This is a genomic window from Polaromonas sp. Polasp52, from assembly GCF_059491565.1.
The window spans coordinates 390,549-445,427 of record NZ_CP168513.1; the positions used below are offsets into that span (position 1 = coordinate 390,549).

Here is a 54,879-nt window from a genome sequence, read left to right on the forward strand (position 1 = left end):
GTTGGCATCCACCACCACCACCACCACATTGCCGGCCTGGTGCTGGGCACGCAGCCATGGCAGGTAGCGGCCGGCATCCTCGGGCGCAAGGGCCAGAGCGCCGGTGCACACCATCTGCAGCGCGGGAACGCGATGGCATGACTGGATCAAACCGTCCGCCGTGACCGCTCGGTCCGCCACATCCTGCCGGTAAAAAGCGTAATCGGGATGACCGGTGTCATCCAGCCCCACCACGGCCAGCGAGGTGCTTTGCGCCACGGGCTGCGGACAGGCCAGCCGGACACCATCCCCGGCCAGCGTGGCGGCCAGCTGGCGGCCAAAACGATCACGTGATAAAGGATTGAGGTACAGGGTATTGACACCCTGCAGCGCCAGTGCGCGCGACAGGTTAAAAACCGCGCCGCCCGGGCAAGCGTCATAACGCCCGTCCGGTTGGGCAATCAGGTCAACCAGCGCCTCGCCGGCGGTTGCAACCTGCACGGCGGCAAGGTCCAGGGAAGTGATACTCATTGGGGTCTTCCTGCCGGCCGCAAAAGCGCTTCAGGCCCCGGCGCTACCGGCCTTGCGCCTGGATTTCCAGGCGCCAAATATGACGATCAGGCCGGGCACCAGGATCAGGGCCCAGATGATCTTGTCGAGATGGGTCTTCACAAAGGGAATGTTGCCGAAGAAATAGCCCACCGTGACGATGCCGCCCACCCACAGGGCGCCGCCCACAAGGTTGAACAGCGTGAATTTGCTGCGCGTCATCTCCGACACTCCGGCCACAAAGGGCGCGAAAGTGCGCAAAAACGGCATGAAGCGCGCGGCGATGATGGTGATGCCGCCATAGCGCTCATAAAACGCGTGGGCCTGGTCAAACGCTTTTTTGTTGAACCAGCGCGAGTTTTCCCACTGGAAGACCTTGGGCCCCAGGGCGCGGCCTATGCTGTAGTTGCACTGGTCGCCCAGCACGGCCGCCACAAACAGCAGCCCCACCGCGAGCGGAAAGCTCATCAGGCCCACGCCGCACATCGCGCCCACCACAAAAAGCAGCGAATCGCCCGGCAGGAAAGGCATGACGACCACGCCGGTTTCCACAAAAATAATGATGAACAACAGGGCGTAAACCCAGGCACCGTAGCTGGTGACGAAGGCCTCCAGGTGCTTGTCGACGTGAAGAATGAAATCGATGAGAAAGGCGGCTAGTTCCATGCCCCCGATTCTGACAGGTGCGCCAGCCCGGCTCTGGCGGCTCAGCGTCCCCCGGCGCGCGTCATCACATGCACCAGCCCCTTGCCGGGTGCGTAGATATAACCGTAGCTCAGGCCGCCGCTGGTTTTCCAGCCGTACTGCAGCGCGCCAGGGACGCCTTCATAGGTGCAGGATAGTTTTTCAATCTCCAGGATCGTGGTTTCCTGCCGCGGGCCGCGTGGCGAAAAATAAGTGGTGCTGTAGCGCCGCACCTGCCCTTGCGACCAGCTACCTACGGGAAACTTGCCTTCGTTGCTGGCATTGCCGAAGCGCTGGTCGTAGACGCGGCCTATGGCCGTGCGGTCCGGCGTCAGGGCAAATCGTTCATGGGCGCGCGGCACCTTGCGTTCGTAGATTTCATGGCCCTCCCACGAGAGAGGCCCCTTGAGCGCGGCCTCGCCTTTTCCCAGGGAACCATCCGGTAGTTCATCGACAAAGGGATAGACCCGGTCGACAGGTGCGAACACCAGTTCGCGCGCTTCGGTCATGGGATTGCCGGTCAGCAGTTCCACCGGCACAAAACGTTCCTTGACGCTTTCATCCTGCACACACACCGGGGCGCCCGTGGCTTGCGCCATGGCAACTGGGCCCGCCAGCAGCAGGGTTGCGAGGGCCGCGAAATTGAGGATTTTGAAGGGCATGGTTTTGGGCAGGGAAAAAACAGAAACAGAATATTACAAGCCGCGCGGCCCGCAGGGCTTGCGCCCGGCTTCCGGCTGAAAAATGGGTGACACCCTAAAATCCCTTGCATGAGCCTTGCCACCACCCGCCGCCCCATCCGCGAACTGCCCGATGAACTGATCAGCCAGATTGCCGCCGGCGAAGTCGTGGAGCGGCCGGCCTCGGTGGTGCGCGAACTGGTGGACAACGCGCTGGACGCGGGCGCCACCCAGGTCACGGTGCGTTTGCTGGCCGGCGGCGTGCGGCTGATCCTGGTTGAGGACGACGGCTTGGGCATTCCGCGCGAGGAACTGCCGGTGGCCCTGAGGCGCCACGCGACCAGCAAGATCGCCTCGCTGCAGGACCTCGAAGCTGTGGGCACCATGGGCTTTCGCGGCGAGGCGCTGGCCGCCATCAATTCCATCGCCGACATGAGCCTGCTGTCCCGCACAGCCGACAGCGAGCACGCCTGGCAACTGGACGGCCGCACCGGCGAACTCAAGCCCGCCGCGCGCAGCCGCGGCACCAGCGTGGAAGTGCGCGAGCTGTTTTACGCCACGCCGGCACGCCGCAAATTCCTCAAAACCGACGCCACCGAACTGGCGCACTGCATAGAAGCCGTGCGCCGCCACGCGCTGGTGCGGCCCGACGTCGGTTTTGCCATCTGGCACGAGGGCAAGCTGGTCGAACAATGGCGCGCCGCCAGCGGCGACAAGGCCCATGAGCAGCGCCTGGCCGATGTGCTGGGCAGCGAGTTCGTCGAGCAGTCGGTTACCGTGAATTACGAAAGTTCGGCCCTGCGCCATGACGGCCGGCCCGCCGTGCGTGTCTGGGGCGTGGCCGGCATTCCCGATGCCGCCCGCTCGCGCGCCGACCAGCAGTTCGCCTATGTCAACGGCCGCTATGTGCGCGACAAGGTGCTGACGCATGCGGCGCGCAGCGCCTATGAGGACGTGCTGCACGGCCACCGCCAGCCTGTCTATGCGCTGTATGTCGAGATAGACCCCAGCCGCGTGGACGTGAACGTGCACCCGACCAAGATAGAGGTGCGTTTTCGCGACAGCCGCGAGGTGCACCAGGCGGTGCGCCATGCGACCGAAAATGCGCTGGCGATTCCGCGCTCATCCGCCACCGCCGATGCGGCCCTCGGCGCAGCCGCGGCGATGCCCGCGGAAGTTTCCGCGGGGCAGCAGGCTTTTTCGCGCCAGGGATGGGCGCAGCCCAGCATGAATTTCGCCGGCAACAGCGGCCTTGGTAACCATGGCGGCAACGGCGGCAGCCGGGTTTCCGACTTTGAGGCCATGTGGCCGGTGCCGGCGCCCTCGGGTGAAGGCCGCACCGAGACAGGCGGTATTTTTCTGCCCGCGTCTTCGCATGCACCCGAACCCAGGCCCGCCCTCGCATCGCCCAGCAACAGTGCGGCCAGCCCCGACTATGCCGTGCCCCTTCCTCCCGGCGACTGGCCGCTGGGCCGGGCCATTGCCCAGCTGCAGGGCATTTATGTATTGGCCGAAAACACCCAGGGCCTGGTCATCGTGGACATGCATGCGGCCCATGAGCGCATTGTTTACGAGCGCCTGAAAACCCAGATGGACGGCGGCGAGGGCGCCAGCCTGGCCAGCCAGCCGCTCTTGATCCCCGCCACCTTTGCCGCCAGCCCTCAGGAAGTCGCCACGGCCGAGGCCTGCGCCCAGACCCTGGCAACGCTGGGCCTGGAGATCACGCCTTTTTCACCCAAGACCCTGGCGGTGCGCGCCGTGCCCACCAGCCTGGCGCAGGGCGACGCGGTGGAGCTGGCGCGCAGCGTGCTGGCCGAACTGGCGCAGCACGACGCCAGCACCGTGATCCAGCGCGCGCAGAACGAGCTGCTGTCGACCATGGCCTGCCACGGCGCGGTGCGCGCCAACCGCAAGCTCACGCTGGACGAGATGAACGCCCTGCTGCGCCAGATGGAAGCCACCGAGCGCTCCGACCAGTGCAACCACGGCCGGCCGACCTGGCGCCAGGTCAGCATCAAGGAACTGGACTCGCTCTTCATGCGCGGACGTTAGCGCCGCGAGCGTGAGGATTGCACGCGCGGGCTGTTACATCTAGGGGAAACACCAGCGTCCAGAACTTTTGGGACGCGGTGTACTCAGTCATGACCATGAAACGCTGGCACCTTTTCGCAAGTTTCGGCACGGCGCTGGCCCTGCTGGCCGGCTGCGCCACCCTCGACGAAAAGCAGCGCGCCTGGATCTTCCAGCCCAGCGACCGCACCTGGAGCGGCGGCGCCGCCGCGGCGGTGGGCATGGACGACGTCTGGATAGACTACACCGCCGCCGGCGACCACCCGGTCCGCCTGCACGGCCTCTGGCTGGCCAGCGACAGGCCCGATGCCGAAAATTCCGCGAAAGCGCCGGTGCTGCTCTACCTGCACGGCGCGCGCTACAACGTCACCGGCTCCGCGCCGCGCATGCGCCGCATGCAGGAGCTCGGCTTTTCGGTGCTGGCCATCGACTACCGCGGTTTCGGCAAGAGCACGCAGGAGCTGCCTTCCGAAAAATCCGCCTACGAAGACGCCCGCGCCGCCTGGGACTGGCTGGCGAAAAAATACCCGGACCGGCCACGCTACATCTTCGGCCATTCGCTGGGCGGGCCCATCGCCATCAACCTGGCGACCGAAGTCAACGACGAGCGCGGCACCATCGTCGAGAGCACCTTCACCTCGATTGCCGACGTGGTGAGCAGTTCCCAGTGGGGCTGGATGCCGGTGTCGCTGCTGATCACCCAGCGCTTTGAGGCCGTGCGCAAGGTGGACAAGATAGGCTCGCCGCTGCTGGTGGTGCATGGCGACGAGGACCGGTTGATACTGCCCGACCTGGGGCGCAAGCTCTATGACGCCGCTGCGCAACCCAAGCAGTTTGTGCTTGTACCGGGCGGTTCGCACCACAATGCCAACCTTGTCGGACTGCCGCAGTACCGGCAAGCGCTGACGCAGCTGTTCGACCTGAAATAAGCCCACGGGAGGAACTCGGCGGTCTGCGACACCTGGCCGCCGCCAAAATCTTGGTCAAAAAGTGGTAATGCCACTGTAGGTCAGGCAATATTTTTCAAAAAATAGGTATTTTTAACTTACACACAACATGTAGCTGCATGTAACATCCCTTTTCGAAAACTCCAAAAATCGAGAGGGATCTATGCGCCAACCCCTGGTAATCCGCAGGTTGCCTGCCTTCAACTTGCTGGCGCTTGCCCTGCCGCTATTGGCATCAGCACCGCTACACGCCCAAACAGCCGCAACCACGGCGATGCCCGCGCTTGCAAAATTTAATGGGGCGGATACGGCCTGGATGCTGATCTCCACCGTACTGGTGCTGCTGATGACCATTCCCGGCATCATGCTGTTCTACAGCGGCATGATGCGAGCCAAAAATGCCCTGTCGATCGTGGCGCATACCTTTGCGGCCACAACGGTCGTCACGCTGGTATGGGCGGGCATTGCCTACTCGTTGGCATTCACGCCCGGCAATCCCTGGATCGGGGACATGAGCCGCGCGCTCAGCGACGGGCTGCTGGGCGCCAAGGTCGGTGCGCACCTTTCGGCCCCCACCGTTCCGGAATCCGCTTTTTTCATGTTCCAGCTGGCATTCGCCATCATCACCTTCGCGCTGATCATCGGGGCCACCGTTGAGCGCATGCGCCTGAGCGCCACCATTTTCTTCGCGGCCTTCTGGACCATACTGGTCTATGCCCCGGTAGCGCACTGGATCTGGCAACCTACCGGCTGGCTCGCCGCCATGGGGCATATGGATTTTGCGGGCGGCACGGTGGTGCACATCGCCGCCGGCGCCAGTGGCCTGGTAGCCGCCAAGGTGGTGGGCCCGCGCAAGGGCTTCGGGACCGAGCCCATGGTGCCGCACAACCTGCTGGTGACCATCATCGGCGCCGGACTGTTGTGGGCCGGCTGGTTTGGCTTCAATGCGGGCTCGGCCTTTGAGGCCAGTTCGCGCGCCGTGGGCGCCTTGCTGGCCACCCAGGTGGCCGCCTGCGTCGGCGCCTTCATGTGGGGCATCTGCGAATACGTCCAGCGCGGAAAGTTCAGCGTGCTGGGCATGGCCACGGGCGCCATTGCCGGCCTGGTCGCCATCACGCCGGCATCCGGCTTTGTCGGCGTCCTAGGCGCATCGGTGCTGGGCGCGGCGGGGGGGGTCGGCTGTTTCCTCGCGGTGACCCGTTTCAAACGCGCGACAGGGATCGACGATTCGCTCGATGTATTTGCACTTCATGGCGTGGGCGGGTTCATAGGCACGGTCCTGACGCCGGTCTTTGCGCTCAAGGAAATTGCGCCCGTCACTGCGACCGTGCTGACCAATCTCATGGGAGCCTGCGCCGTTGCGGCCTACGCGGCCATCATGACCTGGCTGATCCTGCTGGTGGTCAAGCCCCTGGCCGGCCTTCGCGTGACCGCGGAAGAGGAGCAACTGGGGCTGGACCTCGCCCAGCATGGCGAAATGATTTCAGGCGCCTGAGCCCCTGGATCAACACAGTACAGCATGCAGCTCACCATGAATCCGCCGGATTCCGACCTCATGACCTACGCAGTGCGCATGGTTATTCCCATGAAGCGGGAGTTCGGACGCTCACTGAACGTCCACCAATTCCTGCACGACCTGCCCTACGCCACCGAAGTCATTCAGGAGGCACTGGAAAGCAAGGACGAGCGCCTGCGCGGCTATGCCGCTTATGCGCAGACCAAAATTTTCGGCCCTCGCGGCAGCGAACCCTTGCCGCCAAGCGCTTCCGGCGCGGCCGAAGCCTTGCCGGCAGCACCAGCGGCAAGCGAAACGGAAATCAGTGAAGACCTACGGGCCAAGGCCATCGCCCGCTACAAGTCGGGCCTGCGCTGAAACGTGGTGGCGGCTGCGCTGCCGCACCGGCGTTTGTCTGATACGCTCAGTTGAATGGATGTTTCCGTTTCGAAGACCCCGGCGCCTGCCATGCCGGCCGGCCTGGTCGTATTGATCCTCTCAATGCTGCTGGGCATACAGCCCGTCACCACCGACCTCTACCTGCCGGCCCTGCCCGCGCTCACTGAAGGCTTCGACGCGCCCATGTCGCAGGCCCAGCTCACGCTGAGCGCGCTGCTGCTGGCCTTCGGTTCCTCGCAGCTGATCTGGGGGCCGCTGTCCGACCGCTTTGGCCGCAGGCCCATCCTGCTGTGGGGCCTGTCGGCCTACACCCTGGCCTCGGTCGGCAGCACCTTCGCGCCCTCGATGCTGTTGCTGATCGTCTGGCGCGTCGTCCAGGGCGCGGCCATGGGCGCGGTGGTGATGTGCGCGCGCGCCATCGTGCGCGACCTGTACCAGCCGCTCGAAGGCGCGCGTGTCATGTCCAAAGGCCTGAGCGGCCTGGGCGTGCTGGCTTGCGTCAGCGCGCCGCTGGGCGGCCTGCTGTCCGAGCTTTATGGCTGGCGCATCGCGCTGGCGGCGCTGGCCGTGTTCGGCGCGGCCACGCTGGCCCTGGTCGGCCTGCGTTTTGAGGAATCGCTGGCGCAAAAAAATCCGCTGGCTCTGCGCCCCGGCACGCTGCTGCGCACCTGGCTCACCATCCTGCGCCATCCCACCTTCCTGGCTTTTTCGGCCCTCACCGCGGCCTCCTACGGCGGGCTGTTCACGTTCCTTGCGACCTCCTCCTTCGTTTTCATCAAGGTGCTGGGCCTGAGCAAGACGGGCTACGGCCTGGTGATGTTTTCCATGTGTTTTTGCTACCTTGCCGGCACCTTCATCTGCCGGCGCCTGCTGCCGCGCTTCGGCGTGCGCCGCTCGGTGGCGATTGCCGCCTGCCTGAGCCTGACGGGCGGCACCACCATGGGCGTGCTGGCCTGGGCCGGCGTGCAAAACGTCTGGGCCATCATGCTGCCCTATTACCTCTTCATGCTGGGCCACGGCGTGCACCAGCCCTGCGGCCAGAGCGGCGCGGTCGGCCCCTTCCCGCAGGCGGCCGGCGCGGCTTCGGCGCTCAACGGCTTTTTGATGATGCTGGTGGCCTTCGGCATGGGTGGCTGGCTGGGCACCCACATGGACGGCACGGTGCAGCCCCTGACGCACGGCGTCTGGTTCTGGAGTGTCTTGATCGCCACGGCGGCCTGGACGGTGGTGCGCAAATACGGCGAGCCTGCGCATGAGGCCGCAGCGAGAAAGACGTGAGCCTTCCCTGCATCTGCATCGCCGGCCCCACAGCGTCGGGCAAAACGGCCGCCGCGATGGCGATCGCGCAACGCCATGAGGCCGAGATCGTCAGCGTCGACTCGGCCCTGGTCTACCGCGGCATGGACATAGGCACGGCCAAACCCACGCGTGATGAACTCGCGGCCGTGCCGCACCACCTGATCGACATCCGCGACCCGCTGCAGGCCTACAGCGCCGCCGAGTTCGTCGCCGATGCCGGCCGCCTGATTACGGACATCCGGGCACGCGGCAAGCTGCCGCTGCTGGTGGGCGGCACCATGCTTTACTTCAAGGCCTTGTTCGACGGCCTGGACGACATGCCCCGGGCCGATGCCGCCGTGCGCGCCGGGCTGGCCGATGAAGCCGCCGCGCGGGGCTGGCCCGCGCTGCATGCCGAACTCGCGCGCGTGGACCCGGCCACGGCCGAACGGCTGGCGCCCAACGACTCGCAGCGCATCTCGCGCGCGCTGGAGGTGTTCCGCGTCTCGGGCCGGCCGCTGTCTTTTTTCCATGCGCAAGGCGCGGCCCGCAAATCCACCGCAGGCACCGCCCAAGCCTTCACCCTGATCTCGCTGGAGCCGCAAGACCGCGCCTGGCTGCATGAACGCATCGCGCAGCGCTTTGACGCCATGCTGGCGGCCGGTTTCATCGAGGAAGTCAAAACACTGCGCGCGCGCGGCGACCTGAACCGCGACCTGCCGTCCATGCGCTGCGTCGGCTACCGCCAGGCCTGGGAAGCGCTGGACGGCGACTACCCGATGGCGGAGCTGCGCGACAAGGGTGTTTTCGCCACACGCCAGCTGGCCAAGCGCCAGATCACCTGGCTGCGCTCCATGCCGCAGCGCCTGGTGGTGGCCTGCGACGGCGGGCAGCCGGTGGCGCAGGTGCTGCAGGCCATTGCGCACAGCCTGGATACGGCCGCCACACGCCCGGCTTGATCGCCGCATCCATAGCTGCAAGAATGGGGCGCGCCTGGCCCCCTGAGGTAACAAGCGCACCCGTCTCGCCTGCCTGAAGTGTCACAACAACAAGGAGAGCGCATCATGGAGCTGTCACCCTTTGCCAACGCCCTGCAAGCCAGCCTGGGCGCGCACATTCCCCAAATCCTGGGCGCCGTCGCCGTGCTGGCGCTGGGCTGGCTGCTGGCCGTGGCCGCGCGCGCGGCCGTGCGGCGGCTGCTGAGGCTGCTCAAGGTCAACGTCCGCATCGAGGAAAGCTCGGGCGTGCAGATGGACGCCGAGTCGCCGGTGGCGGCGGGTGTGTTCTGGCTGGTGCTGCTGGCCACCTTGATCGCGGTCCTCAACGTGCTGGACCTGTCGCTGCTGACCAACCCCTTCGCCAGCATGATGAGCGACATCATCGGCTACCTGCCCAAGCTGCTCGCCGGCGTGGTGCTGTCGCTGCTGGCCTGGCTGCTGGCCACCGTGCTGCGCGCGCTGGCCACCCGCGCGCTGGCGCTGACCACGCTGGACGAAAAGCTCTCCAGCGAAGCCGGCATGGCCCCCATGAGCCACAACGTCGGCAACGTGCTGTTCTGGCTGGTCATCCTGATGCTGCTGCCGGCCATCCTCAAGGCCTTTGAGCTCAACGCCCTGCTGGAGCCGGTGACCCTGATGCTCAACCAGGTGCTGGGCATGGTGCCCAGCGCCTTCGCGGCATTGCTGATCGCGGGGGTCGGCTATGTGGTGGGCCGGGTGCTGAGCGGCCTGGTCAGCAACCTGCTGGCCGCCGCCGGCGCCGACCGCATCAACCAGCGCATAGGCCTGGACAGCTCCATACGCCTGTCGGCGCTGGCCGGCACGCTGGTCTTCATTTTTGTCTTCGTGCCCTCGCTGATCGCGGCACTGGACGCGCTCAAGATAGAAGCCATTTCGCGGCCGGCCTCGCAGATGCTCAGCCTGATGTTCGCGGCCGTGCCGCGCATCGTGGCCGCCTCGGTGATTTTGCTGCTGACCTGGTATGTGGCGCGTTTTGCCTCGCGCCTGCTCGCCAGCCTGCTGGAAAGCGCCGGCGCCGACAACCTGCCGCAGAAAATGGGCGTGCAGCACCTGCTGTCGGGCGCGGGCCGGCCCTCGCGCCTGGCCTCCACCCTGCTGATGTTTTTTGCCATGCTGTTCGCCGCCACCGAGGCGGCCGGCCAGCTCGGCTTTGAGCAGGTGGGCGTCATGGTGGCCTCTTTCATCCGCTTCGGCGCCGACATCCTGCTGGGCGGTGCCATCCTGGCCGTGGGTTTCTGGATTTCCAACCTCGCCTTCGACGCCATCCAGAAGGCCAGCGGCAAGCACACGGCCGGGTTGGCCGGCGTGGCGCGCGTGGCCATCCTGGGGCTGGTGATCGCCATGGGCCTGCGCGCCATGGGCATCGCCAACGAAATCGTGCACCTGGCCTTCGGCCTCACGCTGGGCTCGGTGGCCGTCGCCGTAGCGCTGTCCTTCGGGCTGGGCGGGCGCGAAGCCGCCGGCAAGCTGATGTCACGGTGGCTGGAACGTTGGAATAAAGACTAGCCCCCACGGTCGCTCACTTCGTGTAGCTCCCGAGGCCTTGCAGGCCCGCGGCTCGCGAGACGCTTCGCCTCTGTCGCCCGTCCAAGCCTGAGCAGGCAGGCTTGGAGCCGCGGGCTCCAGCCCCTCCGGGGCCGCCCGCCTGCGGCCCGGCAAAGCCGGCCCCAGGCGCCGCCCCCTGAGGGGGGAACGGGCTACACGAAGTGAGCCCGGACGGGGGGTACGATAACCCCATGCTCCAAGTCCGCCACCTCGCCAAACGCTATCTGGATACCCCCGTCTTCAGCGACGTCTCGCTGGATGTCGCGCCCGGCGAGTTTGTTGCCATCGTCGGCGAATCGGGTGTGGGCAAGTCCACGCTGCTCAACTGCATGGCGGGGCTGGACAGCTGGGATGAGGGCTCGGTGCAGCTCAAGGGCCAGGACCTGGGCGTGCTTGGCGACGACGGGCGCGCGCTGCTGCGCCGCCGCCATGTGGGTTTTGTGTTCCAGGCCTTCCATGTGTTGCCGCACCTGGACGTGGCGCAAAACGTGGCGCTGCCCTTGCTGCTGCTCGATCAGCCCGACGCGGCCCGGGTGGAGGCCATGCTGGTAGCCGTAGGCCTGGCCGGCCTGGGCGGGCGCTTGCCGCAGCAGCTCAGCGGCGGCCAGCTGCAGCGCGTGGCCATTGCGCGCGCGCTGGTGCACAAGCCCAGCCTGCTGCTGGCCGATGAACCCACGGGCAACCTGGACCCGTCCACCGCGGCCCGCGTGATGGACGCGCTGATCGCCCAGACGCGCGGGCAAGGCGCCTCGCTGGTGCTGGTCACGCACTCGGAAGCCGCCGCCGCGCGCGCCGACCGCATACTGCACCTGAACGCGGGCGGCATACGGGCCGCTTGACATCGCCGCCGGCCTGGCATCATGGCCGCAAGGATTCGGCGGCAAAGGCGGCGGCAAAAAGAAGGGACTCGTGTTCCTTGCCCAGCTTGCTGTTCTGGGGCTCCGGCCATGCCTTGCGCTGGAAGGCGGCATGCACCTCGGCCAAGCCCCGGGCATGCGCTTGCAGGGCCAGCCGCCTGGCCCCTCTCTCGCCATGGGCGCCTACCCGAAAGACCTTGCTCTGGCGCTTGCCCAGCTCGTCGAGCCAGAACGCCTGCCAATAGGGAGCGGGCGGGCCGCCCGGTACTTTGGAAGGCGCCAGGTAACGCGCCACGCCTACCGTTCCCGATGAGTTGCCTCTGCTTTTTTGCGAGCGGCGCCACAGGCGGTGGTCCGCGTCAAAGGTGGCGATATGCGCTTCCAGGGCATCCCGGTAAATCTTGGCCGCGGCCAGTGACTTGCGCTTGCCGCCGTAGCCCAGGTCGGTAAACGACCTGACAATGGTTTGCCCATAGCGGCGGACGGAGACTCGCCAGCTTCGCTCGCGATCGGATTCGACGCGGGTGATGCGGCGCAAAGGATTTTGGTAGTCGGTTCTAAACATGGTCGGGTCTGCCGCGCTGGGTTCAGGCCATGGGGCCAGGTGGGAGAAGCACTTTGATGAAGCACTTTTTTAAGACCCTGAACCGTATGCGAACTCAGCAGGCAGACCCGCGGACATTGTCCTGGCGCGGCTATTGTTTGTTGGATTTTCCGTACTAAAACCGCGTTCAAGTCCGAACGCGGGCAGCCTGGCACGCGCGAGCCAGCGTCCCGGACAGCCGGCAAGCCTCAAAAAAAGCGGGCCCCAGCTGCCCAGGGCAAAGCCTCGCGCCCCTGCCCTTGCGGCGGCTCAGCGCGCGGCCAGCAACTCCGCGTAGCGCGCCAGGTCGACGTTGCCGCCGCTCACGATGATGCCTATGCGCTCGCCCTTGGCGGGCGGTTTTTCTTCCAGCGCCTTGCAGGCGCCGGCAAAAGACAGGCAGCCCGTGGGCTCGACCACCATCTTCATGCGTTCGGCGAAAAATCGCATGGCCTCCACCAGTTGCGCGTCGCTCACGGTAAGGATGTCGTCCACGTCGCGGCGGATGATGCCGAAGGTGTATTCGCCCAGGTACTGGGTCTGCGCGCCGTCGGCGATGGTCTTGGGTGTGGCGATGCGCACGATACGGCCGGCGCGCAGCGATTGCTGGCCGTCGTCGCCGGCTTCGGGCTCCACGCCGTAGACCTTGCACTTCGGTGCCAGCGCGCGCGCCGCCAGGGCCGAGCCACTGGTGAGGCCGCCGCCGCCCAGGCAGATGTAGAGACGGTCCAGCGTACCGGCCTCCTCGAACAGTTCCTTGGCGGCCGTGCCCTGGCCGGCGATCACGTCGGGGTGGTCGTAAGGCGGGATCAGCGTCATGCCGCGCTCGGCGGCCAGGCCCTGGGTGAGCGCCTCGCGGTCTTCGGTGAAACGGTCGTAGAGCACTACTTCAGCGCCGTAACCGCGCGTGGCGGCCAGCTTGGCGGCGGGCGCGTCCTGCGGCATCACGATCACCGCCGGCATACCCAGCATGCGCGCCGACAGCGCCACGGCCTGCGCGTGGTTGCCCGAGGAGAACGCGATCGCGCCGGCCTTGCGCTGCGCCGCGTCGAACTTCGACAGCGCATTGAAGGCGCCGCGAAACTTGAAGGCGCCCATGCGCTGGGAGTTCTCGCACTTGAAAAAGAATTGGGCACCCCATCGTGCCTGGGCGGTGGCCGATGTCAGCACCGGCGTGCGGTGCGCATGGCCTTCAATGCGCGCGGCGGCGGCAGTGACATCGTCGTAGGTAGGGAGTTGCATGGTGGAGCAGGCTTTCATGGGAGGACGAAAAATTCAGGGCCTAGCTTAAACGAAGGTGGTGTTTTCCCGGCAGCAACAGGCAAGCCCTTTCTGTACCGGTACAGATGCCGGCTGGCGCTGCATTTGCGGGGCTGAAGCACAATGAGCCCATGCGCGCCCTGCTCTTTAGTTTCTCCTGGCGGGAATTGAAACACCATCCCTGGCGCAACGCCGCCGCGGCGGCGGCGGTGATGCTGGGTGTGGCGCTGGCGTTTTCGGTGCAGCTGATCAATGCCTCGGCGCTCAGCGAGTTTTCCCAGGCGGTGCGCGCGGTCAACGGCCAGCCCGACCTGGAACTGCGCGCCGTGCAGGGCGGCTTTGACGAAAGCCTTTACCAGCGCGTGGCCGGCGACCCGCGGGTCGCCCTGGCCAGCCCGGTGCTGGAGATCAGCACTTATGCGGCCACACAAAGCGCTGCCGGCAAGACCGAACGCCTGCCGCTGCGCATCATGGGCGTGGACGTGCTGGCGGTCGGTGCCATGGCGCCGGCCCTGATGCCAGTGCCCGCGTCGAACGCCGACCGCTTCGCGCTGTTCGCGCCCGGCACGGCGTTTTTGAATCCGGCCGCGCGGCAGCTGTTCGGCGCCTCTTCGCTGCGCCTGCAAAGCGGCCTCGAACTGCGCGGCGTGAGTGTGGCCGGCAGCGTGGGCGCGGGCGGCGGGCCACTGGCCGTGATGGACATCGCCGCCGCGCAAGACCTGTTCGGCAAGGGCGGCCAGCTCTCTCGCATCGACGTGCGGCTCAAGCCGGGCACCGCGGCACAAGGCTTTATCGCCTCGCTGCAATTGCCGCCCGGCATCACGGCCACCGCGCCGGGCGATGCGGCCGAACGCGTGAGCAGGCTCTCGCGTGCCTACCGCGTCAACCTCACGGTGCTGGCGCTGGTGGCGCTGTTCACCGGCGCTTTTCTCGTTTTCTCGGTGCTCTCGCTCAGCGTGGCCAAGCGCGCGCAGCAGTTCGCCTTGTTAGGCGTGCTGGGACTTACCGGCCGCGAGCGCCTGCGCCTGGTGCTGGCCGAATCCGTCCTGCTGGGCCTGGCCGGCAGCGGGATGGGCATCGCGCTGGGCACGGCGCTGGCCGTGCTGGCGCTGCGGCTGCTGGGCGGTGACCTGGGCGGCGGCTTTTTTTCCGGTGTCGCGCCCAGCCTGCAGTGGAATGGGGCCGCGGCTCTCAGCTATGGCGCGCTGGGCGTGCTGGCCGCGGCCGTGGGCGGCTGGTGGCCGGCGCGGGCCGCGCAAAAGCTGCCGCCCGCGCAAACCCTCAAGGGCCTGGGTGCCAGCGGTGGCACCGGCAAGGGCCACTGGCTCAGCCTCGCCCTGGTCGCCGCCGGCGGCCTGCTGGCGCTGGTGCCGCCGCTGTTCGGTATTCCGCTGGCGGCTTATGTGTCCGTGGGCCTGCTGCTGGTGGGCGGCATCACGGCCCTGCCCTGGCTGATCGCGTTGCTGTACGACAGGCTCAGCCCCCACGTCGCCCACCACCTGTTGCCGCTGCTGGCGGTGGAGCGCGCGCGCCGCGTGCGCGAAAGCGCGGCCGTGGCCGTCAGCGGCGTGGTGGCCTCGCTGAGCCTGGCGGTGGCGCTGACGGTGATGGTAGCGAGCTTTCGCGAATCGGTCACGCGCTGGCTGGACGTGGTGCTGCCGGCCGATCTTTATGTGCGCACGGCGCTGGGCAGCTCGGCCAGCGACACCGCCTATTTTTCGCCGGAATTCGTCGAGGCGCTGGGACGCCTGCCCGGTGTGGCGCGCGTGGGCGCTGCGCGCACCGTGCAGCTGCTGCTGGACCCGGCCAGGCCGGCGGTCACCCTGATCGCGCGCCCGCTGGACGACCCGGCCAGCGCGCTGCCGCTGGTGGGCCGGCTGCTGCCGGTGCCGCCCGGGCATATCGGCATCTATGTGAGCGAGCCTATGGTCGACCTGTATGGCGCGCAGCCGGGCACCGTCTTTCGCCCGCTCTCGCAATCATTGGGCGTCACGGCCGCCGGCACACCGGCGCCGCCGTTTTATGTGGCCGGCGTCTGGCGCGACTATGCGCGCCAGTTCGGCGCCATTGCGATGGCCAGGGCCGACTTCGAAAGCCTGAGCGGCGACCGGCGCGCCAACGACCTGGCGCTGTGGCTGGACGGCAGCGCGGGCGACGCGCAGGTGCAGCAGGCAGTGCGCACGCTGGCCGAGCGCCAGTCGGGCGCTGGCGCGCTGCTGGAGCTGGCCTCGGTCAGCGAGCTGCGCGCGACCTCGCTGCGGATCTTCGACCGCAGCTTCGCGGTCACCTACTGGCTGCAGGCAGTGGCGATTGCCATAGGCCTCTTTGGCGTGGCGGCCAGCTTCAGCGCCCAGGTGCTGGCGCGCCGCAAGGAATTCGGCCTGCTGGCCCACCTGGGCCTGACACGGCGGCAGATCCTGGCCGTGGTGGCCGGAGAAGGCGCAGCCTGGACATTGATAGGCGCGCTGGCCGGCCTCACACTGGGGCTGGCGGTCTCCACCGTGCTGGTCTACGTGGTGAACCCGCAAAGCTTTCACTGGACCATGGACCTGATGGCGCCCTGGCTGCGCCTGGGCCTGCTGTGCGCGGCCGTGGTGGTGGCGGGCACATTGACCGCCTGGCTGGCCGGGCGCGCCGCTGCCGGCAAGGATGCGGTGCTCGCGGTCAAGGAAGACTGGTAGGCCGCGGCCGCGCCTGGCCGGGAGGGCGGCTGGGTGCACGCAGCCGCGCCGTCCTACAGCGCGCAAGGCCGGTTTCCCACGCCGCCCGGCCCTGCCGCGCCGCACACTGGTTCACATGCGGACCCGGCACCCGGGTCACACATTCGCCCCCTTCTGTCATTCCTTCACGCACGGGAGCACGCCATGAGCACCACCCTGAACGCCAATCCCGCCTCCCACGCCAACCCTCATACAGGCGCGGCCGGCCAGCGGCCGCCGCAGATGGCAACACGGCTCGCCCACGGCCTGCTGGCCGTGCGCAACGAGGATGGCAGCGTCACGCTGGAGATGGCGCAGCCGCTCACGCTGCAAGCCGAGGAGCTTGAAGACCTGGTGACGGACCTGGCCGGCTTGCGCGCCGAACTGGACCCGCCCTATCCGCTGGACTGCCCGCCGCTGTGCGCGCTGGAGCCCTGCTACACGCCGCGCCACTGGGTGGCCTGCGACCCGCTGACCGGCAAGATTTTGCTGTTCCTGCGGCACCACCTTTTCGGCTGGCTGGGCATCGTGCAGACACCCGAGGCCTCGCTGGAAATGCTCAAGTCGGTGGCCGTGGAGATGAAGAAACTGGAGCTGTCGGAGCGCAGCCCGGGCCAGGGCCTGCACTGAACTAAAGGATTAGCGGCGGGACTTCCCGCAATCACATCGGCTTAGTTTTTGCCAATGCAAGCGCCTTCCGGTGAAGGCGCTTTCTTTTGCTTACGCATGGTCACGTTTTTGTCCCGCAATTGTCATCACGGCGCCGCCCTGCGCTCCTACCATGGAGGCCATACCCCCCCAAACCGAAATCACTTCAAAGAGGTCTTCACCATGGCATACGTCAAAGCACCGCCACATGACTACCGCATTGAAAACGTCGACCCGGTCAAGGGCAGCCTGTTGCCGCCCAGCAGTTCCAACCATGTTTTTGCGGACTATTCCCTGGCGGTCGCCGTCGCCGTCAAAAGCGTCGCCGACCCCACCCGCCAGGAAGTGCGCGTGGTCCACATCCCCAGCGGCGAAGTCGTGTTCCGCACTTCCGGCTCTTCCGGCGCCAGCCAGTCGTTTTGATTTTGCGAACAGCTCAGGCCAGCCGCACGCTGGCCGCGAAATGGTCGTAGACCACCGCGATCCTTCGCAGGTGGCGCGACTCGGCATGCGCCAGCAGCCACAGGTCTGACTCGCAACCTTCCAGCGCGCCGCCCAGCGGCACCAGCGCCGGCTCACCGCCCAGCATGAACACCGGCACAATGCCCACCCCCAGCCCCGCCTTGATCGCATCCATCACCGCCACGATGCCGTCGGCATAGTGACGCGGTGTCACCTTGGGCAGCTGCTTGCGGCGCCACAGCACCGAGGGGTGTTCGGGCAGGGCTTCATCGGGCGCTATCCAGTCAAAGCCGGCGAGCACGTCCAGCGCTGAAGGTTTCTTCGCCGCCGACAAGGCCTTGGCCTGCGCCTTGAGGCCGCACAGCACAAAACGCACCGTGCCCAGCTTGCGCCCCACCAGGTGGTCGGGCGGCTTGCGTGTGGCGCGCAGGGCCAGGTCGGCATCGCGCCGGCTCAGGCTGGCCAGCTCGTTGCCGGTTCGCAGGTCCAGCTGCAGCAGGGGGTGCTGCGCCAGCAGCGGCTTGATGGAGGGCAGCACCAGCCCGCGCAGCACGGCGTCGGTGGTCGTGAGCCGCACCCGGCCGGCCACGCCTTCATGCGGGTGCTGGGCGCCGGCGCGCGCGGCTTCGAGTTCGGCCTCTATGCGCTCGGCATGCGGCACCAGGCCCAGCATGGGCTCGGTCGGCAGGTAACCGAGGCGGGAGCGCTCAAACAGGCGCTGGCCCAAGCTTTTCTCGATCCGCTGCACGGAGCGGAACACCGTGGAGGCGTCGGCACCCAGCCGCCGCGCGGCTTCGGCCAGCGTGGCGCCGCGCACCAGCGCCAGCAGGGTTTGCAGGTCGTAAGCCGTCAAGGCGTATTGCGTTTTTGCAATCGATGTTTTCATGATCGCTAATTTACATTGCTTTCTTGCAAACATACAGTAGCGGCTCCTTCAACTCCCGCCCCTGACCGGGCACCGCACCATGAACACCACCTCTTCTGCTGAAAACCTCGCCGCCAGCCACGGCGCCGCGCTGCTGCGCATCGCGCTGGGCACCATGTGGATCACCCACGCGCTGCTGAAAATTTTCGTCTTCACCCTGCCCGGCACGGCGCAGTTCTTTGAATCGGTGGGCCTGCCCGGTTTTATGGCCTATGCCGTGGTCGCGGCCGAGCTGGCCGGCGGTGCCGCGCTCTTGCTGGGCTTTTACGGCCGCCAGGCCTCGCTGCTGCTGGCGCCCGTGCTGGCGGTCGTGGTCTGGGTGCACTGGCCCAACGGCTGGGTGTTCACCAGCCCCAAGGGCGGCTGGGAATACCCGCTGTTCCTGCTGGTGGCCTCGCTGGCGCAATGGCTGCTCGGCGACGGCGCCTGGGCCGCGCGCCGCAGCAGCCTGCTGGCGCCCCGCTGAATGCACAAGGAGCGCGCCATGAAGCTCACCCTCATCAGCCACGCGCTGTGCCCTTACGTCCAGCGCGCGGCCATCGTGCTCGCCGAAAAAGGCGTGGCCTTTGAGCGCCACGATGTGGACCTCGCCAACAAACCCGGCTGGTTCAAGGCCGTCTCGCCCCTGGGCAAGACGCCGGTACTGCTGGTGGACGAAGACGCGGTTTTTGAATCGGCCGTGATCTGCGAATACCTGGACGACACGCTGCTGCCGCGCCTGCACCCGGGCGATGCGCTCCAGCGCGCACGGCACCGGGCGTGGATGGAGTTCGGCTCCAGTGTGCTGAACACCATCGCCGCCTTTTACAACGCACCCGATGCGGCGAGCTTCGAGTTGCAGCGTGAAACCCTGCAGCAGCGGTTTTCTCGGCTTGAGGCCGTGCTGCCGGAGCAAGGCCCCTATTTCGCTGGCGCTGCTTTCAGCTTGGTCGACGCCGTGTTCGGCCCGGTGTTTCGCTACTTCGATGTACTGGAGAGCGCTGGTGAAACGGGGTTGTTTGACGACATGCCAAAAGTTCGCGCATGGCGCACAGCACTCGCTGCACGCCCGTCAGTGAAACAGGCCGTGGGCAGCGGCTATGCCGCGGAGTTGCACCGCTTCTTCACGGCGCGTGGCTCTGAGCTCTCTCGCCGCATCACAGAGTGTGAAAGTCAAGCTAGATGCTATGAGGCGGACGGCTGCTGACAGCCAAATGCAGACATTCTCCGAGCTTAGACCCTCCCGGACTGGGGCGACCTTCGGCTGTGACTTGCTAGGAACTCGGGTCGTAGACTAAGGCATCCAAGAGTGCCGCACGCCCGTCCCACGCTTGAGCTTGCAAGCCGTCCATCGGGCGATTTGAGCTCCACCAGGGCGACATGCACATAGGCATTACGACCCTGTCCCAGTAGTACTCCCCGTCGCTGAGCCGTGAGACCGCTTCGTCTAGAAGCGTCGCCAGTTTCTTCTCGTTCTTGCTGTTGACAGGTACAAAGATGTCTGGGCGTTTGACGCACGCGAGGCGGGTGGCCGAAGCCCGGCCAATGCCTCCGCCTGCACCGGCGGCAGTCATGAGCGCGCCCCAATAAGCACCCCAGTCGTCTCTGGCGACAGGGCCATCCGCAGGAATTAGCTTCAACGCATCGGAAATGCCCTCAGGCCGCTCGAGGACGAGCTCTCCAAAAGACTTTCGATAGCGCAGCGTGTTCGACATCTCTCCAAAGTAGTTCCAGTCGACACCGTCCATCCTGATCATCTCGGCGGTGGCGAGACCAGCCACGCGTCGCCTGTCAACCTCTGGCATACCTGCAAAGCTATCGTTGCGAAGGAACACCTCTTTGATGCGGCGCAACACCTCCAGGCGCCTCTCCAGCCCGTGAAGGTCGAACTCGCGTACCCGTTGGAACCAAGTTTCCCAATCAAGGTAGATCGGCGTGTGCTTTCGAGCTTCCTCCGTGCGCGCGTCAGGCATGGCGTCGTATAGGCGGTCAACATCACTCTTCTGACGCTTCGCGAGGCGGTACAAGTCCTCGTATCGCGCGAGAAACGCATTGCTAATGATGACGCAGTGCTCACGCGACTGAACCTCGATGAAAGTGAGGAGCTCTTGCGCTGCCGGGTCGTCTTTAGCGAAATCGGTCACCGTGCTCAACTCGATATTCCTTTCGAACGCGCCACGAGTGAGATTGTGGCTGCCGACGATAGCGGTGTACCGATCCTCGTGTTCGAAGACATACAGCTTTGGATGAAACAGAGGGCCGGCATTGCCTCGAATAGCCACTGCCGAATATTTGCGCAGCTCACGCAGGCACTCGGGGGCCGTATGGAAACTGTGGGTACCAATTACTAAATGACTGAATTTGGCTATATGAGTGAGCGCAGCTTCGTAGGTTTTGCTCGGCGTTGCCCAGGCAACGGCCCAAGCGGCGCTCTTGCAGCTGTTCAACTGCTCAACCACTACAGCTGTCGCCGCAGCGCTGTTTATCAAAACCCTCACTGACATGCTTCAGTCTCCTCGCCTCTAGTTGGCAGCCAGTGTAATAAAGCTAGCAAATCTTTCGCGGCAAGTTGCGACACGCAGAACGAAAAAAGGCGACGAAGAAGCAAGTAACGACTGCAATGGGCCCATGGAGACTACGCTGCCTTATCAGCGCCTTGAGCTGAGACCACGCCCTACCTTAGGCCTGACGAAACTTCGCCAGCGTCTTGAGCAGGTTGCGCGTGGCGCCGTCCAGCGCCTCCGGCGGCCGGTGCACCATGGCCGTGTGGCGCACCAGCGCGGGCTTGAGCGGCAGCAGCTGCACGTCGTGCCGCACATGGGACTCTTGCTCCGACTCCTCCCGGGGCAGCACGGCGGCGCCGTAACCGGCAGCCACCAGGCTCTTGATGGCCTCGGAATAATTGAGCTCGATGCGCGCGCGCGGCGTGAAGCCCGCGTCGGCAAACCAGGCCATGGTCATGCGGTACATATGGGTGGGCGTCTCGTTGAAGATCAGCGGCTTGCCGGCCAGCCAGGCCGGCGTGGCGTGTTTCGGCGCCTTCCAGCGCCTGGGCACAAAAGCCATCATGGGGTCGCTGCGCCAATGGGTAATCACCATGCCGCGCTGCGCGGGCGGCGGCGTGGCGACCAGGCCCACGTCCAGCGTGCCCTGCGCCAGCCGCTCCAGGGTGTCGGCCGAACCCAGGATGCTGACCTCGACGTCGATGTCAGGATGTGCCAGCTCCATGGCCTTCAGCACCTGCGGCAAAAAGTAGACCAGTACCCCGGTGGTGCTGCCCAGGCGCACGCGGCCGGCGCGGCCTTCGACGTGGCGCTTGACCGCATCGACCGCATCATCGGCGTCGCGCAGCAGGCGGCGGGCCCGCTCCACCAGCACGGCGCCGGCCGGCGTGGGCTCCACCTTGCGGCCGCCGCGCACCACCAGCGGCGTACCCAGGCGGCTTTCGAGCTCGCTCACATGCAGGCTCACGGTGGGCTGCGCCAGGTGCAAGCCCTGGGCCGCGGCCGAAAAAGTACCCAGGTCGGTGATGGCCACCAGGGTGCGCAGCTGGTCCAGGTTCAATTCGCGCATGGAAGATGCTTCATAAGGTGTCTCATCAGGAATGCTGATAAGTTTGATCAGAAAACTCAACTTCCACAATACCAGAATAAATTGCACCATGGGCGCCTGGCTTCATCCACACCGTCACCCCCCAAGGAGCACCCCATGCCTGCCGCCACCATTCCCACCGTCTCACCGGGATTCAGCCTCACAGCGGGACTGCAGCGCTTCGCGGGCCTGGCAGCGGCGCTGTGCAGGCTTGCGAGTGCCCGGTTCGGACCATCGTGGGGCGGCGCACAGACACCCACCCGCCTGCAGCGGGACGAACTGATGGCCATGAGCAGCCATGAACTGAACGACCTGGGCATAGGCCGCAGCGAGATCCCGGCCCTGTTCGGCGAGCCCTCTTCCTGGAGGGCCAGCCGGCATTAAAAGCCGGCCACCAGGGCCTTGCTTGCTGCGAGAATCGGGGCCATGGCCGCCCCCCAAACCCCCAGCAGCTCCTGGCTCAGCGCCGCTGTCGTCCGCATTGAAGCCGACTACCAGCGCAGCGCCGACACCCACCTGATCCCCCTGCCGCTGCCGGAATTCGCCGCGCGCGGCATCGATTTCTACCTCAAGGACGAATCCACGCACCCGACCGGCAGCCTCAAGCACCGGCTGGCGCGTTCGCTGTTTTTGTACGCGCTGTGCAACGGCTTGATCCATGAAGGTTCGACCATTGTCGAAGCCTCAAGCGGCTCCACCGCGGTCAGCGAGGCCTACTTCGCGCGCCTGCTGGGCCTTTCCTTTATCGCGGTGATGCCGCGCAGCACCTCACCCGAAAAAATCGCGCAGATCGAGTTTTACGGCGGGCGCTGCCACTGGGTGGACAGCGCCGCGCAGGTGTATGACGAAGCGCGCAGGCTGGCCCGGGAAAGCGGCGGCCACTACATGGACCAGTTCACCTATGCCGAGCGCGCCACCGACTGGCGCGGCAACAACAACATCGCCGAAAGCATGTTCAGCCAGATGGCGCGCGAAAGGCATCCCGTGCCGCGCTGGATTGTGGTGGGCGCGGGCACGGGCGGCACCAGCGCCACCATAGGCCGCTATGTGCGCTACCAGCGCCACGACAGCCGGCTCTGCGTGGCCGACCCGGTGGGTTCGGTCTTTGCCGCCTATCACCGCAGCGGGGATGCGGGCCTCACCGGCGCAGGGTCGCGCATTGAGGGTATAGGCCGGCCGCGCGTGGAGGCCAGCTTTATCCGCACCGTGATAGACCGCATGGTGGAGGTCGCCAATGTGGACTCGATCGCCGCCATGCAGGCGCTTTCGCAGCTGCTGGGCCGCCGTGTCGGGCCGTCCACCGGCACCAACCTGGTCGGCATGCTGGCGCTGGCGCACGAGATGCTGGCGCGCGGCGAGCAAGGCTCCATCCTGTCGCTGCTGTGTGATTCGGGTGAGCGCTACCTGCCGACTTACTACAACGCCGAGTGGGTGGCCGGGACCATCGGCGACTGCACGGCCGCCCAGGCGCAGGTCGCCAGCTTGCTGCGGCCCGCGCCCGCCGCCTGAAGAAACTCCCATGCCCTTGCCGCCGCCCACGCGCACCTTGCCCGCCCTGCTGCCCAGGCGCGGCCTGCTGCTGGCCGGCGCCGCACTGGCCGGATGGGGAGGCACCACCAGTCCGGCCCAGGCCCTGCCCGCCAAAACCCTGGTGTTCCCGCGCGACCGCGGCGCCCATCCCGACTTTCGAACCGAGTGGTGGTACATCACGGGCCAGGCCAGTGCCGAAGCGGGCAAGCGCGTGTTCGGCTTCCAGCTCACCTTCTTCCGTTCGCGCGTGGACGCGACCCAGGGCATGGCCTCGAAATTCGCCGCTAAACAATTGCTCTTTGCCCATGCGGCCCTGACTGACCTGCAGGGCAAAAAACTCTGGCATGACCAGCGCATCGCGCGCGACGGCTTTGGCATCGCCACCGCCAGCGAACGCGACATGGACCTCAAGCTGCGCGACTGGTCGCTCAAAGCCCAAGGCGGCAAGTACATCGCAGAGTTGCCGTCCAGCGACTTCGCGCTCAAGCTGGCGTTTGAGGAGACACAGGAGGTGCTGCTGCAAGGCAAACAAGGCCTGTCGCGCAAAGGCCCCGAAGAAAAGCAGGCCAGCTACTACTACAGCCAGCCGCAGCTGGCCACACGCGGCACCGTGCAATTCAAGGGCCGGGATTTTGCCGTGAGCGGCAAGGCCTGGCTGGACCACGAGTGGAGCGAAGAAATCCTGCACCCCGACGCCGCGGGCTGGGACTGGATAGGCATGAACCTGAGCGACGGCAGCGCCCTGACCGCCTTCCGGCTGCGCGGCAAGGACGGCGGCACGCTGTGGGACGGCGGCTCCTTCCGTTCGCCCACGGGCGGCTTGTACAGCTTCAGCCGCGGCGAAGTCATCTTCAAGCCCGTGCGTTACTGGAAAAGCCCGCTGACGCAAACCAGCTACCCGGTGGAATGGATAGTCCGCACGCCGGCCGATTTTTATACCGTGCGCGCCGTCATCGACAACCAGGAGCTCGACAGCCGCCAATCCACGGGCTCCATTTATTGGGAAGGCTTGAGTGAGCTGATCGACAGCAACGGCAAGCTTGTGGGTATGGGGTATCTGGAAATGACAGGGTATGCGCAGCCGCTTCGGATGTGAATTCGCCGTCTCTCTTCAAATTTCAACAGGAGAAAATTCATGCGTTGGGTAGCCATCTTTGACGACAAGCCCGGCATGCTGGCCGTACGCCGGGAACGCGAGCCGCTGCACCTGGCTTATCTGCGCGCGCACGAGAGCGAGATCCTGGCCGCAGGCGGGTTGCGTGAAGCGCCGGGTGGCGGCTTTGTCGGTGGGCTCTGGGTTCTCGAGGTTGCGTCGAAGGAGCGCGCCGCCGAACTGGTGGAGAACGACCCCTACTTTGTGCCCGAACACCGCAGCTATCGCTTGTTGACTTGGGGCAAGGCCTTGGCTGACAAGCAGGTCGTGCTGTAAACAGCTTGCACCTTGTCCCTACGACGGCCAGGATTTCGAGCAGGGTGACTACACTGTGGAGTTGCCCCACAGGCCCCACTCCTTAAGTCCCAACAATAATGGAATTTTTCACCCTGGTGACTTGCGTCGCCATAGTCGTCTACATCCTCAAACTGTCGGAGGAACGCCGGCGCATTGCCCTGCTGGGCAGCCACCTGGGCCAGTACCAGATCGAAAAACTGATGGAGACCCTGACCGACGGTTACCTGCGGGCCCTGGGCGAGAAAGAACCGGAGCGCCGCGAACAGGTCTGGAACCAGCTCGCCGGCAGCGAACTCAAGCTGTGCGAGCAGTTCACCCTTTTTGCCGCGGGCTTTTCCAAGGTCGATGAAGTGCAGGCGCGCACCAGCAAGCTGCCGATCACGTTTCCCTTCGCGACCAAGCTGCTGCCGGGCCTGAGCTTCGACATGCGGAAAATGCTGGCAGTCCACGCCCAGGGCATTCTGCGTGCGGCGGAAAACAGCGCCCAGCGCACGCCCAAGGACAAGGCCTTCACCATGTCAGCCGAGCTGTTCCTGATGCAGCACAGCTGCCACTGGTTCTGCAAGTCCAAGGCCGTGGCCTCGGCGCGCATGATGGTGCGGCACAAGACCTCGCATGAGCAGCTCGTGGCATCGGTGTCGCCCGAGACGCGCGAGGCCTATCTCGCGTTGACGGGCCGGTGACGTCACCGGCCACCCGCCTGTCACCCGCGCTACAGCGCGCCACCCCTGTCCGTCCTATATTTCCAGCCATGACGGACTCCACCCTGCTGAACACACTGCAAGCGGTAAACCACACCGCTTCCTTCAACCGCTGGGCCGGCTTTGAGGTTGTTCGCGCCGCAGCCGGCGAGGCCGAGATACACATGGCCTGGCGCGGGGAGGACATGGGCCAGTACGCGGGCTATCTGCATGCGGGCCTGATAGGCGCCATGCTGGACACGGCCTGCGGCTATGCGGCGGCCACTGTGTCGGGCCGCGTGCTGGCTTCGCACTTTTCAGTGAACTGCTTGGTACCCGCCGTGGGTCGCGGCTTTGTGGCGCGTGGGCGTGTGGTGAAAGCCGGGCGCAAGCAGGTGTTTGCGAGCGCGGAGTTGTTTGCCGAACAGGACGGCGACGAGTTGGTGCTGGTGGCTACGGGCAATGCGATTCTCGTGCCGGTGGAGGCGTCCGCCGGATCGCCTGCTCAAGCAAGCTGAATATCGGCAGTCAATGCGTCGGCAACGGTGCCCGTGCTTTCAGGCGGTGCCGGCCGAAAGATTGAATTTTTGATGTCGTGTGCAGGACGAAATCATGGTTTCAATTCGTTCGGAATACGCCCCTTGCGAAAGACGTTCGGCGCGGCAAACAAGCGCTCGACCGCCTTCCCCTCAAGTACGTAAGCTTCATCCCCACACGTTTGGCGCCAACCAGGATGATATGGAAATGTGAGGAAGAGCTTTTGAGGGCCGTCTATCGATAGCAGGCTCCAATCAAAAGAACGCCAGTTAACACAGGCATTCATGTCATGGTCGTCCAATTGCCTTTCGCAGATCAACTTTGGGTCACGAGACCTGCTCTTCAAGCAAACGGCATATGCGCGCTTGTCCTCCTGGAACGTTTTTTCAATCGCCGTACCAAGCAGAGCATTCAGTTCTTCCTGAGCGTCGGCCTTGAACAGTGATTGAACAGGAACCTGGACTCCCGCTGCGTAGTCGAAAACCAAAGTCTCAATGGCATGCTGCGGCCGGGTACCTCCAAGCCATTCCGTGTACAAGGTAAAGAGAATATAGGGGCCGAAGATATGTTCAGGGAACAACTCAGATTGCGTATTGGCAGAACCGCGGAATTCTTTGTCGCGGCCAAGTTCCGCCAAAACACGCGAGTCCTTCATGGCCCGTGCTCGACGTGAAATCTCCGTGTCACCTTGAAACAACGCTGTCAGCGCAACCGTTCGAGCCCAGCCATTTAGCTTTCCGAGGCGTGTTGCGTTTTTATCCGAGAACACAGGGTATTTCCAGGCTACCGAATAGGCTCCGTTTTCCGGCGGCTCACGAGCATCAGCCGGCCATTCCGGGACCTCGCCTCCCGCATATTTGAAATTCGACGGAGCATCAACGGTCTCGCTTGCTGCTGCAGCAATAGACGTGGCCATTGCGAAAACCAGGATTGCGTTTAGAGCCCAGACTAATGGATTGAAGCGAACGCATGCTGCCATGACTTGGAGGCCTCCATGAAATGTATGTCAGAAGATCTGTCAAGTTCTGATGCCATCGTTCCGAATCTCCCGCAATATGTCCGCCGCGGGCCGATTGAGCTTCTCAATTTCCCGGCCGCCCTTGAGAACATAGTCACCGCCCCAACGCAGATGCTCGTCCGCATACAGGACCCGGACTTCGAGCGCCGGCCACTTCTTCGACAACGCCTTGACCAGCGGCTTGGGAAAGGCTGATGCAGTGGTGAAGCGGACAGTGATCGCATCAGCCCCTGCTTCAATCTTTGAATCTTCGGCGTTCCACTTCGAGCCCCAATGCTTTTTGCACCAGTCGTACCAGGACCCAAAGCCGTGCTTCTCGATGTTCTCCTTGTACTGGCGCGCGGGCGCCAGGTACATCTCCGCGCAATCAAGGCTGCGAATGCATGCCAGCAGTTGTTCGCGGGACTCGAGCGGAAACGGATGGCCGAGCTTCGCGGCCGATTCCTTCCATGTCCAGTACTTGGCGGGCTCTGTCCAGTCGCCGTAAAGCGCGTCGTAACCCGTTGTCACCGCGCTGCTTTCTTCAATCTCAAGTTCAGGCGGCATCGGAATCACCGAATTGAAATCGAAGGCTTCCGCGCTGAAATGGGCATCGCGGCAAGATGCCAGCGAATCAGGGTCTCCTGAAAGTCGCAGCAAAGCGAATACGGCGTCTGACATGGCAGCCTAGACCTGGCGGGTGGGCAAGGTGGGGGTCGGGAACAGGCGTCTATTTCAACTCGGCGTAGCTCATCTCGCCAATCTTCTTGGCAAGCGTGTCTATCCCCAGCCAGGCGTTCCGGTAGTAGTCTTCAACGGAGTAGGTCCTTCCCTGGTAGGCAATGACGGCCTTGATCTCGTCCTTGCCGGCGAACGCCCCGGCGAGGAAACGCGAGGCGTCCTCGCGGGCCGTGTACGACTTGACAGTCAGGCTTGCCTCTTTCTGCGTCGTTACCTTGCGCCCCGCCTTGGCGGCGGCTTCGTTGTAGCCGGCAACAATAAGGGAAGGAATCTGCGGTTTGACCACGCAGGGACCGCAATCCAGGGTCACTTTGAGGGCAGGCAGCTCAGCCATGGGAGCAGCGCTGGCCTGGGGCGCCGAGCCGGTTTGAGTCGTGGTGGCACAGCCCGAGATGACGGCCGCACCGGAGATGAGAAAAAGGCCCAGGTGATTTTTTATGCTCAAGGTAACTCCTTCGTGTGGTGATGGGGTTGACGAAGCCTGGGCTAGTGTAAGGGGCCAGACTGCGGCGCGGCCTGGCGGGCATGCGCTGGCCCGCACGTCAAACACCGATTGCAACACGACCGTGCAAGCCCTTGCGTGGGCGAGCCGGAGCTGTCAAAACACCAGCGAGACCACCATAGAGGTTCGCGCCTGCGGTGCTACTCAGGCATCGCGGCAATAACACCGCTCTGCGAACTGCTTCAGGATACCCAGCGTCCCGGCCCAGTAAAACTGCAGGTGCTTGAAGATGCTGACCGTCGGGAAGCCTGCCGCCATGAGTGTCAGCAATGTGGCATCCCCTTGGGGTGCCAGGCTGAACGTCAAAGTCGTGAAATTTTCGGGTTCATCGGGAAGCTGTGACAGGGAGCTCAAATGGGTGTAGCTGAGCCGCTCCATGGGCTTGCACTCCAGGACCACACCGATATTCCGGAAGGGCAAATGGTGGAGGCCACTCACCACCATAGCGCTGCCGACCTGCCAATCGGTCTCTATGCCGATTTCCATCTCTGGCTCGCCCATCCACAGCTTCATTTTCCCGGTATCGATCAGGCTGTCCCACACAAGCGGCCTTGGTGCCTTGATAAGCGTGTTGAGTTCGAAGGACTGCGTCACGGGAATCACACCGGCTAGTGCGCCCCGGCCGCCGCGTCCGCACTCCCCGCCCCCGCCTTGGTATGCCGCGTCAAGAACACCAGCGGAATCAGCAGCAGGAAGATCAGCGCCGAGACATAAAACACGTCGTTGGCCGCGAGCATATAAGCCTGCTGGTCGGCCAGGCGGTTGAGGGTGCCCAGGGCCTGTTCGGGCGTGAGGCCGGCGCCGGCCAAACCATTGAGGGCGCTGTTGGTGGCGCTGCTGCCCTGGTTCACGTATTCGCTGATCTGCGCGTGGTGCATGGCGGCGCGGTCCTGCCAGATGGTGGTGGCAATCGAGGTGCCGAAGGAGCCGGCCGTGATGCGGACGAAGTTGGACAGGCCCGACGCCGCCGGGATCTTCTCAGGCGCAATACCCGACAGCGTGATGGTGACCAGCGGGATGAAGAAGAAGGCCATGGCCACGCCCTGGATGATGGTCGGGATCATGATGGTCTGGAAGTCGGCCTGGGTGTTGAAGTGCGAGCGCATCCAGAGCACCAGCGCGAACACCATGAAGGCAAAGGCGGCGAAGCGGCGCGGGTCGACCTTGGCGATGTTCTTGCCGACCACGGGCGACAGCAGCAAGGCAAAAGCCCCCACGGGCGCCAGCACCATGCCGGCCTGCGTGGCGGTGTAGCCCATGTACTGCTGCAGCCACAGCGGCAGCAGCACCACGTTGCCGAAGAACAGGCCGTAGCCCACCGACAGCGCGAGCGCGCCGGCCCAGAAGTTGCGTTTCTTGAACAGCGTGAGGTCCACCACGGGGTGTTCTTCGGTGAGTTCCCAGATCACGAAGGCCGCCAGGCCGACCAGCGCGATGATGCCCAGCGCAATGACTTCACCGGAATGGAACCAGTCGAGCTCCTGGCCCTTGTCGAGCATGATCTGCAAGGAGCCGACCCAGACCACCAGCAGCGCCAGCCCCACGGAGTCGATGGGCAGCTTTTTGGTGGGGCTTTCACGTTTGTGGAAGATGCTCCAGGTGATGAAGGCCGCGCCGAAGCCGACGGGAATGTTGATGTAAAAAATCCAGGGCCATGAGATGTTGTCGGTGATCCATCCGCCCAGCAGCGGGCCCATCACCGGCGCGATCAGGGTCGTCATGGACCATAAGGCCATGGCCAGCCCGGCCAGCGCTTTCGGGTAGCTCGACAGCAGCAAGGCCTGCGACAGCGGGATCATGGGCCCGGCGACCAGGCCCTGCAGCACGCGCAGAAAGATCAGCGTGGTCATATTGGGCGCCAGGCCGCACAGCCAGGAGGTCAGCACAAACAGCATGACGCTGGCGGTGAAGAGACGCACCTGGCCGAAGCGCTGCGACAGCCAGCCGGTGAGCGGCACGGCAATCGCGTTGGCCACGCCGAAGCTGGTGATGACCCAGGTGCCCTGGTTGGGGCTCACGCCCAGGTCGCCGGCGATGGCGGGCAGCGACACGTTGGCGATGGAAGTGTCCAGCACGTTCATGAAGGTCGCGGCCGACAGGGCCAGCGTGCCCCAGAGGCGCGCCGACCCCGTCAGCGGCGGGGGTGGGATATAGGCGGAAGCAGGTGCGGAAGCCATGAATGCCTTGCGAGGAAAGAGCGGATGGAAACCGCGATGAGGGTTGACCGCGGTTGCGCTTGCTTGGGGTGAGCGGCTTAAGGTGCTGTGCGGTTGCCGGCCAGCGACAGCGTGTGGCTGAACGCAAGGGTCTGGGCATCGCCGACGGCCTGGGCCGGCAGAGCTGCGCCGCCCGGCTGCGGCGCCGGCCTGGCCGCGTTGGCAGCCTTGGCCGACTTCACGGCGGCCTTGCCGGTGTTGGCGGCAATCACGCGCTGCACATCCTTGTCGGCCGCGTCATCCTGCGCGCCGTAGGTCTGGCTGTGCGCCAGGGCAGCGTCGCGCGGCGCATCGGCCAGGGTCTTGCCGTCCTTGTTGCTCACGTCGACTTCGGCTTCCATGGAGAGACCCACGCGCAGCGGGTTCTCCGCCAGTTGCTTGGCGTCCAGCGCGATGCGCACGGGCACGCGCTGCACCACCTTGATCCAGTTGCCGGTGGCGTTCTGCGCGGGCAACAAGGCGAAAGCCGCGCCGGTGCCGACGCCCAGGCCCGCGACGGAGCCCTTGTATTCGACCTTCTTGCCGTACAGGTCGGCCACCAGCGTGACGGGCTGGCCTATGCGGATATTGCGCAGCTGCACTTCCTTGAAGTTGGCATCGACCCAGACCTGCTTGAGCGGGATGATGGACATCATGGGCGTGCCGGCGGCCACGCGCTGGCCCAGCTGCACCGTGCGTTTGGCGACGTAGCCGTCGACCGGCGCGAGCAGGCCGGCGCGCTGCGTGGCCAGGTAGGCTTCACGCACCTTGGCGGCGGCCACCTGCACGCTGGGGTGCTGCTCGATGCTGGTGCCTTCGGTCAGGGCCTGGTTGCTGGCGAGCTGCTCGCGCGCGGCGGTCACACCGGCCTGCGCGGCGGCCAGCGCGCTTTTGGCGGTGGCCAGCTGCGTCTGGGCGTGGTTGAGTTCTTCCTTGGAAACCGCGCCGTTGCCGGTCAGCGACTGGCGACGGTTCAAGTCGTCATTGGCGCGCGCGATGTCGCTTTGCGCCTTGACCACATCGGCGTCGCGCAAGGCGATCTGCGCGGCCAGCGTTCCGTTGTTGGCGTAAAGCGTGCGCACCTGGCGCACGGCCTGGGCCAGCGCGGCCTCGGCCTGCTCGAGCGCGACCTTGGCGTCGGCCGGGTCCAGTTGCACCAGCGCCTGGCCGGCTTTCACAAAGTCGGTGTCGTCTGCCATGATGGCCATGACGGTGCCGCCGATCTGCGGCGTGATCTGGATCACATTGCCCTGCACATAGGCGTTGTCGGTGGACTCATAGTGGCTGGCCACCAGGTATTCATAGGCGGCCCAGCCCAGGCCGGCGACCACCACGACGGCGGCCAGCGCTGTCAGCGCCTTTTTGCGCTTGGGGTTGCCCGCGGGTGCCTGCACCGGTGCGGCGACTGGCGTGGATGTTGGAGAAGCTGCGGAATTGGAGGATTCAGGAGTGCTCATGATGTTTGGGTCTGCTGGTGATCTGTTGGTGTTTGTATCTGGGGGTCGTCTGCGGCTGGCTCAGAAGGCTGCGGCGCTGGCATGGCGGCCCGCGGTCATGGCGGGGCCGGGGGTGTAGCCGCCGCCCAGTGCGCGTATCAGCGCCACCTGCGTGTCCAGCGCGCGGGCCGACAGGTCGACCGCGAGCCGGCGCTGGGCCAGCACGCTGGTTTCCGCCGTGAGCACATTGAGGTAGTTGCCCAGGCCGGCCTTGTAGCGCTGCACGGCGATTTCGTAAGCGCTTTCGGCGGCGTCCTGAGCGGCGCGCTGCTCGGTTTGCTGGCGAACAATGGCTTGCGAGGACGCGACCTGGTCGGCGACGTCGCGCACCGCGTCGATCACGGCGGCGTTGTAGCTCTCCACCGCGGCGTCGAGGTCGGCGGTCTTGCCGCGCAGGTTGGCGCGCAGCCGGCCCGCGTCAAAAATCGGCAGGCGCAGCGCCGGGCCCACGCCCCACTGCCGGCTGCCCGAGTCGAGCAGGTTGCCCAGGCCTATGCTGGAGAAACCGGCAAAGGCGACGAGGTTGATGTTGGGATAGAACTGGGTCTTGGCGTTGGCCACGTCCCTGGACGAAGCCTCGACGCGCCATCGCGCGGCGGCGATGTCGGCGCGGCGGCCCAGCAGGTCGGCGGGGATGGTGGCGGACACCGCGACGTTTTTGATCGCGGCTTGCGCGGAAGGTGCCAGTGCGGCGGCACCATCGGGCTGGCCTACCAGCGCGCCCAGCGCATTGCGCGTGAGTGCCATCTGCTCGAGCAGGGTTTCAAGCTGCAGGCGCGCTTCAGGCAGGCCGCCCTCGCTTTGGCGCAGTTCGAGGCGGGTATCCAGGCCGGCATCGACGCGGTCGCGCACCAGCTTCAGGGTTTCCTCGCGCTGCGCCAGCGTGCGGCGCGCCACATTGGCCTGTTCATTGAGGCGCACCAGCTGGAAGTAGCTGCGCGCGACATTGCTGGCCAGCAGCAGCCGCGCGGCCTGGGCGTCGGCTTCGGCGGCATTGGCGCTGCCCAGCGCGGCGTCGAGTGCCGCGCGGTTCTTGCCGAAGAAATCAAGCTCCCAGCTGGCGTTGAGCTGGGCCGTTCCGCTTTCGCGGATGGAGCCGGCCAGCGGCGGGGGCACCGCGCCGTTGGCGGTGTAGCGCTGTCGGGTCAGGTCGAGCTGGCCGGTGAGCTGCGGCAAAGTGGCGGCGTCGGCCACCTCGATCACGGCCTGCGCGCGCGCCAGGCGTGCCTGCGCGAGCTTGAGGCTGGGGCTGGTTTGCAGGGCTTGGGCGACCAGGGTGTTGAGCTGCTCGTCGCCGAAATCGCGCCACCATTCAGCGGCCAGCGGCGCCTGCGCAGTGGCCTGCGCGCCGGAATCCGGGTTGGCCTTCAGGCCCAGCGAGGGCGCGTCGCGCAGGCTGGCTTGCGGCGCGATGCCGGACATGTCGGCACAGCCGGCAAGGCCGGTCGCCATCAGGCCCACGGCCACCACGCTGGCAGCAGCCACCAGGGCCATGCGAAAGGATGCCTGCCAGACCGGCAGCTTGGGGCCCGCATCGGGCGTCATACCGGGGACGGCCCGGGGAAAGTCACAGGTGTTATTTGTCATCTTGTTCATTCGCTGCTTGGAGGGTGTGCGCGGTTTCAAGGATGCGGCGCAGATAGCCTTTGAGGTTTTGCCACTCCTCGACCGAGAAGCCGGCCAGGTGGGCGTTCTGCACACGGCTGAGCACGGCGGGGATTTCCTTGGCGGCTTCGCGGCCTTCGGACGTGAGCTCGATGTTCACCACGCGCCTGTCGTCGCTGGAGCGGATGCGGCGGCAAAAGCCCTTGGCTTCGAGCCGGTCCAGCAGGCGGGTCATGGAGCCGGCGTCAAGCTGGCATTGGCGCGCCAGTTCGGCCACGGTGGAGGCCTTGCCGAGGTAGAGCTTGAGCATGGGCACCCATTGGGCGTTGGTCAGGCCCTGGGGCTCGAGTTCGCGCGCGACCTGCTGGGAGACGCTGTTGATGATCTGGCGCATCAAATAACCGGTGCTTTGGCCGGCGTCGTAGTCGCTCGCGCAGTAAAACTCGGCCGGCAGGCCGCAAAGTGCGGGGCCGGGAGCTTCCGGGCGGGGGGATTTGGCATTCATGGGGCCGAATAATACATGCCTAGACAAATAATGTCAAGGCTGTGTTTGTTTTGGCAATTTTCTGACCTATTTTTGACTAAACTCCCTGGATGGCGACACTTCCCCCCTCCTCCGGCCCCAAGGGCTCACCACGTTCCCTCTCCGGCCTGCTGCCTTTTCTGCGTCCCTACCGAGGCCGCATCCTGCTGGCCGCGCTCTTCCTGGTGCTGGCAGCGGTAGCGACCCTGGTGTTCCCGCTGGCCTTGCGCGGCCTGATTGACGGCGGCTTCAGCGCGGCCGGCAAGGGCGAGCAACTGATGGCCTTGCGCACGCATTTCTTCGAGCTGTTTGCCGTGGCCGCCGCGCTGGGGCTTTTTTCGGCCGGCCGTTTTTACATGGTGAGCTGGCTGGGCGAGCGCGTGACGGCCGATTTGCGCAATGCGGTCTATGCCCATGTATTACGGCAAAGCCCGGAATTTTTTGAGACCACGCAGACCGGCGAGGTGCTGTCGCGCCTGACCGGCGATACCACGCTGGTGCAGACCGTCGTGGGCTCCTCGCTGAGCATGGGCCTGCGCAATGCCGTGATGGGCGTGGGCGCGCTGGGCATGCTGGTCTATACCAACCCCTATTTGATGGTGCAGGTGCTGGGCGTGCTGGTGCTGATCGTCGCGCCCTCGGTGTGGTTCGGGCGGCGCGTGCGCAAGCTCTCGCGCGCCAGCCAGGACCGCGTGGCCGACTCCAGCGCAATCGCCGCCGAGGTACTCAATGCGATTCCGGTGGTGCAAAGCTACACGGCCGAGGCGCGTGAAGCCGGGCGTTTCGACCAGTCGACCACCCGGGCCTTCAACACCGCCGTGCGCCGCGCCGGGGCGCGTTCGGTGCTGGTGGCCTTCATCATCATCGCGACCTCGGCGGCGCTGCTGTGGGGCCTGTACCAGGGCACGCAGGCCGTGATGCGCGGCGACATCACGGCGGGCCACCTGGGCCAGACCGTGGTCTACGTGATCATCCTGGCCAGCGCTTCGGCGGTGCTGGGCGAGGTCTACGGCGACCTGCTGCGCGCGGCGGGCGCCACGGAGCGGCTGATGGAGCTGCTGGCCTCGCGCTCGCCCGTCAGCTCGCCGGCCCAGCCGGTGCCGGCCCGGCTGACGCAGGCGGGCAGCGCGGTCCGGTTCGAGGCGGTGAACTTTCACTACCCATCGCGCCCGGCGCAAGCCGCGCTCGGCGATTTCAGCCTCAGCGTGGCGCCCGGTGAGACCGTGGCCATCGTCGGGCCCAGCGGCGCGGGCAAGAGCACGGTGTTCCAGCTGCTGCTGCGTTTTTACGACCCGGCTTCGGGCCGCATAGAACTCGACGGCGTGCGCACCGACGCCATGGCGCTGGAGGACCTGCGCCAGCGCATAGGCATGGTGCCGCAGGACGCGGTGATCTTCTCCACCAGCGCGCTGGAAAACATCCGCTACGGCAAGCCCGGGGCCAGCGATGAAGAAACCCGCGCCGCCGCGAAAGCGGCCTTCGCGCACGAGTTCATCACGGCCCTGCCCGAGGGCTACGACACCTTTCTGGGCGAGCGCGGCGTACGCCTGTCGGGCGGGCAGCGCCAGCGCATCGCGATCGCGCGGGCCATGCTGAAGAACTCGCCGCTGCTGCTGCTCGATGAGGCCACCAGCGCGCTGGACGCTGAAAGCGAACGCATGGTGCAGGCGGCGCTGGAGTCGGCCATGAAGGGCCGCACCACGCTGGTGATCGCCCACCGCCTGGCCACGGTGCAGCAGGCCGACCGCATCCTGGTGCTGGACCACGGCCGGCTGGTGGAACAGGGGACCCACACCGAACTGGTAGCCCGTGGCGGTGTTTACGCGCGGCTGGCCGCCCTGCAGTTCACGGTATGAGGCCCGCCGCGCCGCCCGCCAGGGCCCGGCTGCTGAATTCAAGCCCGGCGATATGCATTATTTGCATAGATCGTGGTGCACAATGCCTTGGACTATTCGGGAGCGGGCTTTTAAGCTCCGTGCACTGAGTTTCACCAAGAAATCCCACAAGGAGTTTTTCATGTCGCACGCCTCAACCGGCCCCATCCCCGCGGGCTCCCACCCCCTGCCCTCCTACCTCCAGGCCGACAACCTCGGCCCCTGGGGCAACTACCTCCAGCAAGTAGACCGGGTCATCCCCCACCTGGGCAGCCTGGCGCGCTGGGCCGAGACGCTCAAGCGTCCCAAGCGCGTGCTGATCGTCGACGTGCCCATCCACATGGACGACGGCACCGTCGCCCACTTCGAGGGCTACCGCGTGCAGCACAACGTCTCGCGCGGCCCCGGCAAGGGCGGCGTGCGTTTCCACCAGGACGTCACGCTGTCGGAAGTGATGGCCCTGTCGGCCTGGATGTCCGTCAAGAACGCGGCGGTCAACGTGCCTTACGGTGGCGCCAAGGGCGGCATACGCGTGGATCCCAAGAAGCTTTCCCGCGGCGAACTCGAGCGCATGACGCGCCGCTACACCAGCGAGATCGGCATCATCATCGGCCCCAACAAGGACATCCCGGCGCCCGACGTCAACACCAACGACCAGATCATGGCGTGGATGATGGACACCTACTCGATGAACACCGGCTCCACCTCGACCGGCGTGGTCACCGGCAAGCCGGTGGACCTGGGCGGTTCGCTGGGCCGGCGTGAGGCCACGGGCCGCGGCGTCTACACCGTGGGCGTGGAAGCGGCCAAGCACATAGGCCTGGACATCGCGACCTCGCGCATCGCGGTGCAGGGTTTCGGCAACGTGGGCGGCGTGGCGGGCAAGCTGTTTGCCGAAACCGGCGCGCGCGTGGTGGCAGTGCAGGACCACGGCGGCACGATTTACCGCGAAGCCGGCCTGGACGTGCCGGCGCTGCTCAGGCATGTGGAAGCCAACGGCAGCGTGGCCGGTTTCCAGGAGGCCGAAGTCATCGCCAACGACAAGTTCTGGGACGTGGACTGCGACATCCTGATCCCCGCCGCGCTCGAGCAGCAGATCACCGAAGCCAACGCCGGCCGCATCAAGGCGCGCATGATCATCGAAGGCGCGAACGGCCCGACCACGCCGGCCGCCGACGACATCCTGCACGACCGCAACATCCTGGTGCTGCCGGACGTGATCGCCAACGCCGGCGGCGTGACGGTCAGCTACTTTGAATGGGTACAGGATTTCTCCAGCTTCTTCTGGGACGAGGAAGAAATCAACAAGCGCCTGGTCAAGATCATGAAGGACGCCTTCGCCGGCGTCTGGCATGTGGCCCAGGACCAGAAGGTCAGCCTGCGCACCGCAACCTTCATCGTGGCCTGCAAACGCATACTGCACACGCGCGAGCTGCGCGGCCTCTACCCCTGATGGAGCATGCGCCCGACGGCCCCGGCGACGGGCGGTCCGCGATGGCCGCTTTTCGCCGGCCCGCGGCCGCCTTGTTTCTGGGTGCCCTGGTGGCGGTCCTCGCGGCGCTGCTGGGGCCTTTGCTCGACGGCCCGGCTGTGGCGCGCTGGAGCGTGCAAAGTTATGAAGACGAAAACCTGCGGGCCGCCTTCGCGCTGATCGCCATCCGCCACCTGCCGATGTTCCTGCTCGCGATAGCGGCCGGCAATGGGGTGTTCAGGCTGCTCAAAAACACCTCGCTCACCCTGGTGGCGATCAGCAGCCTGCCGTGGCTGCTCTACGTCGCCGTGACCGGCACCCTGGACTCCATGGCCGTCGGTGAAAGCCCGTTCAGCTGGGTCAGTTATGAGCCGGCCTATTTCATCTGGCCGCATTTTGTCGCCATCCCGCTGGGGCTTTATGCGGCGAGCCGCATGGTGCGGCGCCGCCGGACGGCAGTGCCCGGCTGAGCGGCCAGCCTACTGCAGCGTTTCCTTGACCGCCGCCGGCAGCGGCAGCGGCATGACCTCAATGCCCTCTTCCAGCAACTCGACGGCTTCACGCACGCTGGTCTGGCCGCGTATGCTGCGCGCTTCCTGCTCGCCGTAGTGCATGCGGCGCGCCTCGTCGGCAAAACGCGTTCCCACATCCTCGGTATTGGCCAGCACATGGCGCAGGGCCTGCAGGAATGCGGCCTGCTGCGCCTGGCCGGCACCGGCCGGCATGCCCGCGACGGCGGCCATGTTGCGCCCCGCAGCGCCCTCCTGCGCATTCACGGCGGTGGAAGGCGATGGGGACTGTTTTGCGGACGCATCCGGGTCCTGGCGGCCGCCGAGGTTCAGGCGCGGTGCACTCGGGAGTTTTTGCACGCTTTTGTCGGCGCACAGCGGGCATTCGACCAGGCCGCGTGACAGCTGGCTCTGGAAATCGTCTTCGGACGCAAACCAGCCTTCAAATACATGCTGGTGCGAACACTGGAGATTCAGGACCTTCATGGGCGGATTATCGCCGGGGCGTCAGGCAATGGCAGGCTGCCAGTCCAAAGCCCATGCGCCCGACAGCACGTTTTGCAGCCACAGCGCGCCCGTCAGTGTTTTGGCGTCGGTCACCTGCCCGTTCGCGCACCAGGCCAGCAATTCGGCGGGCGTGGCGGTAAAAACATCGAGGAATTCACCGGCATCGAGCTTGCGGGCGCCCTGTGCCAGCCCGCGCGCGAACCAGATGTCGATGAACTCGGTTGAATAGGAGATCACCGGGTGCAACACACCGGCGCGCGCCCACTCGCGCGCGGTGTAGCCGGTTTCCTCGAGCAGCTCGCGCTGCGCGCAGGCCAGCGAGGCTTCACCCGGGTCCAGCTTGCCCGCGGGGAACTCGACCATGACGGCCTGCACCGGGTAGCGGTATTGGCGCTCCAGCACCAGGCGGCCGTCGTCGCATTGGGCCACGATCATCACGGCGCCGGGGTGGATGATGTATTCGCGCGTCGCCTGCGTGCCGTCCGGCAGGCTGACGGTGTCGCGCATGGCGTGGAGGAAATTACCCTTGAGGATTTCCGTGGAAGCCAGCCGGGTCTCCACAAGATGCGCATCGGCCGGCTTGCCGGCTTCAGGGTCGCCCGGTAGCGCGGCTTTTTTCATGGCCGGTGCTTGAACAGGTAGCGCCAGGTGAAACCGGGAAAGGCGAAGGTGATGAAGAGCGCGCCGGTGATGGCGTAGAACTCCCAGCCTTGCGGCGCGATCTGGCCGCCGCGCTGCTCGAGGTAGAGGCCCAGGCCGCCTATGAGTAAATACCAGACGACCATTTCACCCAGCCGGACCGCGAGGTTCTTGGGCTGCTTGAGGGCGTAGACCGCGAACAGGCGGTTGCTGACAAAAGGCAGGTTGGCCGCCAGCAGGGCCAGCAACACCACCAGCCAGACCGAAGCCGTTTGTGTCATGAACCCAGGGACTTGACGATGCTGCTGATCGACTGGGAACACAACGTCATCAGGCCGCCGGGCAGCATGCCCAGGATCAGGATCATCGCGCCGTTGATCGCGAGCACCACCTTGGCGTCCGTCGGTCCGGAAACCGGCTGGGCGTTGTGGGCCAGCGGCGCGTCAAAGTACATGACCTTGACCACGCGCAGGTAGTAGAAGGAGCCGACCAGCGACATGACCACGGCAAACACAGCCAATGCGATGTAGCTGGCTTGTTGCGACGAAACCAGCGCCTGCAGGACGGACAGCTTGGCATAAAAACCCACCAGCGGCGGCAGGCCGGCCAGCGAGAACATGCAGATGGCCATCACGCCCGCGTACAGGGGGCTGCGTTGGTTCAGGCCGGCCAGGTCGACGATGTCCTCGGACTCGTGGCCGGCGCGCGCCAGCAGCATGATGATGCCGAAGGCGCCCAGGGTGGTGAGCACATAGGTCAGGGCATAGAACATCGCCGCGCTGTAGGCGGACTCGGTGTTGAGCTGGTTGCCGTTGACCACGCCGGCCAGCAGGCCGAGCAGCAGGAAGCCCATCTGGGAGATGGTCGAGAAGGCCAGCATGCGCTTGAGGTTGGACTGGGCGATGGCGGCCAGGTTGCCGACCAGCAGCGAGCCTATCGCCATCAGGGCCAGCATCTGCTGCCAGTCGATCGCCAGCGGCAGCAGGCCCTCGACCAGCAGGCGTATGCAGATCGCGAAGGCCGCGAGCTGGGGCGCGCCGCCTATCAGCAGCGTCACCGCCGTGGGTGCGCCCTGGTAAACGTCGGGCAGCCACATGTGGAAGGGCACGGCCCCCAGCTTGAAGGCCAGGCCGGCCACAATGAAGACCAGGCCGAAAATCAGCACCTGGTGGCGGACCTGGCGGCTGGCGATGGCGTTGAACACGTCGTTGAGGTCCAGGGAGCCGGTCGCGCCATAGAGCATGGACAGGCCGTACAGCAGGAAGCCCGAGGCCAGCGCGCCCAGTACAAAATACTTCATGGCCGCTTCGGTAGCGACGGCGTTGTCGCGGCGCAGGGCCACCAGCGCGTAGCTCGACAGCGTCAGCAACTCCAGGCCCATGTAGATCACCAGGAAGTTGTGGCCCGAGATCATCACGAACATGCCCACCAGCGCGAACAGGCTCAGCGTGAAGAATTCGCCGCCACGCAGCATCTCGCGGTCCGCGGCGTAAGGCCGGCCGTACACCAGCGTGATCATCAGGGTAATGCAGGCAAAGCATTTGAGCCAGCTGCCCATGGGGTCGACGACCACCATGTTGCCGAAACCGTAGAAAGTCTGCCCGCCCACCGCGTAGGCGGCTTCCATGGCGGCCACCACGGCCAGCGTCAGCAGGGTGAGCACATAGGTGAGCGTGCGCTGCGGCGTCTTGACGCCCAGGTCCACCAGCGCGATCACGCAGGCCATGGTCAGGAGTATGAGTTCGGGATAAACCGCGATCCAGGAGAGTTTGTCTATCATCTGAATTCTTTGTAGTTGCTCGGTCGGCTTCAGTTCAGCTTGGAGACTGCGACATGCTTGAGCAGGTCGGCGACCGACGTGTTCATCACGTCCGTGAAAGGCTTGGGATAGATGCCCATGTACAGCACGGCAATGGCCAGCATGGCCAGCATCAGGAACTCGCGGCTGTTGATGTCGGTGAGCGCCTTGACGTCTTCATTGGCCACGGGGCCCAGGTAAACGCGCTTGTACATCCACAAGGTATAGGCCGCGCCGAAAATCAGCGCGGTCGCCGCGGCTCCGCCTATCCAGAAGTTGGTCTTCACGGCGCCCAGGATCACCATCCACTCGCCGACAAAACCCGCCGTGGCCGGCAGGCCGCAGTTGGCCATGGCGAACAGCAAGGCAAAAGCCGCGAACTTGGGCATGGTGTTCACCACACCGCCGTAGCTGGCGATTTCACGCGAATGGACGCGGTCGTAGAGCACGCCTATGCACAGGAACATGGCGCCCGAGACAAAACCGTGGGCGATCATCTGAACCAGGCCGCCCGAGACGCCCAGGTCGTTGAAGATGAAAAAGCCCAGCGTGACAAAACCCATGTGGGCCACCGACGAGTAGGCCACCAGTTTTTTCATGTCCTGCTGCACCAGGGCCACCAGACCGACGTAGACGACCGCGATCAGCGACAACGCGATCATCAGCCAGGCCCATTCGTGCGAAGCGTCCGGGGCGATGGGCATGGAAAAACGCAGGAAACCGTAAGCACCCAGCTTCAGCATGATGGCCGCCAGCACCGCGGAGCCGCCGGTGGGCGCCTCGACGTGCACGTCGGGCAGCCAGGTGTGGACCGGCCACATGGGCACCTTGACGGCAAAGGCCGCGAAGAAGGCAAAGAACAGCAGCGTCTGTATGGTGCTACCCAGCGGCAGCTTGTGCCAGGTCAGGATGTCGAAGCTGCCGCCCGACTTGTTGTACAGGTAGATCAGCGCGACCAGCATCAGCAGCGAGCCGAGCAAGGTATAGAGGAAGAACTTGAAGGCCGCGTAAATCTTGTTGGGGCCGCCCCAGATGCCGATGATCAGGTACATCGGGATCAGCGTGGCCTCGAAGAACACGTAGAACAGGATGCCGTCCAGCGCCGAGAACACGCCGATCATGAGCCCGCTCAGGATCAGGAAAGAGGCCATGTATTGGTTCACGCGCGTGGTGATGGCTTCCCAGCTGGCGATGACGACCACCACGTTGATGAAGGCCGTGAGCAGCACGAACCACAGCGAGATGCCGTCGACACCCAGGTGGTAATTGACGTTGAAGCGCTGGATCCAGCTGCCCTTCTCCACGAATTGCATGGCCGAAGTGCCCAGCTCGAAGCCGCCGTACAAAGGCAGCGTGACCAGGAAACTGACGACCGCGCCTATCAGCGCAACCCAGCGAACGCTGCGCGCCTGCTCGTCACGGCCCAGCGCCAGCAGAACCACACCGAAAACAATCGGTGTCCAGATCGCAAGACTCAACAAACCCATTCTTGTTCTTCCTTGATTTTGTTGAACTGATCAGCGATTGAGCCAGACGAAATACGTCATCAACACAAACACGCCAACAATCATGCCGAAGGCATAGTGGTAGATGTAGCCGGACTGCAGCCGGCGCACCACGCCGGAGACCCAGCCGACCAGCTTCCACGAACCGTTGACCAGCGCGCCGTCGATCAGCTTCTGGTCGCCACCCTTCCAGAGGGCTGTACCGAGCAGGCGTGTGCCGCGGGCCAGCACGTTTTCGTTGAACCAGTCGAAGTAGTACTTGTTGTCGAGCAACGTGAACACGGGCATGAACATGCGCTTGATCGCAGCCGGCAGGGCCGGGTTGACCATGTACATATACCAGGCGAGTACCGAGCCCGACAGAGCCAGCCAGAACGGCGCGGCGGTGAGGCCGTGCAAAGCCATCTGGGCCGGGCCGTGGAACAACTGCTTGAGCTCTTCCATGGCGGGGTGTTTCTCGAGGTTCACGAAGATGGCGTCCCTGAAGAACCCGCCGTACAGCATGGGCTCTATCGTCATGAAGCCAATCACCACGGACGGAATCGCCAGCAGGATCAGCGGCACCGTCACCACCCAGGGGGATTCATGCGGCTCGTGGTGCTCGCCATGGTGGCCGTGGTCGTCGTGGCCATGGTGGTGTGCGTCGGGGTTCTGGTCGTACCGCTCCTTGCCGTGGAACACCAGGAAATACAGGCGGAACGAATAGAAGGCCGTCACGAAGACGCCCGCGAGCACCGCGAAATACGCAAAACCGGAGCCGGCCAGGTGGCTTTCATGCACGGCCTCGATGATGCTGTCCTTGGAGTAGAAACCCGCGAACAAAGGCGTGCCTATCAAGGCCAGCGTGCCCAGCAGCGAAGTGATCCAGGTGATGCGCATGTACTTGCGCACGCCGCCCATCCAGCGGATGTCCTGGTTGTGGTGCATGCCGATGATGACCGAGCCCGCCGCCAGGAACAGCAGCGCCTTGAAGAAGGCATGGGTCATCAGGTGGAACACCGCGACGGAATAAGCCGACGCACCGAGCGCCACCGTCATATAACCCAGCTGCGACAGCGTGGAATAGGCGACCACGCGTTTGATGTCGTTCTGGATGATGCCGAGAAAGCCCATGAACAGGGCCGTGATGGCGCCTATCACCATGATGAAGCTGAGCGCGGTGTCGCTGAGCTCGAACAGCGGCGACATGCGTGCCACCATGAAGATACCGGCGGTCACCATGGTGGCCGCATGGATCAGCGCGGAAATCGGGGTCGGGCCTTCCATGGAGTCCGGCAGCCAGACATGCAGCGGAAACTGCGCCGACTTGCCCATGGCACCAATGAAAAGGCAGATGCAGGCCACGGTCACCAGCATCCAGCCGGTACCCGGGAAGGTCAGCTTGGAGAGTTCATCGGCCTTGGCAAAAGCCTCGGCGTAGTTCAGCGTGCCGGCATAGGCGGCGATCAGGCCGATGCCGAGGATGAAGCCGAAGTCGCCCACACGGTTGACCAGGAAGGCCTTCATGTTCGCGAAGATGGCGGTCGGCTTGTTGTACCAGAAACCGATCAGCAGGTAGGACACCAGGCCCACGGCTTCCCAGCCGAAGAACAGCTGCAGCATGTTGTTGCTCATGACCAGCATCAGCATGGAGAAGGTGAACAGCGAGATGTAGGCAAAGAAGCGGTTGTAGCCCTCGTCTTCTTCCATGTAGCCTATGGTGTAGATGTGCACCATCAGGGACACAAAGGTCACCACGCACATCATCATGGCCGTGAGGCCGTCGACCAGGAAGCCGATTTCCATTTTCAGGCCGCCGACGTTCATCCAGGTGTAGAGCGTTTCGTTGAAGCGCGCGCCGTCGACGGCCACGCTCTTGAGCGTCATGGCCGAAATGATGAAGGCCACCAGCACGCCGAGAATCGTCAGGCTGTGCGACAGGCGCCGGCCTATCCAGTTGCCGCCGAAGGAAGTGCCGAGAATACCGGCCGCCAGGGCGCCGGCCAGCGGCGCCAGCGGGACGGCCAGCAGGGCCGATGCGGAGAGGGTTTGGCTCATCTTGTTTTTAGCCTTGGAGCGTGTTGAGTTCGTCGACGTTGATGCTGGACTTGTTGCGGAACAGCAGCACCAGGATGGCCAGGCCTATGGCCGATTCGGCCGCGGCGACGGTCAGGATGAAGAACACAAAAACCTGGCCGGCCATGTCGTTCAGGTAATACGAGAAGGCCACAAAATTCATGTTGACGGCCAGCAGCATGAGCTCGATGGCCATGAGCAGCACGATGAGGTTCTTGCGGTTCAGGAAGATGCCGATGACCGACAGCGCGAACAGCATCGCGCCCAGTGAAAGAAAATGTCCCAGGGTGAGCGTCATGCCTTCTTCTCCTCGGCGGGTACGGCCGCGACAACCGGCGGTGCGGCCACGACGGATTTCATCTTGACCAGGCTCACGCGATCCGAGCGTTTGACCCGGATCTGCTCCGACGGGTTCTGGTATTTGGAGTCCTTGCGCGCGCGCAGGGTCAGCGCGATGGCGGCAATGATGGCCACCAGCAGGATCACCGCGGCGACTTCCAGCGGGTAGAGGTATTCGGAGTACAGCAGCTTGCCGAGCTCCTTGGTGTTGGAAAGCTGCGCGCCTATCTGGCCCGCGCCGGACGCGACCTTGGGCGGCTCACGAAAGCCGCCCATCAGCACGTAAGACATTTCCAGCGCGATGATGGCGCCGACGGAGCCGGCCAGTGGGAAATGCTTCCAGAAGCCCTTGCGGACACTGTCGATGTTGATGTCCAGCATCATCACGACGAACAGGAAGAGCACCATCACGGCGCCCACGTAGACCAGCACCAGCGTGATGGCCAGGAACTCGGCCTTGAGCAGGATCCAGACGGCGGACGCCTGGAAGAATGCCAGCACGAGGTACAGCGCCGCATGCACCGGGTTGCGCGCGGTAATCACCTTGAATGCCGCAAACAGCAGCACCGCGGCGAAAACATAAAAAAGACCTGTTTTAGCGTCCATGTTGTTGTGGATTCTTTCTTGAGCCAGCGGCCTGGGGTTCAGCGGTACTTGGCATCCGCCGCGCGGTTGGCGGCGATTTCGGACTCATAACGGTCACCCACGGCCAGCAGCATCTCTTTGGTGAAATACAGGTCACCGCGTTTTTCGCCGTGGTATTCAAAGATGTGGGTCTCGACGATGGAGTCAACCGGGCAGCTCTCTTCGCAGAAACCGCAGAAGATGCATTTGGTCAGGTCGATGTCGTAGCGCGAGGTGCGGCGGCTGCCGTCTTCACGCACGTCGGATTCAATGGTGATGGCCATGGCCGGGCACACCGCTTCGCAGAGCTTGCAGGCGATGCAGCGCTCTTCGCCGTTGTCATAACGGCGCAGGGCGTGCAAGCCGCGAAAACGCGGGCTCAGCGGGGTTTTTTCCTCGGGGAACTGGACCGTGATCTTGCGGCTGAACATGTACTTGCCGGTCAGGGCCATGCCCTTGAACAGCTCGGTGAGCATGAAGCTCGAAACAAAATCCTTGACGGAGGCTACTGCGGAAGACATGGTTTATTTCCAGATGTTGTAGGGCGTCTGCATCCAGGCGCCGACGACCACCAGCCAGACCAGGGTCACGGGGATAAAAATCTTCCAACCCAAACGCATGATCTGGTCATAACGGAAACGCGGGAAGGTGGCGCGCACCCACAGGAACATGGTGACCACGACAAAAGTCTTGGCGCCCAGCCAGATCCAGCCCGGGATGAAGCTCAGCGCTTCAACGGGCGGCAACCAGCCGCCCAGGAACATCAGCACGGCCAGGATGGCGACCAGCCACATGTTGGCGTATTCAGCCAGGAAGAACATCGCGAAGGCCATGCCCGAGTATTCGACCATGTGGCCTGCCACGATTTCGGATTCGCCTTCAACGACGTCAAAGGGATGGCGGTTGGTCTCGGCCAGGCCGGAGATGAAGTACACGACAAAGATCGGCAACAGCGGCAGCCAGTTCCAGGACAGGAAGGTCCAGCCGCTGCTGGCCAGCATGCCCTTGCCCTGGCTCATCACGATATCGGTCATGTTGAGGCTGCCCGACACCATGAGCACCACCACCAGGCAAAAACCCATGGCGATTTCATAGCTCACCATTTGCGCCGAGGCACGCATCGCACCCAGGAAGGCGTATTTGGAGTTGGAAGCCCAGCCCGCGATGATCACGCCATACACTTCCAGCGAGGTGATGGCCATGAGGAACAGCAGGCCCGCATTGATGTTGGCCAACGCGATCTCGGGCCCAAAGGGAATGACGGCCCAGGCGGCCAGGGCCGGCATGATGGTCATGATGGGGCCGAGCACGAACAGGCCCTTGCTGGCCGCCGTGGGGATGATGATTTCCTTGGTCAGCAGCTTGAGCGCGTCGGCGATAGGCTGCAGCAGGCCGAAAGGCCCGACGCGGTTGGGGCCGAGGCGGATCTGGGTGAAACCGATGGCCTTGCGTTCCCACAAGGTCAGGTAAGCCACCAGGCCCATCAGCGGCGCCAGCACACAAACGATCTTGATGAGCGTCCACAGCACAGGCCACACGGTGCCCGGCCAGATGCCGCCCATCAAACCCTGGCCGAAGGCGAAGATTCCGTCAATCATGCGCCTGCTCCTTCAAGCTGGGCTTCCAGGCCGGCGGCCTGGCGGGCATCAGCCGTGAGCTGCAGCGAGGTCGCGCGCCTGACCAACCCGTCGAGCTGGTAGATGCTGGCCACGGCAGGCGCTTGGGCGGCAACCGCCGACAGGTCGATACCGGCCTGGGTTCCGTTGCCCAGCTTGTCCGCGGACAGCTGCGCCGCATCGGCACCGGCGACTTGCTTGAGCACGTCCTGCGAGGATTCAAAATCGAAGCCGGGCAAGCCCAGCAGGTTGGCAAGCACGCGCAGCACCTTCCAGGCCGGGCGCGTATCGCCCAGCGGCTTGACGACGGCGTGAAAGCCCTGCACGCGGCCTTCGGCGTTCACAAAGGTGCCGGGGGTTTCGGTGAAAGGGGCGATAGGCAGCAGCACGTCGCTGAAAGCCATGTTGGCCTTGAAGGGGCTCAGCGTCACGACCATTTGCGCGGTGTTGAGCGAAGACTTGGCCCTGGCGCCCGCGGCCGAATCAAACTCGGGTTCGTTGTTGAGCAGGATCACGGCCTTGAGCTGGCCGTCCAGCATCTGGCCGGCATTCAGGCCCTTGCCGGCTGGCAAGGCGCCGGCCAGCTGTGCACCCACGGTGTTGGCCGCTTCGGTGAGGTAGCCCACGCTGGCACCGGTCTGCGCGCCAATCCAGTTGGCCAGCGCCAGCAGGCTGGAGGCCTTGGCGTGGTGTGCGGCGGCATTGCCCAGCAAAATGGCTTTGCGCTCGCCGCCCAGCAGGGACTTGGCGATGGCCTTGGCAGCATCGGTGGCCTGGCCGGCGGCCGGCGCCGTGACCCCCTTGTCGGCCGCAACTGCGGCGGCCACATCGGCCAGGGCCTGGGCCCAGGCCTCGGGCGCTGCGAGCAGCGTGTTGGCGACGGGCATGGCCCAGGCATCGGCGTTAGCCAGTTCGGCTGCGGAATTGATGCTGCTCAGCGCGCCGCCCTTGCGCACGGCCTGGCGTATGCGCTGCGCGAACAGCGGATGGTCCTTGCGCAGGTTGGAACCCACCACGAGCACACGCTGCAGCTGCGACAGCGAAGCGATGGACGCGCCCAGCCAGCGTATGGCCGAAGGTGCGGCGAACTCGGCGTTGCGCAGGCGGTAGTCGATGTTCTCGCTGCCCAGGCCGCGCATCAGCGAGGCGGCCAGGTAGAGTTCTTCGAGCGTGCTGTGCGGGCTGGCCAGGGTGCCGATGCTGCCGGCACCGTGGTCGGCCTTGATCTGCTTGAGGCCGTTGGCCACGTATTCGAGCGCGGTCTGCCAGTCGACGGTTTTCCACTCACCGCCCTGCTTGAGCATGGGGCTGGTCAGGCGTTCGTCGCCGTTGAGGGCTTCATACGAAAAACGGTCGCGATCGGCGATCCAGCATTCGTTGATGTCTTCGTTCTCCAGGGGCACGACGCGCATGACCTTGTTGCTCTTGACCTGGACGATCAGGTTGGCGCCGGTCGAGTCGTGCGGGCTGACCGACTTGCGGCGCGACAGTTCCCAGGTGCGGGCGCTGTAGCGGAAAGGCTTGCTGGTCAGCGCGCCGACCGGGCAGATGTCGATCATGTTGCCGGACAGTTCGGAATCCACCGACATGCCGACGAAGGTTTCGATCTCGGCGTGCTCGCCGCGGTGCGACATGCCGAGCTCCATCACGCCGGCCACTTCCTGGCCGAAACGCACGCAGCGCGTGCAATGGATGCAGCGGCTCATCTCCTGCATGGAGATCAGCGGGCCGACGTCCTTGTGGAAGACCACGCGCTTTTCTTCCTCGTAGCGCGATTCGCTGCCGCCGTAGCCGACGGCCAGGTCCTGCAGCTGGCACTCGCCGCCCTGGTCGCAGATCGGGCAGTCCAGCGGGTGGTTGATCAGCAGGAACTCCATCACGCCCTTCTGGGCCTTGATGGCTTTGTCGTTCTTGGTGCGCACGATCATGCCCTGGGTGACGGGCGTGGCGCAGGCCGGCATGGGCTTGGGCGCTTTTTCCACATCGACCAGGCACATGCGGCAGTTGGCGGCAATGCTGAGTTTCTTGTGATAGCAGAAGTGCGGAATGTAGGTGCCGGCTTTTTCGGCCGCATGCATCACCGTGCTGCCTTCAAGCACTTCCACCTTCTGGCCGTCGAGTTCTATTTCAACCATATTTTTTTCTTTCCGCGGTTCAGGCTTGCGCGGCAGCCGAAACCGGAGCGTGGGAGACTTGTGGCTTGATCATGGCTTCAAACTCATGGCGGAAATGCTTGATCATGGCGCGCACCGGCATGGCCGCGGCATCGCCCAGCGCGCAGATGGTGCGGCCCTGGATGTTGTCGGCCACCGAGTTGAGCAGGTCCATGTCGGTCTGCTTGCCCTGGCCGTTGTGGATACGGTCCACGACGCGCCAGAGCCAGCCCGTGCCTTCGCGGCAAGGCGTGCACTGGCCGCAGGATTCATGCATGTAGAAGTAGGACAAGCGCTTGAGCGACTCGACCATGCAGCGGCTGTCGTCCATCACGATCACCGCGCCCGAGCCCAGCATGGAGCCGGCCTTGGCGATGGAGTCGTAGTCCATGGTGCACTCCATCATGATGGAGGCCGGCAGCACGGGCGCCGACGACCCGCCGGGGATCACGGCCTTGAGCGTGCGGCCCTTGCGCACGCCACCGGCGAGCTCCAGCAGCTTGGAGAACGGCGTGCCCATGGGCACTTCATAGTTGCCGGGCAACTCGACGTCGCCCGAGACCGAATAAATCTTGGTGCCGCCGTTGTTGGGCTTGCCGCATTCGAGGTAGGCCTGGCCGCCATTGCGGATGATCCAGGGCACGGCCGCGAAGGTCTCGGTGTTGTTGATGGTGGTGGGCTTGCCGTAGAGGCCGAAGCTGGCCGGGAACGGCGGCTTGAAGCGCGGCTGGCCTTTTTTGCCTTCGAGCGACTCGAGCAGCGCGGTTTCCTCGCCGCAGATATAGGCGCCAAAGCCGTGCGAGGCATGCAGCTGGAAGCTGAAGCCGCTGCCGAAGATGTTGTCGCCCAGCAGGCCAGCGGCGCGCGCCTCTTCGAGCGCTTCTTCAAAGCGCTGGTAGGTCGCGAAAATTTCGCCGTGGATGTAGTTGTAGCCCACGCTGATGCCCATGGCATAGGCGGCGATCGCCATGCCCTCGATCACGCTGTGCGGGTTGTACTGCATGATGTCGCGGTCTTTGCAGGTGCCCGGCTCGCCCTCGTCCGAGTTGCAGACCAGGTACTTCTGACCCGGGAACTGGCGCGGCATGAAGCTCCACTTGAGCCCGGTCGGGAAACCCGCGCCGCCGCGGCCGCGCAGGCTGCCGGCCTTGACCTCGGCGATGACCTGGTCGGGCGTCATGCCCTCGCCGCCGTCCTGCTTGAGGATCTTGCGCAGGGCCTGGTAGCCGCCGCGGGCTTCGTAGTCCTTCAGGCGCCAGTTGCTGCCGTTGAGGTCGGCCAGGATTTGCGGGTTGATGTGCCGGCCGTGGAAGCAGGTCTGCACGCCGGTGGCCGCGAACTGGGACAGCACGCTTTGCGCGGCTGCGCTGTTGGGAGACAGGGGAGCGAGCGTCATGGTTGCTTTGCCTCGGCGGATTTGAGACCTTCGATGAGCTGGTCCAGCTTCTCGTTGCTCATGAAGCTGCACATGGTGAGGTCGTTGACCAGCATCACCGGCGAATCCGCGCAGGCGCCCAGGCATTCGGACTGCTGCAGCGTGAACAGGCCGTCGGCGCTGGTCTCGCCCATGGCGATGCCCAGCTTGTGCTCCAGGTGCTTGAGCGCCTTGGCGCCATCGCGCAGCTGGCACGGCAGGTTGGTGCAGACGTTGAGCTTGTACTTGCCAACGGGGCGCTGGTTGTACATGTTGTAGAAGGTGGTGACTTCGTGCACGGCGATAGGCGCCATGCCGAGGTATTCGGCCACGGCCTTTTCACTCTCGGCGCTCACGTAGCCGTGCTCTTCCTGCAGGATGGTCAGGCAGGCCATGACGGCCGACTGCTTCTGGTCCGCGGGGTATTTGGCGACTTCGCGGTCGAAGCGCGCTCTGGTTTGTTCAGAAATCATGGGGACTACCGGTCAATTTCACCGAACACAATATCCATGGTGCCGATCACGGCGACGGCATCGGCGATCATGTGGCCGCGCGACATTTCGTCCATGGCCGCGAGGTGCGGGAAACCCGGCGGACGGATCTTCAGGCGATAGGGCTTGTTCGCGCCGTCGCTGACGATGTAGATGCCGAACTCGCCCTTGGGGTGCTCGACCGCCGCATAGGCTTCGCCTTCGGGCACGTGGAAGCCTTCGGTGAAGAGCTTGAAGTGGTGGATCAGCTCTTCCATGTTGGTCTTCATGGACTCGCGGTCCGGCGCGGCGACCTTGTGGTTGCTGGTGATGACGGGGCCGGGGTTCACGCGCAGCCAGTCCACGCACTGCTTGATGATGCGGTTGGACTGGCGCATTTCCTCGACGCGCACCAGGTAGCGGTCGTAGCAGTCGCCGGTCTTGCCGACCGGGATGTCGAAGTCCATCTTGTCGTAGACGTCGTAGGGCTGCTGCTTGCGCAGGTCCCAGGCAAAACCCGAGCCCCTGAGCATGGGGCCGGTGAAACCGAGGTTGAGGGCGCGCTCGGGCGAGACGACGCCCACGCCGACGGTGCGCTGCTTCCAGATGCGGTTGTCGGTCAGCAGGGTTTCGTATTCGTCGACGTAGCCCGGGAATTTGTTGGCGAAGTCCTCGATGAAGTCGAGCAGCGAGCCCTGGCGGTTCTCGTTGAGCGCCGCGATGGCTTTGGCGTTCTTGACCTTGCTGACGCGGTACTGCGGCATGCTCTCGGGCAGGTCGCGGTAGACGCCGCCCGGGCGGAAGTAGGCCGCGTGCATGCGCGCGCCGGAGACGGCCTCATACATGTCGAACAGGGCCTCGCGCTCGCGGAAGCAGTAAATCAGGATGTTCATCGCGCCGCAGTCGAAACCGTGCGCGCCCAGCCACAGCAGGTGGTTGAGCAGGCGCGTGATTTCGGCGTACATCACGCGGATGTACTGCGCGCGTACCGGCACGTCGACGCCGAGCAGCTTCTCGATGGCCAGGCAGTAGGCGTGCTCGTTGGACATCATGGAGACGTAATCCAGCCGGTCCATGTAGGGCAGCGACTGGATGTAGGTTTTGCTCTCGGCGAGTTTTTCGGTCGCGCGGTGCAAGAGGCCGATGTGCGGGTCGGCGCGCTGTATCACCTCGCCGTCAAGCTCGAGCACCAGGCGCAGCACACCGTGCGCCGCGGGATGCTGCGGCCCAAAGTTAAGCGTGTAGTTTTTGATTTCAGCCATGTGGGTATCTCTTGCCGGCGCCGCTTATTGCAGGCCGCCGTAGTTGTCTTCGCGGATCACACGCGGGGTGATCTCGCGCGGCTCTATGGTGACCGGCTGGTAAATCACGCGCTTTTGTTCGGGGTCGTAGCGCATCTCCACATGGCCCGAAGTCGGGAAGTCCTTGCGGAAAGGATGGCCGATGAAACCGTAGTCGGTCAGGATGCGGCGCAGGTCGTTGTGGCCTTCAAAGATGATGCCGTAGAGGTCGAAGGCCTCGCGCTCGAACCAGTTGGCCGAATTCCAGATGCCGTTGAGCGAATCCACCACGGGGAAATCGTCGTCGGGGCAAAACACCTTGAGGCGCACGCGCTGGTTGAGGCTGACCGACAGCAGGTGCGACACCACGCAGTAGCGCGGGCCGTCGTGCTGGCCGTCCCGGTATTCGGAATAGTCGACGCCGCACAGGTCGATCAGTTGCTCGAAGCGGCAGCCGGGCGCATCGCGCAGCTGGGTGGCGGCCGCCAGGTAGTCGGCGGCGGAGACTGTGAGGGTGATTTCGCCGAGCGCTGTCTTCAGGCTTTTGACCTTGTCGCCGAGGACGGCGTGAATCGTTTCGGCGAGCTGCTCCATGGACACGGGGGAAGAGGACATGCTTTATGCCCTCGCAATCGTGTTGGTGCGGCGGATTTTCTGCTGCAGCTGGATGATGCCGTACATCAGCGCTTCGGCCGTGGGCGGGCAGCCCGGCACGTAAACGTCCACCGGCACGATGCGGTCGCAGCCGCGAACCACGGAATAGCTGTAGTGGTAGTAGCCGCCGCCGTTGGCGCACGAGCCCATGGACAGCACCCAGCGCGGCTCGGACATCTGGTCGTAGACCTTGCGCAGGGCCGGACCCATCTTGTTGCACAGCGTGCCGGCCACGATCATCAGGTCGGACTGGCGCGGGCTGGGGCGGAACAACATGCCGAAGCGGTCCAGGTCGTAGCGCGCCGCGCCGGCATGCATCATTTCGACGGCGCAGCAAGCCAGGCCGAACGTCATGGGCCAGAGCGAACCCGTCTTGGCCCAGTTCACCACCGAGTCATAGCTCGTGGTCATGAAGCCTTCGTTGAAAACACCTTCAAGTGACATACCCGTACCTTTGTGGCGAGATTCGCCCTAGCCCTAGAGAACCCTCGGGATTTCTATCTTCTTATTCCCAGTCCAGCGCACCTTTTTTCCACTCGTAGACAAAGCCCACGACCAGAATGCCCAGGAAGATCATGACCGACCAGAAACCGACGGGGCCGATTTCCTTGAGCGCCACGGCCCAGGGAAAGAGGAAGGCGATTTCGAGGTCAAACAGAATGAAGAGGATGGCGACCAGGTAGTAGCGCACATCGAATTTCATGCGGGCATCTTCGAAAGCCTCGAAGCCGCATTCGTAAGGGGAATTTTTTTCGCTGTCGGGGCGCACGGGGCCCAACAAACGCCCCAGGACCTGGGGCACCACGCCGACACCCACACCAACCAGAATGAACAGGAGAACAGGGAGGTATTGATCGAGGTTCATCGTGGATTCAACTTCTGAAAAGCCACCTGTGCGGTTTGTTTCAGCTTGCCGTTTGAGCCGACAGCACCGCCGGAGCGCTGCTGCCGATGCTTGTCAATCTGGTGCGGACGGCGAGACTCGAACTCGCACACCTTTCGGCACTACCCCCTCAAGATAGCGTGTCTACCAATTTCACCACGTCCGCGGTATTTAACTGACTGGATGGCATGAGGAAACCTTGCGGTTTTGGGCTTTCCAGACAGTCTCAGAGTTTACCCTGAAATACCGCCTCTCCCGACGAGAGGCGGCAGCAAAATCACGTTATTTCGTCGGGATTTGCGCGGCGCCCGATGCGGCGGGCGCAGGCGGCGCGGGAACCGCGGCGCTGCCGCTCGCGGGTGCCGTGGTCGCGGGGGTTTGGCCCGCGCCGGAAGCCGCGCCGGCAGGCGCCGGCGCCGTCACAGGAGCGCCTTCGAGAACGCTGGAACCGCTGCGCGGCAGCGAGCTGCCGCCGAAGTAAGCAAGCAGCAAGGTGCATGCAAAAAACAGCGCAGCAAGAATGCCCGTGGTGCGCGACAGGAAGTTGGCGCTGCCGCTGGCGCCGAACAGGCTGCCCGAGCCGCCGCTGCCGAACGCCGCGCCCATGTCGGCGCCCTTGCCGTGCTGCACCAGGATCAGGCCAATCATGCCGAGCGCCGAGAGCATCTGCACAGCGAGGACAATGGTTACTACAACGTTCATATCTACTCCTAAATTAATAGCGTTCTGCGCTCGTTACTTGCGGGCTGCAGCAATAATGGTCAAGAAATCAGGGGCTTTGAGCGAAGCGCCGCCAATCAGGCCGCCGTCGATGTCGGGCTGGGCCAGCAGCGCTGCCGCATTGGCGGCGTTCATGCTGCCGCCATACAGGATTTTCACACGCGCGAACTGGTCAGTCGCCGCCTTCAGCTGGGCGCGCAACACCGCGTGCACAGCCTGGGCTTCTTCGGGCGATGCCGTCTTGCCGGTACCTATGGCCCACACGGGTTCATAGGCCACGACGATTTCGCTGATGCAGTGGCCGTTGGTGTGGATCACCGCGGCCAGCTGGCGCTTGACGACTTCTTCGGTGTGGCCGGCTTCGCGCTCGGCCAGGGTCTCACCCACGCAGACGATGGGCGTGATGCCCGATGCCAGCGCGGCTTTGGCCTTGTCGGCCACCAGCGCATCGCTTTCACCGTGG

General features: G+C 64.8%; 57 protein-coding genes and 1 tRNA gene (2 of these 58 running past the window's edge). 22 read left to right on the top strand and 36 right to left on the bottom strand.

The window, feature by feature from the left end:
* The 3 genes in view from ACEN9P_RS01905 to ACEN9P_RS01915 are tightly spaced (at most 41 nt apart) and all read right to left on the bottom strand, a layout consistent with a single transcriptional unit that may run on beyond the window.
* A protein-coding gene (locus ACEN9P_RS01905) for a PfkB family carbohydrate kinase (protein ID WP_495620926.1) crosses the window boundary here: on the bottom strand, positions 1-510 show its 5' portion. Its footprint begins 504 nt before the window's first position; 510 of the gene's 1,014 nt are visible here — the first part of the coding sequence; it begins with the start codon at positions 508-510; the stop codon falls past the left edge of the window.
* A gap of 30 nt (positions 511-540) precedes the next feature.
* Complete coding sequence (locus ACEN9P_RS01910) at positions 541-1,194, bottom strand: VTT domain-containing protein (protein WP_477662496.1); 654 nt, start codon at positions 1,192-1,194, stop codon at positions 541-543.
* A gap of 41 nt (positions 1,195-1,235) precedes the next feature.
* Positions 1,236-1,874 (bottom strand): hypothetical protein, encoded by a 639-nt coding sequence (locus ACEN9P_RS01915; RefSeq protein WP_477662497.1) that lies wholly within the window; start codon positions 1,872-1,874, stop codon positions 1,236-1,238.
* A 108-nt stretch (positions 1,875-1,982) separates the two neighbouring features.
* Between ACEN9P_RS01915 and mutL the strand changes: the two genes are divergently transcribed.
* The 8 genes from mutL (at position 1,983) to ACEN9P_RS01955 (ending at position 11,484) form a co-directional block, all read left to right on the top strand.
* Positions 1,983-3,944, top strand: a complete 1,962-nt coding sequence (gene mutL / locus ACEN9P_RS01920; protein WP_495620927.1) for a DNA mismatch repair endonuclease MutL — start codon at positions 1,983-1,985, stop codon at positions 3,942-3,944.
* Between the two features lie 95 nt (positions 3,945-4,039).
* A complete protein-coding gene (locus ACEN9P_RS01925; protein WP_477662499.1) occupies positions 4,040-4,891 on the top strand; it encodes an alpha/beta hydrolase in 852 nt (283 codons plus the stop codon).
* 334 nt (positions 4,892-5,225) lie between these two features.
* The gene (locus tag ACEN9P_RS01930) at positions 5,226-6,404 is read left to right on the top strand and encodes an ammonium transporter (RefSeq protein WP_477662500.1); all 1,179 of its coding nucleotides are present in this window, start codon (positions 5,226-5,228) and stop codon (positions 6,402-6,404) included.
* Positions 6,405-6,428: 24 nt separating this feature from the next.
* A complete protein-coding gene (locus tag ACEN9P_RS01935) occupies positions 6,429-6,782 on the top strand; it encodes a hypothetical protein (RefSeq protein ID WP_477662501.1) in 354 nt (117 codons plus the stop codon).
* Positions 6,783-6,836: 54 nt separating this feature from the next.
* Positions 6,837-8,081 (top strand): multidrug effflux MFS transporter, encoded by a 1,245-nt coding sequence (locus ACEN9P_RS01940; protein ID WP_495620928.1) that lies wholly within the window; start codon positions 6,837-6,839, stop codon positions 8,079-8,081.
* 56 nt (positions 8,082-8,137) lie between these two features.
* Positions 8,138-9,040, top strand: coding sequence for a tRNA (adenosine(37)-N6)-dimethylallyltransferase MiaA (miaA, locus tag ACEN9P_RS01945; RefSeq protein WP_495622122.1), 903 nt, complete (start codon positions 8,138-8,140; stop codon positions 9,038-9,040).
* A 105-nt stretch (positions 9,041-9,145) separates the two neighbouring features.
* Positions 9,146-10,606 (top strand): mechanosensitive ion channel, encoded by a 1,461-nt coding sequence (locus tag ACEN9P_RS01950; protein ID WP_495620929.1) that lies wholly within the window; start codon positions 9,146-9,148, stop codon positions 10,604-10,606.
* 230 nt (positions 10,607-10,836) lie between these two features.
* Entirely contained in the window at positions 10,837-11,484 is a 648-nt protein-coding gene (locus ACEN9P_RS01955) for an ABC transporter ATP-binding protein (RefSeq protein WP_477662505.1), read from the top strand.
* A gap of 19 nt (positions 11,485-11,503) precedes the next feature.
* Here ACEN9P_RS01955 and ACEN9P_RS01960 read toward each other — a convergent pair whose 3' ends face one another.
* Positions 11,504-12,067: a hypothetical protein gene (locus ACEN9P_RS01960; RefSeq protein ID WP_495620930.1), complete on the bottom strand. Its 564-nt coding sequence runs from the start codon at positions 12,065-12,067 to the stop codon at positions 11,504-11,506.
* Between the two features lie 288 nt (positions 12,068-12,355).
* Positions 12,356-13,327, bottom strand: a complete 972-nt coding sequence (locus tag ACEN9P_RS01965; protein WP_495620931.1) for a threo-3-hydroxy-L-aspartate ammonia-lyase — start codon at positions 13,325-13,327, stop codon at positions 12,356-12,358.
* A gap of 149 nt (positions 13,328-13,476) precedes the next feature.
* Here ACEN9P_RS01965 and ACEN9P_RS01970 point away from each other — a divergent pair, with 149 nt between their 5' ends.
* The 3 genes from ACEN9P_RS01970 (at position 13,477) to ACEN9P_RS01980 (ending at position 17,115) form a co-directional block, all read left to right on the top strand.
* Positions 13,477-16,026: an FtsX-like permease family protein gene (locus ACEN9P_RS01970; RefSeq protein ID WP_495620932.1), complete on the top strand. Its 2,550-nt coding sequence runs from the start codon at positions 13,477-13,479 to the stop codon at positions 16,024-16,026.
* 183 nt (positions 16,027-16,209) lie between these two features.
* The gene (locus tag ACEN9P_RS01975; RefSeq protein WP_477662509.1) at positions 16,210-16,674 is read left to right on the top strand and encodes a hypothetical protein; all 465 of its coding nucleotides are present in this window, start codon (positions 16,210-16,212) and stop codon (positions 16,672-16,674) included.
* A gap of 201 nt (positions 16,675-16,875) precedes the next feature.
* Positions 16,876-17,115 carry a hypothetical protein gene (locus ACEN9P_RS01980; protein ID WP_413329346.1) on the top strand — a complete coding sequence of 80 codons (240 nt, stop codon included), beginning with the start codon at positions 16,876-16,878 and terminating at the stop codon, positions 17,113-17,115.
* A 13-nt stretch (positions 17,116-17,128) separates the two neighbouring features.
* Here the strand turns inward: ACEN9P_RS01980 and ACEN9P_RS01985 are convergent, their stop codons facing one another.
* A complete protein-coding gene (locus ACEN9P_RS01985; protein ID WP_495620933.1) occupies positions 17,129-18,040 on the bottom strand; it encodes a LysR family transcriptional regulator in 912 nt (303 codons plus the stop codon).
* A 79-nt stretch (positions 18,041-18,119) separates the two neighbouring features.
* Here ACEN9P_RS01985 and ACEN9P_RS01990 point away from each other — a divergent pair, with 79 nt between their 5' ends.
* Both ACEN9P_RS01990 and ACEN9P_RS01995 read left to right on the top strand, forming a co-directional pair.
* On the top strand, positions 18,120-18,545 hold the full coding sequence (locus ACEN9P_RS01990) for a DoxX family protein (protein WP_477662511.1): 426 nt from the start codon (positions 18,120-18,122) through the stop codon (positions 18,543-18,545).
* 18 nt (positions 18,546-18,563) lie between these two features.
* Positions 18,564-19,265 (top strand): glutathione S-transferase family protein, encoded by a 702-nt coding sequence (locus ACEN9P_RS01995; protein WP_495620934.1) that lies wholly within the window; start codon positions 18,564-18,566, stop codon positions 19,263-19,265.
* 67 nt (positions 19,266-19,332) lie between these two features.
* On the opposite strand, the gene ACEN9P_RS02000 is transcribed toward ACEN9P_RS01995, so the two are convergent.
* Together ACEN9P_RS02000 and ACEN9P_RS02005 are read right to left on the bottom strand one after the other, a co-directional pair.
* Positions 19,333-20,562, bottom strand: a complete 1,230-nt coding sequence (locus ACEN9P_RS02000; RefSeq protein ID WP_495620935.1) for a phospholipase D-like domain-containing protein — start codon at positions 20,560-20,562, stop codon at positions 19,333-19,335.
* Between the two features lie 175 nt (positions 20,563-20,737).
* Positions 20,738-21,631, bottom strand: a complete 894-nt coding sequence (locus tag ACEN9P_RS02005) for a LysR family transcriptional regulator (RefSeq protein ID WP_477662517.1) — start codon at positions 21,629-21,631, stop codon at positions 20,738-20,740.
* 135 nt (positions 21,632-21,766) lie between these two features.
* Here ACEN9P_RS02005 and ACEN9P_RS02010 point away from each other — a divergent pair, with 135 nt between their 5' ends.
* The 6 genes from ACEN9P_RS02010 (at position 21,767) to ACEN9P_RS02035 (ending at position 25,827) form a co-directional block, all read left to right on the top strand.
* Positions 21,767-22,033 carry a DUF1127 domain-containing protein gene (locus ACEN9P_RS02010; RefSeq protein WP_495620936.1) on the top strand — a complete coding sequence of 89 codons (267 nt, stop codon included), beginning with the start codon at positions 21,767-21,769 and terminating at the stop codon, positions 22,031-22,033.
* Between the two features lie 42 nt (positions 22,034-22,075).
* Positions 22,076-23,158: a PLP-dependent cysteine synthase family protein gene (locus tag ACEN9P_RS02015; RefSeq protein ID WP_495620937.1), complete on the top strand. Its 1,083-nt coding sequence runs from the start codon at positions 22,076-22,078 to the stop codon at positions 23,156-23,158.
* A 10-nt stretch (positions 23,159-23,168) separates the two neighbouring features.
* A complete protein-coding gene (locus tag ACEN9P_RS02020) occupies positions 23,169-24,275 on the top strand; it encodes a lipocalin-like domain-containing protein (RefSeq protein WP_495620938.1) in 1,107 nt (368 codons plus the stop codon).
* 39 nt (positions 24,276-24,314) lie between these two features.
* Positions 24,315-24,608 carry a YciI family protein gene (locus tag ACEN9P_RS02025; protein ID WP_495620939.1) on the top strand — a complete coding sequence of 98 codons (294 nt, stop codon included), beginning with the start codon at positions 24,315-24,317 and terminating at the stop codon, positions 24,606-24,608.
* A gap of 98 nt (positions 24,609-24,706) precedes the next feature.
* Positions 24,707-25,312 carry a hypothetical protein gene (locus ACEN9P_RS02030; protein ID WP_495620940.1) on the top strand — a complete coding sequence of 202 codons (606 nt, stop codon included), beginning with the start codon at positions 24,707-24,709 and terminating at the stop codon, positions 25,310-25,312.
* A gap of 68 nt (positions 25,313-25,380) precedes the next feature.
* A complete protein-coding gene (locus tag ACEN9P_RS02035; protein ID WP_495620941.1) occupies positions 25,381-25,827 on the top strand; it encodes a PaaI family thioesterase in 447 nt (148 codons plus the stop codon).
* 92 nt (positions 25,828-25,919) lie between these two features.
* On the opposite strand, the gene ACEN9P_RS02040 is transcribed toward ACEN9P_RS02035, so the two are convergent.
* The 8 genes from ACEN9P_RS02040 to ACEN9P_RS02075 form a co-directional block, all read right to left on the bottom strand.
* On the bottom strand, positions 25,920-26,762 hold the full coding sequence (locus ACEN9P_RS02040) for a hypothetical protein (protein WP_495620942.1): 843 nt from the start codon (positions 26,760-26,762) through the stop codon (positions 25,920-25,922).
* A gap of 102 nt (positions 26,763-26,864) precedes the next feature.
* The gene (locus ACEN9P_RS02045; RefSeq protein ID WP_495620943.1) at positions 26,865-27,524 is read right to left on the bottom strand and encodes a DUF1281 family ferredoxin-like fold protein; all 660 of its coding nucleotides are present in this window, start codon (positions 27,522-27,524) and stop codon (positions 26,865-26,867) included.
* A gap of 49 nt (positions 27,525-27,573) precedes the next feature.
* Entirely contained in the window at positions 27,574-28,029 is a 456-nt protein-coding gene (locus ACEN9P_RS02050; RefSeq protein ID WP_477662527.1) for a hypothetical protein, read from the bottom strand.
* A gap of 201 nt (positions 28,030-28,230) precedes the next feature.
* Positions 28,231-28,680 (bottom strand): SRPBCC family protein, encoded by a 450-nt coding sequence (locus ACEN9P_RS02055; RefSeq protein WP_477662528.1) that lies wholly within the window; start codon positions 28,678-28,680, stop codon positions 28,231-28,233.
* 14 nt (positions 28,681-28,694) lie between these two features.
* Complete coding sequence (locus ACEN9P_RS02060; RefSeq protein ID WP_477662529.1) at positions 28,695-30,263, bottom strand: DHA2 family efflux MFS transporter permease subunit; 1,569 nt, start codon at positions 30,261-30,263, stop codon at positions 28,695-28,697.
* 77 nt (positions 30,264-30,340) lie between these two features.
* Positions 30,341-31,738 carry an HlyD family secretion protein gene (locus tag ACEN9P_RS02065; RefSeq protein ID WP_495620944.1) on the bottom strand — a complete coding sequence of 466 codons (1,398 nt, stop codon included), beginning with the start codon at positions 31,736-31,738 and terminating at the stop codon, positions 30,341-30,343.
* A gap of 60 nt (positions 31,739-31,798) precedes the next feature.
* Positions 31,799-33,271, bottom strand: coding sequence for an efflux transporter outer membrane subunit (locus ACEN9P_RS02070; RefSeq protein ID WP_495622123.1), 1,473 nt, complete (start codon positions 33,269-33,271; stop codon positions 31,799-31,801).
* 82 nt (positions 33,272-33,353) lie between these two features.
* Positions 33,354-33,887: a MarR family winged helix-turn-helix transcriptional regulator gene (locus tag ACEN9P_RS02075; protein ID WP_495620945.1), complete on the bottom strand. Its 534-nt coding sequence runs from the start codon at positions 33,885-33,887 to the stop codon at positions 33,354-33,356.
* A gap of 89 nt (positions 33,888-33,976) precedes the next feature.
* On the opposite strand from ACEN9P_RS02075, the gene ACEN9P_RS02080 reads away from it, so the two are divergent.
* The 3 genes from ACEN9P_RS02080 (at position 33,977) to ACEN9P_RS02090 (ending at position 37,720) form a co-directional block, all read left to right on the top strand.
* A complete protein-coding gene (locus tag ACEN9P_RS02080; RefSeq protein ID WP_495620946.1) occupies positions 33,977-35,761 on the top strand; it encodes an ABC transporter transmembrane domain-containing protein in 1,785 nt (594 codons plus the stop codon).
* A gap of 160 nt (positions 35,762-35,921) precedes the next feature.
* Positions 35,922-37,232: a Glu/Leu/Phe/Val family dehydrogenase gene (locus ACEN9P_RS02085; RefSeq protein ID WP_477701179.1), complete on the top strand. Its 1,311-nt coding sequence runs from the start codon at positions 35,922-35,924 to the stop codon at positions 37,230-37,232.
* Complete coding sequence (locus ACEN9P_RS02090) at positions 37,232-37,720, top strand: hypothetical protein (RefSeq protein WP_477662534.1); 489 nt, start codon at positions 37,232-37,234, stop codon at positions 37,718-37,720. The genes ACEN9P_RS02085 and ACEN9P_RS02090 overlap by 1 nt, the downstream gene beginning before the upstream one ends.
* 9 nt (positions 37,721-37,729) lie before the next feature.
* Here the strand turns inward: ACEN9P_RS02090 and ACEN9P_RS02095 are convergent, their stop codons facing one another.
* From ACEN9P_RS02095 to tpiA, 20 genes are all read right to left on the bottom strand, one after another.
* A complete protein-coding gene (locus ACEN9P_RS02095; protein WP_477662535.1) occupies positions 37,730-38,245 on the bottom strand; it encodes a DUF1178 family protein in 516 nt (171 codons plus the stop codon).
* Between the two features lie 21 nt (positions 38,246-38,266).
* A complete protein-coding gene (locus tag ACEN9P_RS02100; RefSeq protein WP_477662536.1) occupies positions 38,267-38,887 on the bottom strand; it encodes an NUDIX domain-containing protein in 621 nt (206 codons plus the stop codon).
* Positions 38,884-39,186: a DUF2818 family protein gene (locus ACEN9P_RS02105; protein WP_477662537.1), complete on the bottom strand. Its 303-nt coding sequence runs from the start codon at positions 39,184-39,186 to the stop codon at positions 38,884-38,886. Before ACEN9P_RS02105 ends, ACEN9P_RS02100 begins: the two co-directional genes overlap by 4 nt.
* Entirely contained in the window at positions 39,183-40,685 is a 1,503-nt protein-coding gene (nuoN, locus tag ACEN9P_RS02110) for an NADH-quinone oxidoreductase subunit NuoN (protein WP_477662538.1), read from the bottom strand. The genes ACEN9P_RS02105 and nuoN overlap by 4 nt, the downstream gene beginning before the upstream one ends.
* A 29-nt stretch (positions 40,686-40,714) precedes the next feature.
* Positions 40,715-42,190, bottom strand: coding sequence for an NADH-quinone oxidoreductase subunit M (locus ACEN9P_RS02115; protein ID WP_477662539.1), 1,476 nt, complete (start codon positions 42,188-42,190; stop codon positions 40,715-40,717).
* A 30-nt stretch (positions 42,191-42,220) separates the two neighbouring features.
* The gene (nuoL, locus tag ACEN9P_RS02120) at positions 42,221-44,245 is read right to left on the bottom strand and encodes an NADH-quinone oxidoreductase subunit L (RefSeq protein ID WP_495620947.1); all 2,025 of its coding nucleotides are present in this window, start codon (positions 44,243-44,245) and stop codon (positions 42,221-42,223) included.
* 7 nt (positions 44,246-44,252) lie between these two features.
* Positions 44,253-44,561, bottom strand: coding sequence for an NADH-quinone oxidoreductase subunit NuoK (nuoK, locus tag ACEN9P_RS02125; protein ID WP_007864437.1), 309 nt, complete (start codon positions 44,559-44,561; stop codon positions 44,253-44,255).
* Positions 44,558-45,208 carry an NADH-quinone oxidoreductase subunit J gene (locus ACEN9P_RS02130; protein ID WP_074577072.1) on the bottom strand — a complete coding sequence of 217 codons (651 nt, stop codon included), beginning with the start codon at positions 45,206-45,208 and terminating at the stop codon, positions 44,558-44,560. The genes nuoK and ACEN9P_RS02130 overlap by 4 nt, the downstream gene beginning before the upstream one ends.
* 38 nt (positions 45,209-45,246) lie before the next feature.
* The gene (gene nuoI, locus ACEN9P_RS02135; RefSeq protein ID WP_007864440.1) at positions 45,247-45,747 is read right to left on the bottom strand and encodes an NADH-quinone oxidoreductase subunit NuoI; all 501 of its coding nucleotides are present in this window, start codon (positions 45,745-45,747) and stop codon (positions 45,247-45,249) included.
* Positions 45,748-45,750: 3 nt separating this feature from the next.
* Positions 45,751-46,824, bottom strand: coding sequence for an NADH-quinone oxidoreductase subunit NuoH (gene nuoH, locus ACEN9P_RS02140; protein ID WP_074577074.1), 1,074 nt, complete (start codon positions 46,822-46,824; stop codon positions 45,751-45,753).
* Positions 46,821-48,977 (bottom strand): NADH-quinone oxidoreductase subunit NuoG, encoded by a 2,157-nt coding sequence (gene nuoG, locus ACEN9P_RS02145; RefSeq protein ID WP_495620948.1) that lies wholly within the window; start codon positions 48,975-48,977, stop codon positions 46,821-46,823. The genes nuoH and nuoG overlap by 4 nt, the downstream gene beginning before the upstream one ends.
* Before the next feature lie 19 nt (positions 48,978-48,996).
* Positions 48,997-50,391 carry an NADH-quinone oxidoreductase subunit NuoF gene (nuoF, locus tag ACEN9P_RS02150; RefSeq protein WP_495620949.1) on the bottom strand — a complete coding sequence of 465 codons (1,395 nt, stop codon included), beginning with the start codon at positions 50,389-50,391 and terminating at the stop codon, positions 48,997-48,999.
* Positions 50,388-50,882: an NADH-quinone oxidoreductase subunit NuoE gene (gene nuoE / locus ACEN9P_RS02155; protein WP_074577080.1), complete on the bottom strand. Its 495-nt coding sequence runs from the start codon at positions 50,880-50,882 to the stop codon at positions 50,388-50,390. The genes nuoF and nuoE overlap by 4 nt, the downstream gene beginning before the upstream one ends.
* A gap of 5 nt (positions 50,883-50,887) precedes the next feature.
* Entirely contained in the window at positions 50,888-52,141 is a 1,254-nt protein-coding gene (locus tag ACEN9P_RS02160) for an NADH-quinone oxidoreductase subunit D (protein ID WP_074577082.1), read from the bottom strand.
* 24 nt (positions 52,142-52,165) lie between these two features.
* Positions 52,166-52,774, bottom strand: a complete 609-nt coding sequence (locus ACEN9P_RS02165) for an NADH-quinone oxidoreductase subunit C (RefSeq protein WP_074577084.1) — start codon at positions 52,772-52,774, stop codon at positions 52,166-52,168.
* Between the two features lie 3 nt (positions 52,775-52,777).
* The gene (locus ACEN9P_RS02170) at positions 52,778-53,257 is read right to left on the bottom strand and encodes a NuoB/complex I 20 kDa subunit family protein (RefSeq protein WP_007864469.1); all 480 of its coding nucleotides are present in this window, start codon (positions 53,255-53,257) and stop codon (positions 52,778-52,780) included.
* A gap of 61 nt (positions 53,258-53,318) precedes the next feature.
* On the bottom strand, positions 53,319-53,678 hold the full coding sequence (locus ACEN9P_RS02175) for an NADH-quinone oxidoreductase subunit A (protein ID WP_007864471.1): 360 nt from the start codon (positions 53,676-53,678) through the stop codon (positions 53,319-53,321).
* A 99-nt stretch (positions 53,679-53,777) separates the two neighbouring features.
* A tRNA-Leu gene (locus ACEN9P_RS02180) sits at positions 53,778-53,862 on the bottom strand.
* Positions 53,863-53,978: 116 nt separating this feature from the next.
* Entirely contained in the window at positions 53,979-54,398 is a 420-nt protein-coding gene (secG, locus tag ACEN9P_RS02185) for a preprotein translocase subunit SecG (RefSeq protein ID WP_495620950.1), read from the bottom strand.
* Between the two features lie 33 nt (positions 54,399-54,431).
* A protein-coding gene (gene tpiA / locus ACEN9P_RS02190; protein ID WP_495622124.1) for a triose-phosphate isomerase crosses the window boundary here: on the bottom strand, positions 54,432-54,879 show its 3' portion. Its footprint extends 281 nt past the window's final position; only the last 448 of its 729 coding nucleotides appear in the window; its start codon lies beyond the right edge, outside the window — the gene reads right to left on this strand; it ends in the stop codon at positions 54,432-54,434.

Coding starts and splice junctions, on each gene's coding strand:
- ACEN9P_RS01995 (WP_495620934.1), top strand. CDS start 18,564: ATGAAGCTCACCCTCATCAGCCACGCGCTGTGCCCTTACGTCCAGCGC.
- ACEN9P_RS02100 (WP_477662536.1), bottom strand. CDS start 38,887: ATGAAAAAAGCCGCGCTACCGGGCGACCCTGAAGCCGGCAAGCCGGCC.
- ACEN9P_RS02175 (WP_007864471.1), bottom strand. CDS start 53,678: ATGAACCTCGATCAATACCTCCCTGTTCTCCTGTTCATTCTGGTTGGT.
- nuoK (WP_007864437.1), bottom strand. CDS start 44,561: ATGACGCTCACCCTGGGACATTTTCTTTCACTGGGCGCGATGCTGTTC.
- ACEN9P_RS02130 (WP_074577072.1), bottom strand. CDS start 45,208: ATGGACGCTAAAACAGGTCTTTTTTATGTTTTCGCCGCGGTGCTGCTG.
- ACEN9P_RS01965 (WP_495620931.1), bottom strand. CDS start 13,327: ATGCAACTCCCTACCTACGACGATGTCACTGCCGCCGCCGCGCGCATT.
- ACEN9P_RS02040 (WP_495620942.1), bottom strand. CDS start 26,762: ATGGCCACGTCTATTGCTGCAGCAGCAAGCGAGACCGTTGATGCTCCG.
- ACEN9P_RS01950 (WP_495620929.1), top strand. CDS start 9,146: ATGGAGCTGTCACCCTTTGCCAACGCCCTGCAAGCCAGCCTGGGCGCG.
- ACEN9P_RS02170 (WP_007864469.1), bottom strand. CDS start 53,257: ATGTCACTTGAAGGTGTTTTCAACGAAGGCTTCATGACCACGAGCTAT.
- ACEN9P_RS02005 (WP_477662517.1), bottom strand. CDS start 21,631: ATGCGCGAATTGAACCTGGACCAGCTGCGCACCCTGGTGGCCATCACC.
- ACEN9P_RS02065 (WP_495620944.1), bottom strand. CDS start 31,738: ATGAGCACTCCTGAATCCTCCAATTCCGCAGCTTCTCCAACATCCACG.
- nuoH (WP_074577074.1), bottom strand. CDS start 46,824: ATGATTGACGGAATCTTCGCCTTCGGCCAGGGTTTGATGGGCGGCATC.
- nuoI (WP_007864440.1), bottom strand. CDS start 45,747: ATGTCTTCCGCAGTAGCCTCCGTCAAGGATTTTGTTTCGAGCTTCATG.
- ACEN9P_RS02085 (WP_477701179.1), top strand. CDS start 35,922: ATGTCGCACGCCTCAACCGGCCCCATCCCCGCGGGCTCCCACCCCCTG.
- ACEN9P_RS02020 (WP_495620938.1), top strand. CDS start 23,169: ATGCCCTTGCCGCCGCCCACGCGCACCTTGCCCGCCCTGCTGCCCAGG.
- ACEN9P_RS01985 (WP_495620933.1), bottom strand. CDS start 18,040: ATGAAAACATCGATTGCAAAAACGCAATACGCCTTGACGGCTTACGAC.
- ACEN9P_RS02080 (WP_495620946.1), top strand. CDS start 33,977: ATGGCGACACTTCCCCCCTCCTCCGGCCCCAAGGGCTCACCACGTTCC.
- ACEN9P_RS02035 (WP_495620941.1), top strand. CDS start 25,381: ATGACGGACTCCACCCTGCTGAACACACTGCAAGCGGTAAACCACACC.
- nuoE (WP_074577080.1), bottom strand. CDS start 50,882: ATGATTTCTGAACAAACCAGAGCGCGCTTCGACCGCGAAGTCGCCAAA.
- nuoN (WP_477662538.1), bottom strand. CDS start 40,685: ATGATAGACAAACTCTCCTGGATCGCGGTTTATCCCGAACTCATACTC.
- ACEN9P_RS02095 (WP_477662535.1), bottom strand. CDS start 38,245: ATGAAGGTCCTGAATCTCCAGTGTTCGCACCAGCATGTATTTGAAGGC.
- ACEN9P_RS02000 (WP_495620935.1), bottom strand. CDS start 20,562: ATGTCAGTGAGGGTTTTGATAAACAGCGCTGCGGCGACAGCTGTAGTG.
- ACEN9P_RS01915 (WP_477662497.1), bottom strand. CDS start 1,874: ATGCCCTTCAAAATCCTCAATTTCGCGGCCCTCGCAACCCTGCTGCTG.
- nuoL (WP_495620947.1), bottom strand. CDS start 44,245: ATGAGCCAAACCCTCTCCGCATCGGCCCTGCTGGCCGTCCCGCTGGCG.
- nuoG (WP_495620948.1), bottom strand. CDS start 48,977: ATGGTTGAAATAGAACTCGACGGCCAGAAGGTGGAAGTGCTTGAAGGC.
- ACEN9P_RS01980 (WP_413329346.1), top strand. CDS start 16,876: ATGGCATACGTCAAAGCACCGCCACATGACTACCGCATTGAAAACGTC.
- ACEN9P_RS02165 (WP_074577084.1), bottom strand. CDS start 52,774: ATGTCCTCTTCCCCCGTGTCCATGGAGCAGCTCGCCGAAACGATTCAC.
- ACEN9P_RS02015 (WP_495620937.1), top strand. CDS start 22,076: ATGGCCGCCCCCCAAACCCCCAGCAGCTCCTGGCTCAGCGCCGCTGTC.
- ACEN9P_RS02010 (WP_495620936.1), top strand. CDS start 21,767: ATGCCTGCCGCCACCATTCCCACCGTCTCACCGGGATTCAGCCTCACA.
- ACEN9P_RS01930 (WP_477662500.1), top strand. CDS start 5,226: ATGCTGATCTCCACCGTACTGGTGCTGCTGATGACCATTCCCGGCATC.
- ACEN9P_RS01910 (WP_477662496.1), bottom strand. CDS start 1,194: ATGGAACTAGCCGCCTTTCTCATCGATTTCATTCTTCACGTCGACAAG.
- ACEN9P_RS02030 (WP_495620940.1), top strand. CDS start 24,707: ATGGAATTTTTCACCCTGGTGACTTGCGTCGCCATAGTCGTCTACATC.
- ACEN9P_RS02090 (WP_477662534.1), top strand. CDS start 37,232: ATGGAGCATGCGCCCGACGGCCCCGGCGACGGGCGGTCCGCGATGGCC.
- nuoF (WP_495620949.1), bottom strand. CDS start 50,391: ATGACGCTCGCTCCCCTGTCTCCCAACAGCGCAGCCGCGCAAAGCGTG.
- mutL (WP_495620927.1), top strand. CDS start 1,983: ATGAGCCTTGCCACCACCCGCCGCCCCATCCGCGAACTGCCCGATGAA.
- ACEN9P_RS01970 (WP_495620932.1), top strand. CDS start 13,477: ATGCGCGCCCTGCTCTTTAGTTTCTCCTGGCGGGAATTGAAACACCAT.
- ACEN9P_RS01990 (WP_477662511.1), top strand. CDS start 18,120: ATGAACACCACCTCTTCTGCTGAAAACCTCGCCGCCAGCCACGGCGCC.
- ACEN9P_RS01955 (WP_477662505.1), top strand. CDS start 10,837: ATGCTCCAAGTCCGCCACCTCGCCAAACGCTATCTGGATACCCCCGTC.
- ACEN9P_RS02075 (WP_495620945.1), bottom strand. CDS start 33,887: ATGAATGCCAAATCCCCCCGCCCGGAAGCTCCCGGCCCCGCACTTTGC.
- ACEN9P_RS02070 (WP_495622123.1), bottom strand. CDS start 33,271: ATGGCCCTGGTGGCTGCTGCCAGCGTGGTGGCCGTGGGCCTGATGGCG.
- ACEN9P_RS01960 (WP_495620930.1), bottom strand. CDS start 12,067: ATGTTTAGAACCGACTACCAAAATCCTTTGCGCCGCATCACCCGCGTC.
- ACEN9P_RS02060 (WP_477662529.1), bottom strand. CDS start 30,263: ATGGCTTCCGCACCTGCTTCCGCCTATATCCCACCCCCGCCGCTGACG.
- ACEN9P_RS01975 (WP_477662509.1), top strand. CDS start 16,210: ATGAGCACCACCCTGAACGCCAATCCCGCCTCCCACGCCAACCCTCAT.
- secG (WP_495620950.1), bottom strand. CDS start 54,398: ATGAACGTTGTAGTAACCATTGTCCTCGCTGTGCAGATGCTCTCGGCG.
- ACEN9P_RS02105 (WP_477662537.1), bottom strand. CDS start 39,186: ATGACACAAACGGCTTCGGTCTGGCTGGTGGTGTTGCTGGCCCTGCTG.
- ACEN9P_RS01935 (WP_477662501.1), top strand. CDS start 6,429: ATGCAGCTCACCATGAATCCGCCGGATTCCGACCTCATGACCTACGCA.
- ACEN9P_RS01940 (WP_495620928.1), top strand. CDS start 6,837: ATGGATGTTTCCGTTTCGAAGACCCCGGCGCCTGCCATGCCGGCCGGC.
- ACEN9P_RS02115 (WP_477662539.1), bottom strand. CDS start 42,190: ATGGGTTTGTTGAGTCTTGCGATCTGGACACCGATTGTTTTCGGTGTG.
- miaA (WP_495622122.1), top strand. CDS start 8,138: ATGGCGATCGCGCAACGCCATGAGGCCGAGATCGTCAGCGTCGACTCG.
- ACEN9P_RS02025 (WP_495620939.1), top strand. CDS start 24,315: ATGCGTTGGGTAGCCATCTTTGACGACAAGCCCGGCATGCTGGCCGTA.
- ACEN9P_RS01925 (WP_477662499.1), top strand. CDS start 4,040: ATGAAACGCTGGCACCTTTTCGCAAGTTTCGGCACGGCGCTGGCCCTG.
- ACEN9P_RS02045 (WP_495620943.1), bottom strand. CDS start 27,524: ATGTCAGACGCCGTATTCGCTTTGCTGCGACTTTCAGGAGACCCTGAT.
- ACEN9P_RS02160 (WP_074577082.1), bottom strand. CDS start 52,141: ATGGCTGAAATCAAAAACTACACGCTTAACTTTGGGCCGCAGCATCCC.